The sequence below is a fragment of the Rhizohabitans arisaemae genome (genome assembly GCF_025996515.1).
In the GTDB taxonomy this organism is placed as follows: domain Bacteria; phylum Actinomycetota; class Actinomycetes; order Streptosporangiales; family Streptosporangiaceae; genus Rhizohabitans; species Rhizohabitans arisaemae.
The window spans coordinates 295,624-353,294 of sequence record NZ_BLRH01000021.1; the positions used below are offsets into that span (position 1 = coordinate 295,624).

Here is a 57,671-nt window from a genome sequence, read left to right on the forward strand (position 1 = left end):
CCCAGGGCACCAAGGTCCTGCGCACCCACTTCACCGACAAAGAGATCGTCTTCAGCAACGGCACCAACTCCAAGGCCTGGCGCGGCGTCGACCTCCCGCTCACCACACCGCTGAACGCCACCGCCAAGCCGAACCTGGCGGTCAAGCTCCGCGTCCCCGGCACCGGGACGTTCTCCCCGGTCAACAAGTTCTCCGCCCAGATCCGGGCGTACGGCGCCGACGGCACCGTCGCCTACGGCACGGCCGCGATCAAGGCCGGCACCGACTGGAACTCGGTCGGGATCGATCTGTCCGGCTGGGCCGGCCGCAGCCAGATCAACCGGATCAAGGTGTGGGTCAAGGGCAGCAGCGGCGACGACTGGAAGGGCACCTTCGACCTGGACGCGGTGACCCTGGCGGCCACCGCCGACGCCACGGGTCGTCCCGCCAACCTCGACCTGCGCGCCCGCGCCGACGACCGCAAGGGTGCCGGGAGCACGGTCCGCGTGGACGTGGTCAACAACGGCGGTCCCGCGCTCGCCGCCGATTTGGCCGTACAGGACTGCGACGGCGTCACCCTCAACGGACCCGTGGCAGTCACCGGGCTGGTCGGTTCGGGTGGACGCAAGACCGTGACCGGCACCTTCGCCTCCTACACCCCCGCCGATCCCGACCACCCCAAGCTGTGCCTCACGCTCGGCGGTCACGTCTACACGGTCACCGTCGAGGTGCCGCCGCCCCCGCCGACCCTGCTGTACGACTTCGAGAACGGCACCCAGGGCTGGAAGGCCGGGGAGAACGTCAACACGGTGGCCCGGGTCTCCTCGTTCCCCAACGGGCCGCAGCGTCCGCACGGCGGTGAGGGCGCACTGGACGCGGTGCTCACCGACGGCGACGCCTCCAGGCCCAAGACCGTGTCGGTACGGCCTGCGGGCCCGCTCCGGCTCGGCGGGGTCTCCGAGGTGTACGCCTGGGTCAACGCCTACGGCGGCATCCCCGACGCCACCGGGTACGAGGCGAAGCTCACGCTGCGCAGCGGATCGGAGTCGATCTCCACGGTGCTGCCGACCTTCGTGCCGGACAAGTGGAACCGGCTGGCGATCGACGTCTCGGCCTGGCCGCACCGGAACAACGTCACCGGCATCGACGTGACCTACCGGGCGCTCGGCACCACCTTCAACTGGGTGGGCGGCCCGCACCTGCAGGTCGACGACGTCGGCGTGGTCGGAAACTACGACCAGACCGCCACCTGGCGTGCCGCCTGGGGTGCCTCCATCGGCGGCCACTTCGGCGGGGACAGCCCGGCCGACACCACCTACCGGCAGTCCCTGCGGCTCAGCACCGGCGGAGACGCGGTCCGGGTGCGCCTGGTCAACCCGTTCTCCTCCGCCCCGCTCGTCTTCGACCACGCCACCGTCGGCGTCCGGGAGTCCGGCGCGGCGGTACGGGGCACCCCGACCCCGCTCACCGTGGACGGCAAGGCGAAGATCACAGTGCCGCCCGGCGAGATCGTCTACACCGACCCGGTCACCCTGGCCGTCGGGGCCGGCGACAACCTGCTGGTCAGCACGCACGCGCTGAGCTCGCTCCCGCTGCTCAGCCATGACTGGGCGAACAAGACCCAGTACCGGACTGCCGCGGGAGCCGGTGACCGCACCGGCGACCAGGGCGGTACGTCGTTCACCGCCACCGGGACCAGCACCTACTGGATCGACGCCGTGGACGTGCTCGGCAGCCAGGTGCCCGGCACGGTGGTGGTGCTCGGCGACTCCATCACCGACGGCGCCGGCGCCACCCGGGACGGCGACGACCGCTGGACCGACGTGCTCAGCGGCCGGCTGAACGCCCTGCCCGCCGCCGACCCGCGCCGCCGTGCCGTGGTCAACGCGGGGATCGGCGGGAACACCCTCAACTCCATCGGCAACCCGCAGGTCGGGGTGAACGGGCTGACCCGGCTCGACCGGGACGTGCTCAAGCAGACCGGGGTCACCGACGTCGTCGTCTTCATGGGCACCAACGACATCTACACCGGCTCCACGTCAAGCCAGGTGATCTCGGCGCTGACCACGGCCGCCGAGCGGATCCACGCCGCGGACCTGCGGGCGATCGTGGCCACGGCCATCCCCCGGGGCAACGGCACCGGCTGGACCGCGGCCCATGAAACCCAGCGGCAGGCCCTCAACGCCTGGATCAGGTCCAACCGGGTCTTCGACGCGGTCATCGACTTCGACCCGCTGGTGGCCGACCCGGCCGACCCAACCAAGATCCGCGCGGCCTACGACGCCGACGGCACCCACCCCAACGCCGCCGGATACGGGGTGATGGGCAACGGGGTGAACCTGGACGTCTTCACCGCGCCCCGGAGGCAGCCGGTCGTGGTCACCGGTTTCGAGGACGGCGCACCGGGCTGGACCGCCGGGACGAACGTGGCGGGTGTCTCCACCGTCTCGTCCTTCCCGAACGGGCCGCATGTGCCGTACCGGGGGCAGTTCGCCCTGCAGGCGGTGATGACGGACGGCGACGCCTCCCGGCCCAAGTCGGTCGTCTACACCCCGCAGACCCCGATCGACATGTCCGGCGCCGCGGAGGTCTCGGTTTGGTTCGACGGCTACGGCGGCATCCCCGACGCCACCGGTTACGAGGTCGAACTCACCGTCTGGAGTGACCAGGACAAGGTCTCCGGCACGATCCGCGGCACACTGCACGATCAGTGGAGCAAGGTCGCCACCGACATCTCCCAGTGGTCGGGCCGCAACCGGGTAACCAAGATCGAGGTCACCTACCGGATCCTCGGCACCACCTGGAACTGGTGCTGCGGCGCCCTCTTCCAGCTCGACGAACTCCAATACTCCTAACCGAACAAAACGGGGCCGGGTCGCACATCGTGTGCGGCCCGGCTTCGCCGTTGCACGGAAACGGCTTGGGCGGGCTTGACCTCGAGTTAAGTAGAGGTGCCATTGTGGTCCACATGACTACGACAGGTTTTGACGAGCAGACCCGTGAGACCGAGATCGAGGCCATCAAGAAGGTGGTCGCGGAGGTCCGGCACTACCAGCAGAACGAGCTTCCCGACGACTTCGCCGCGCTCTTCAGGGAGGATGCGATCTGGACGACGGGCCACGGCAAGCGGCTCTTCGGGCGGGATGAGATCGCGGCTTTCACCCACAAGGTGCTGCCCGGTGCGATGAAGGATTTGACGGCCAACTACGAGGTCGTCCATGTGCTGTTCATCCGGCCCGACGTGGCCGCGGTGAAGGTGCGCCAGTGGTACACGCGGGACGGCCTGCCGATCGAAGGCGAGCAGGAGGGCACCCCGATGTACGTCATGGCCAAGGAAGACGGGCGGTGGACCCTGGTCGCCTGCCAGAACACCACGGTCCTCGACTCCTGACGGCGCGGGCGCCCCTACGATCGGTGACATCGGAAAAGGATCAGACCTCCTGGTGACTGCGACCAGGGGGTCTTTCCTGCCGTCACGCCTGGTACAAGGCGATGTGGGCGCCGCCAAGGCACACACGAGACCTGTGGGGCGCTCTCCCTTCGCCGGCATTGTCCGGATCAGGTGGCTAGGGGTCACCGTTCACCTTGCGGTGCTCCGGCCTCTCAGCCCTACGGCCGCTCCCCCGTCGGACGCTGCTCCTTCAGAGGTTCGGCTTGGGCTCCCTCGCTCGTCCCACAGGCCTGTCACCAGTATATCGCGTGCGTTGAGCAGGGCCGCTAAGACGCCGTTCAGCAGGCACGCTGGTCGATGAGGGCGGCCAAGCCGTCCAGGATGCGCTGTAGGCCGAATTCCCACGCCTGGTTCTGTCCGCCGGATCGGGCGGTGGAGATGAGGGCCGAGGTGAGCGCGGGGAAGCGATCGCCGTGTTCCCGCATCAGGTCGCCGAGGACGGCGCCCAGCTCGGTCTCGGGGTCGCCCGTGGGGCCTGCCGCACGGGCCTGCTGGGTGATTTCGCGTACGTGACCAACCAGCAGGACGGCCGCGTCCATGCGTTCGGCGCCGCTCAGCCCTGTGCCGTCCAGCGTGGAAACGGCGTACTCCAACCAAGACAGCTCCCCGGGTCCCATGATCCGGGGCCCGACGGTGGCGTCCAGCATCCACGGGTGCCGTTGAAATCCGGCGAGCAGCTGCCGACCCCACTCCTCCAAATGCTCCCGCCAGCCGTTGCGCGGCTTCCCGGCCGCCCGGTACGGGCCGATGGCGGCGTCCACCATCAGCGCGACCAGCTCGGCCTTGCCCGGCACGTACCGGTACAAGGCCATCTTGGTGACGCCGAGTCGTGCGGCGACCCGCTGCATGGACAAGGCGGCCAAGCCGTCGGAGTCGGCGATCTCGATGCCCGCCCGCGCGATGCGGTCCAGGTCGAGCGTCGGCCGAGGGCCCCGTGCCGGTCTGGGGTGCGGGCCCCACAGCAGCCGCGCCATCTCGGCGTGCGTGCCACCCATGTCTGCCGCCCCCAGCCCTGGCCTTGCCGAACCCACATAACTGCGTCTACAGTACACGGTAATTATTAGTGTCCATTGGACACAGTTTCTTGTCTGGGGGAGTCCGTGAACAGGAAAGTCCTCATCTCCGGCGCAAGCGTCGCCGGGCCGGCGCTGGCCTACTGGCTGGGGCGCCACGGCTTCAAGCCGACCGTCGTCGAACTGGCCCCGGCCCTGCGCGAGGGCGGCCAGGCCGTCGACTTCCGCGGGGAGACACATCTGACCGTGCTCGAACGCATGGGCCTGCTCCCCGAACTGCACCGCATCCAGACCGGGGGCAGCCCGATGCACTTCGTCGACGAAGGCGGCAGGACCTTGCTGCACCTCCCGGCCGAGTTCGCCGGCGGCGGGCTGGAGGTGCTCCGCGGAGACCTGGCCCGGGTGCTGTACGAGCACAGCCTCCCCTACGCGGAGTACGTCTTCGGCGACTCGATCACCCACCTCGCCGAGACCTCCTCAGGCGTGCGAGTCGATTTCCGCAGCGGCGCCTCGGATGAATTCGACCTGGTGATCGGCGCGGACGGGCTGCATTCCAACGTCCGCCGCCTCGCCTTCGGTCCGGAGAAGGACTACGTCAAGCACCTCGGCTACTACGCGGCCACCTGGCGGCTGCCCAACTACCTGGGACTCGTCAAGGGCTCGGTCTGCCACAACGCGCCGGGACGGCTCGCCTCCGTGGGCGCCGACCATCGGGACGCGGCGCGAGCGGGCGCGTTCTTCGTCTTCGCGGCGCCGGAGCTGCCGTACGACCGCCACAACCCCGAACAGGCGAAGCGCCTGATCGTCGACGCCTTCTCCGGGCTCGGCTGGGAGGTGCCGCGGCTGCTCGACTCGCTCCACCCGGCCTCCGACCTCTACTTCGACTCGATCAGCCGGGCGGATGTGGACGCCTGGTCCACCGGACGGGTGTGCCTCGTCGGGGACGCCGCGTGCGGAGCCACCATCGGCGGCATGGGCACGGGGACCGCGATGGTCGCCGCCTACGTCCTGGCGAGCGAACTCGCCCGGGACCCAGGAGCCCCCCGGACGGCGTTCATCCGGTATGAGAGCAGGCTCCGCGACTACGCCAAGAGCTGCCAGGCGGGCGGCGACCGCACCGGGAGGTTCCTGGCACCCAAGACCGCCATGGGCGCACGTCTCCGCAACACCCTGCTGTCCCGCCCCTCCCTCCTGAACTGGATGCTCAAGCAGGGCGAGAAGATCACCAGCGCCATCGACCTGCCCGACCACCCCGTGCCCCGTCCACACCCGTAGGCGACCGCCACGGTCCTCGTCCTGGTCCCCCGGGGAGGTGGACCAGGTTGGCTGCCGGTCAGCCGGTGAAGGACCAAGCGCCGAAGCGGCCCCAGACAATGAACGCCGCAAGCGCCAGACAGATCAGGTTCAGCATCGCGAACCGGAACTCACCGCGGCGGGCGTGGGTGGTCATCGCGCCGATCATCAGCAAGACCCAGCAGAGGGCGGTCATCGGCACGGGAACCGGTGCGACATCGACCACGGCGGGCAGGATCAAGCCCACCGCGGCCAGGATTTCCAGGACGCCGATGGCCTTGACGGCTGCCGAGCATCTGGTAGGCGATGGCGAAGGCCCGTGGCCGCAGTTCGCCGTACAGCTCTGAGGTGCACATATCCCGTCAGCTCAATCCGTCGGTGAAGCCGGTGCGCCGGCTCGGCCAGCGCGGCATCCGGCCCAGTTCGGGGTTGGTCTTGACGGTGGAGATCCCGCTGAACGGCAGTGACCCACATCACACGCCATGCTCTCCGGGTGGCTCACCGCTCATCAACCGCATTCACCGGACGACGGTCCGATAGATGCCTGCGGCGTTGCTGCGATCAGCACCGTCACGCAGCATGATCCAGGATGAAAGGCGCGTCGTCACTGGGACCAAGGCGCCTCACATGGGTACGGTCGCTGGTTGATGGAGGAATGCGACGTGGGCGAACATCATTGGCTGGCAGAGCGGTTCGCCGAGCATCGCTCGCATCTCCGCGCGGTGGCTTTCCGGATGCTCGGATCGCTGAGTGAGGCCGACGACGCGCTTCAGGACGCCTGGCTGCGTGCCGGCCGCGCCGATGTCGGCCAGGTGCAGAACATTGCCGGATGGCTGACCACGGTGGTGGCTCGGGTGTGTCTGAACATGCTGCGCTCGCGCGATAGCCGCCGCGAGGAACCGCTGGACACGGAGGTGGCTGATGCGTTGCTGGGGCCTGCCTCCACGGGGAATCCCGAGCAGGAGGTGGTGATGGCCGACTCGGTGGGGGTGGCGCTGCTGGTGGTGCTCGACACCCTGGGTCCGGCCGAGCGGCTCGCCTTCGTGTTGCACGATCTGTTCGCCATGCCTTTCGAGGAGATCGCCCCCATGCTGGAGCGATCACCGGAGGCGACCCGGCAACTGGCCAGCCGTGCGCGCCGCCGCGTCAAAGGGGCGGCACCCGCGCCGCACGTCGATCTGACCCACCAGCGGGAGATCGTCGAAGCCTTCCTGTCCGCCACTCGCGGCCAGGATCTCCAAGCTCTGATCACGCTGCTCCACCCCGATGTCACGCTCCGGGCGGACAAGGCCGTCATGCTGACCGCCGAGCCCGTCATGGTCCACCAAGCCGAGCCCGTCGCCAAGGGCGCGATGGCCGCCATGCAGCGGGCCCGGTTCACCGGACCCGCCCTCATCGACGGCGCCGTCGGCCTCGTGATGGCTCCCCGCAGCCACCTGCGTGTGGCACTCACGTTCACGATCGTCGACGGCCTCATCACCGCCATCGACGTCATCGCAGAACCCGATCGTCTCGATCGACTCAATCTGGTGGTCCTCGACTGACAGGGGCTGGGAGGTGAATCGCTGGGATTCACCTCCCAACCGCGGGCTCCTCGCCTGTGACGCACGTCATATTCGCCGGCGGTCACATCGCCGTACGACGCCGGGTCAAGGCAGTGACGGGATTCACCGATCGCGCCGCTGCGGCCCCGGCCCAGCGTCACCGAAACAAGGAGCGCCCCACATGGCTCACGTCATCGTCACCGTTCTCACCGCCGCCTGGGTGGCCTTCTCCGCCTACGCCGTCCTCACTCGCGCCGCGTGGGTCGTCGAGCCGCTGGCCGCGTACGGTGTCCCGAGCTCATGGTGGCCCTGGCTCGGTGCCGCCAAGGCTGCGGGGGCAGCGGGCCTGCTGGTCGGCCTGTTCGTACCCGTGATCGGCATCCTGGCCGGAATCGGCCTGGTTCTGTACTTCGTCGGGGCCGTCATCACTGTGCTCCGCGCACGCTCCTACGCGACTGTCGCCTACCCGCTGCTGTACCTCGTGCCGGTTGTCGCCGCCCTCGTGCTGGGAGCCGCAGCCTGACCGCAGGGGTACGGCCGACGATCTCGGACACCTCGGCGAAGGGGTAGCGGAAGACGTCGTGCAGGATGAACGCGACGCGCTCGGCCGGGGTCATCGCTTCGAGCACGACGAGGAAGGCCATGGTGACCGACTCGTCGAGGGTGACCCGGTCGGCCGGGTCTGCGGCGATGCCGTCCGGTCTCCCGCCCCCGGAGCAGGCTCCCGCACGCCGGGGTTGAGGGTGGCGACGCCGCTTCGGCGGCCGACGAGGGGGAGCCGGTCGAGCACCGTGGAACGATTACCCGGATGACGGGCATGAAGAACATCAAGGCGATCACGCTCGACGAGGCGGACAAGCGATACGGGCTGTGCGCACGCTTCGGTCTGGACGACGCGTGCGACGACGATGAGGTGGTTCTCGTCGAAGGTCCGGCCGAGTTGCATCACCTCCCGCTCGACTTCCGCACCCTCGACTCCTGGACGGGCCTGCCGAAGCGGAGTCCGGGCGCCTTCCTGGGCGTCGTGGTGGACGGGGACCTGAGCGTCACCGACCGAGTGGTCAACAAAGAGTGGGACTTCGGGCCCTTTCTCTTGGTGCGGGGTGACGTACGGGCCAAGAACTTCGCCACCGCCGGCAGCGAGGTTCTGATTGAGGGAGGTCTGGCAGCGGATCAGACCATCTTGGGCACGTACAACCACGGCCGTACAGTCGTCCGGGGTCAGGCCCGCGCGGAGGTGGTCTTCTCCGAACAGCACCTGATCGAGTTCCACGGCTCTCTGACCGCCGAGCTTGTCGTCTCGTGCTGGGTGCACGTTGCGGACCCCGAGAAGGTCCGGGTGAACGGCTGGGTGGGAAATGTCCGCAACCTCAGTGATGAGATCATTCCCCAGCTCGGCGCGGAGTCGACACGGGCACTCCGCGCCCTCGACCCCGGTCTCTGGCACAACCCGGACAGTAGGGAGATCCTGAAGGCCGTCGAGGCCGGCCGCTCGCTTCTGCGCACGCCCGAGTCTCGGCAGCCGGGGCAGCCAAGGAGCTGTGCCGAAAGGATCCGAGAGATCCTTCAGCAGGCCGGCTGCCGCGAGGCGGATCCTTGGGATGACGGCTTCTGGATCCGTGACCGCGGCGACGCACATCACCTCGAAGTCTCCTTCTGCATGGCCGACGAACCGGATACGTCAGCCGATGCCGAACCGCTGGATGAGGCCGCGGAGGTGCGCCGATACGCGGAGGTTCTGGCGGCCGCCGGTGTCCGGGTAACCGTCGACCCTCATGACGAGGACATCCTGCACGTTCGACCCTGAGCTGCGGGAAGCCATCAGCGTCCCGACCCGGGCAGGTCCCGCCTGACGGGGTGCAAAGCGAGTACCAGAGCTTGCTCCTCCCGAGAAACTCGTCGGTGAGATCGGGAACTCGCGGTCGCCCAGCCCCCGACTGTGTGGACGCCCTCCGCTTGCCCCTCCCGCTCCACCTGGCCGAGCTGACCGATGAGTACGTCCTGCCTACGGAGAGGGCCCACGACGACCGCGATGCCGAATGAGCTAACCCAGACGCCCTGCCGTACCAGCCTCGGCACTACCGTTTGCCCGGGTTGCCGACCCTCCCATATGGCTCAGCTACACCCCGCAGGCGGGGCACTCGTACGAACGCCGGGTCCACCGCGCCGGGTTCGCCCGTAGCGGACCAGCATCCGGCGACAGCGGCCGCAGTCGTCGCCGAGTTCTCCGCTACCGGGGGCTCCAACGGCGCGGCGGCGCTGTGCCCGGCGAGCCGCGTCGGCGAAAGCCTGATGCTGCCGCCGTCGGCGTTGCCCGTACGGCATGCCTCGGATCGGCGGCGCTGCAACGCAAGCCGTCCGGGCCTGCTTCACCTTGCGGCCTGCGGCCGCCGTGGTGCCGGTGAGCGCCCCGACGGCCTACGGGCTCATCACGTCGCACATGCCGCATACGGCTCCGCGTGGTGGTCGGGCCTGACGGCCCGGATGGTGATGGGTCGGCCGGTCGGTTGCCGCTACGGGGTCTTCTGGTCGGTGGACTGGTCCATGACGATGATGGTCGCGCCGCCCGGGTCCTTGTAGGTGGCCTGGAAGCCGCCGGGGATCTGCGCGGGCGCTTCGACGACGGTGAGCGTCTCCGGGCGGGTGACGTGGAAGTCGTCGACGCTGTCGATGACGAACACGGGCGAGACCGGGGCGTCGGGGTCGTGGGTGTCGAGCATGATCTGCACGTCGGTGCCGGGTAGGGCCAGCGCGACGGTCTCGTCGCCCTCACGCCAGCTCTCGGTGAAGCCGAGTCCGTCGCGGTAGAGGGCGAGCGAGGCCTTCAGGTCGGAGGTGGGGACGAACAGGAACTCAAGCTTCATGGTGCTTCCCTCTGATCGTAACTAGATTTGCGGACAGCGTAACGGCATTATGTACGGATGCGCGAATGGATTCCAGTTTCGACATCCCCCAGGGGCAGGCTCGTGCTCGCCGCGGTCAAGGAGTTCGGGGCACGCCCGTTCGAAGAGGTCACGGTCACCGAACTGGCGTCCGCGGCGAAGGTCACCACGGGCGCGCTCTACCACCACTTCGGCAGCAAGCTCGGGCTCTACGCCTTCGTCAGGCACGACATCGAACGGCGCCTGCTGGATCGCATGGAGGGCGCGATGGCGGCCGCGGGAACGGCGCCGGATCCTTCGGCGGCCGTCACCTCCGCCATGCTGGTCGGGCTGGACTTCGCCGTCCGCGAGAACTTTCCGCGGATCCTGGCGGACCCTCCACCGGACGCGGGAGACGACCCGCTGGCCGAACTGCTCAGCCATGGCACCGCCGCGCCGGCACCGCTACTCGGCCGCGTGCTCGCCGCAGCCTGGCGTGCGGCACTGGCGGCGATCGCCGAAGGCGCCCCGCCGGAGCAGGCCCGCGCCGCCCTCGCGGTTCTCAGCCTGCGCACCCCCGACCACCGATGAAGCCCCGCATGTCACCTTCCGCCATTCCGAGCTCCAGGCGGTGTACGGGTCCGATTGAACGGCCGCCGGCCACCTGGACTGGTCCACGGTGGTGATCGACAGCTCGCACGTCCGGGCGCTCGAGGGCGGCCCGAAACCGGTCCGAGCCCGGTCGACCGTGTCAGGCCGGGCTCGAAGCACCACGTCGTCAGCGAGGGGGGAGGAATCCCCTGCTGATCTTCCTGTTGGGACCCCTTAGGCCATCAGAGGCCGGGCCGTTTCACCGGGATCAGCAGACGATGAAGATGCTTTTCCAACCGACAGGCGTCCGCTGCTCGGCGTTGCGGTTGGAGCGTAGTTCGAAATGCATCACGCCCTCGGCGTTGGGCTGGTTGTACATCCGGCCACTCTGGCCGTCGCCGTACCATTTGTAGGATCCGCCGAAGGGGATGTTGGACACCCCGCACCGGTCGATGACCACCGACCGGCCGGTGAAGGCCTGCCCTTCGTAGGCCACGTACTGCGAGGCGTAGGCGGCACTGGCCATGACCGCAAGCATGGCAGCGGAGATGACAGGGACGACTGCGAGTTTCTTCACGACTGTTCCTCCCGAGGAGCTTCAATGATCTACCGAGGGTAGGCATGCTACTACTCTTAGTGAGATAAGTGTGGTTGCAGGCGGCAGCCCGGTGGCCGCACTCGCTGCGCTCGCCAAAGCCGGTGGAGGGGCCGGACACGCTTCGGGCCGCGGACCTGGTCGCCGGTGACCGTCCAGGTCCGCGCCTACGACCTGCTGCGGATGTTCGGCTGTGGCCAAATGATCAAATACGCGACCGCGCTGCGGCTGCGTACGGCCGAGTCCCACCAGATGCTTCGCCGGTTCACTGCCCCGTCAGGGGGCGGGTCGGGACTGGGATTGGAGTTCGGCCGGATCAGAAGGTGAACGCGAGCCTGGGGATCACGTTCCGAACTCGTCGCAGGAAGCCGTAATGACGTACCGCTTGCGGCTGATCGTCATCTGGGCGACCGCCCGCGACTTCCCGATCTCGCGGACGAGCTCCTCGGGAGGAGCGAGGTCAGGTACTTGCTCGGGCTCACCTCCGCGGCTACCCGTTGAGGGGAGTCTCAGGCGGGGTCGGTCTCGCGGTTCGCACTTGATCTGCCTTACCTCGAAGCCTGGTGACACCTGTGGGACGCCGAATGCGTTTCACCCTCTCCCGCATCCACAGCGTCATGCCTGGATAGGAGAGAATGGTATCGATGGCGATAGTATCTCCATCGATACTGTCGAACTCGGGGGTGTTTCCATGCGTCGTTTCATCGGGCGGGATCGGGAGCTGAACGTGCTCCGCAACGCCCTCCGGGCGGTTCACGATGCCATCGGGTCCGCTAGACCAGGTCAGTGCATCCTCATGCGGGGAAGACGGCGGATCGGCAAGTCGAGCTTGGTCGAGGAGTTCCTCCGGCGCACCGAGACGCCGAACCTCTTCTTCACCGCGGCGGGCGGCACGGCTGAGAGTGAACTGACCGAGCTGCTTGACTCCGTCGCCAGGTCGACGCTGTCGGAGCGGGCTCTGTTCTCAGAGGAGGCCCCGGCGCAGTGGAATGCGGCGTTCAGGCTACTTGCGGAGATCCTGCCCGATGACACCCCGAGCGTGGTCGTCATCGATGAGGTTCCGTATCTCATGGACCGCATCGACGCCTTCGAAGGCATGCTCCAGCGGGCATGGGACCGCCTGCTGAGCCGCAAGCCGGTACTTCTCCTCCTGGTCGGATCCGATCTGTCGATGATGGAGGCGCTGAACAGCTACGATCGCCCCTTCCATCAGCGGGGCCGGGAAATGATCGTGGGACCGCTGAACCCGGCCGATATCGGCGAGATGCTCGGCCTTTCGCCGGCGGCCGCCTTCGACGCCGCCCTGATCACGGGCGGTCTCCCGCTGATCTGCGCGGAGTGGCGGGCCGGAGCGGACGTTTGGGAGTTCCTCCGCGACTCGCTGGACAACCCCATCTCGGCGTTGCTGGTCTCCGCAGAGCGTTCACTGGCCGCGGAGTTTCCCCCGCAGGCGATGAGCAGGGAAGTCCTGCGGGCCATCGGAGCGGGAGAGCGCACCTTCACCAACATCGCGCGTGCCGCCGGCGGCATCGCCCACACCACCCTCACTCGAGCTACGGATGTCCTGACCGAGAAACGGGTGGTGGCAGCGGAGTTGCCGCTCTCACTGCGGCCGTCGAAGGAACGCCGCTACCGGGTGGCCGACTCCTATCTGCGGTTCTGGCTCGCGTTTCTGGATCCGCACATGGCGGAGATCGAGCGGATGCGGGGAGACCTCACGCTGAGCCGGATCAAGGAGCAGTGGACGAGCTGGCGAGGCCGCGCGATCGAGCCCCTCGTCCGCGAATCCCTCGCCCGTCTCCTGCCGGACGGGCTCCTGCCCGCCGCCCCGGCGATCGGCGGGTACTGGACCCGTGGCAACGACGTCGAGATCGACGTGGTGGGTGCCGACCGGCAACCGGTGGCCAAGGAGTTGCTCTTCCTCGGCTCGATCAAGTGGCTGGAGGATTCCGCGTTCGACAACCACGATCTGGCCGTGCTGCAGAAGCACCGGGCGGCGATCACCGACGACCCGGTGCCGCTCGTGGCGCTCTCCCGCAACGGGGCCGGCTGTTCCGGGCTCCAGGCGGCGTACGGCCCCGAGGAACTGATCAGCGCCTGGCGCAGGGCGTAGCAGAGTCCGGCGCCGGTCATTTCCCGTCCTCATCTGTTTGGCAGCCGCTCTTGTGCAGGTGTTGCTCTTCCTCGGCTCGATCAAGTGGCTGGAGAACTGCGCGTTCGACGGCCACGACCTGGCCGTACTGCAGAAGTACCGGGCGGCGATCACCGAGGCACGAGACGGGTCCCGGGGAGACGTGGCAGGCGTAGCTGCCGCGCGGGGAAGTCCTGTGGACCATCAGAGCCGAGGAGTGCACCTTCGCCAACCGCACCTATCACTGGCAGCCCGGGCGAATTGGGGTTAGTAAAGGGTCGTGACCTTTATCAAAATAGTAGCTGAATTGGCCACAACGACAGATTTCCCACCCTGGGCGACCACGTTTGATTGAATGGTGTCCACTCCACCTATTTGCCGATGTTATTTTGTGACAATGCCCGGTACGCGATGGAAGTTAGCGGATGCACGAAAAGAAAGCTGACCCGTGCGCCACGATGCCGGGTCGTCCAAGGGACATTCCCCAACGGGGATTCAGAGACCCTCGCGGACCGGTAACCTGGGGCTGTCCACCCCGCGCAGCACTGCACTCGTGTACAACGAGGTGTTCATGCCGAAGAAGCGATCAGCCAAACACCGCGAAAAGGCTTGGGCCCAGGCGCGATACGAGGCAAGGAAGCTCGCGCGTGAAGAGGGACTCCGCGAACAAGGCGCGCGACTCGTGGGGGAACGGAGCGGCGATCCGCGATCAATCCGACGAAGGCAGACAGTAGATGGCCGAACCAATGCTCTATGGAACGCCGAGACGGAGTCGGGAAGACACGTATCCGACGCCCTGAAAAGACAGCTTGAGAGTTTCCACCACAAGTCCGGCTCCGCTGACCCGATCTTCTTCGACCCTGATGCCGACGAGCCTGCGCCCCTGAGTGAAGCGCGCCATAAGACCGTTCTCACGGAGGCCGCCACCCAAGCCGCTGAGAGTGGAGCCGATCCTTCGCTCATCCCTGACCACCGCGATCTCGGGTACCCCATGACCGCCGAGAACCAGCGTCTCGTCGAGGAGCTTCTGGCATGGTATGAGGCCCTTCAGGCGTATTGGGACGACGACGATGACGACGAGGATTTCGACGATGACGGATACGATATTCTCGACGATGAATACGATATTGAGGAGTTATCAGACGACAACATCAGAAAAACCGAACAAATCATCGCAACGATGCTCACGGATCTGAAACAGGCGCCACCTGATCACGGAGACCGAGGGTGTTGAGGAATCAGTACCCATTTGATTGCTGTCACGAACGTGATGATGGACCGTTTCTGGCTTCGATTCTCGCCAGGTAGTCGCGGATTATGGACACATATTCTCCGCGAAGCGGTGCCGCTTCCAGATAGCCCATGTGAGCGGCGCCGAGCTGTATGACGTGTTCCGAATCTGGAATTCGGCGGGCGATGTCCGCCAGGTGCGCGGGAATGCATTCATCGAATTCCCCGCCCAGAACCAGGGTCGGGATGGCGATCCGCTCGAGCTCATCGAAGATGTCCCAATCCTTGAGGGTCCCCGTTATGTGGTAATCCGCATGACCGATCATCGTCCTGAACGTCGTCACACACATGAGAGCCGGGTCGAGGGCCACCGAGCCGGTACGTACGACACAGGCGCGCATGTACTCGCCTTGGGCGACCAGGTAGTCGGGATCATCCGTCTCCCCGCGTAGCTCCCGCCCGTAGGTGCGATCCAGGACATTCCCCGGCAGGCCCGCCAGCAGCTCCCGCACCTCCTTTTCGAACCTGGGCACGCTCGCCAGGCCGTTGGCGCAGATCAGGCTCGTCCACGCGGGAGCCCGCTCCGCGGCGTACTGCAGGCCGAGCATGGCGCCCCAGGAATGGCCGTAGACGTGGGGCCGTTCCAGGCCGAGACCGTCGACGACGGCGCCGAGCTCGTCGAGGAAGCGTTCCACCGTAAGGAGGGTGATGTCCTCGATCGGGGTGGAACGCCCTACCCCGAGCTGGTCGTACCAGATGACCTCGCGTTCGCGGGCGAGCGGCTCGAACGCCTCGAACAGCAGGTCACTCGGATAGCCCGGACCGCCGTGCACGAGCAGGAGCGGGACGCCGCCAGTGCCCGTCCTGCGATACCAGACCCTGCCGCCGGGTACGGCGATCTCGCCTTCCGTCCTGCGGATCGGAAATGCGCTCATGTCAGCACCCCGCTTCCGGCACGTCGTAGACGAACTCCTCGATCCGGTCGATGAGGCCGTCCTCGAACCGGAAATACATGGCCGCGTGCATCTCAGCGCGCGAGCCGTCGGCCATGGCAAGGTGCAGCACCTGCTGCTGGAACACCTCGTGCGAATTGTGGAACTGGCGGACGACCTCGTATTTCAGGGAATCCAGGGTCGCGACAAGCGGCCCGAGCTGTTCGAGTTTCTCGTCGATGCTCTGATTTCCCTTGCCGTCGTTGTGCCACACGGTCGCCTTTCCGGTGCACATCGAGCGCATGCCCGCGAAATCATACGCCTCCAGCCGCCGCAGCGACTCCACAGCCTTATCGCAGATGTTCTTGCCCATGCGGGAATCCCATTTTGTCGTTTCCTGTGAAATGCGCCGCCGAGAAAAGCACGTCGTGATGTATGCATGATTTGGGGCGGCGGGATCCAGCATAGGGACGGGGAACTGCGAAGGTAAGGCTTGATTTACGTGGCCGCTTCAGGCAGTACGAATCCGCGACCGGTACCCCCCGGACACTGCGTGTCACGCGACAGGGGGCTCGGGGGCTTCCTTGTGGCCTCGTTCATGGCCGGTCATCGAGGGGAGGTACGTACCACCTCCACCAGCTGTCGGGGGAGACCCGAGCTCTTGTCGCGCAGCGCTGCGATCGCCGTTCTGGCGGCATCCGGCCAGGCAGGTGACCGATCGATCCGGATACCGCCCTAACCTGAGCGGCTGCATCCTGAACTGGATGCTCAGGCAGGGGGAGAAGATCACCAGCTCCGTCGCCCGGCCCGACCACTTCGTGACCCCGGCCGCAGGCGACTGACACACGATCCTCGTCTCACGAAGTGTTTTCGGTCTGACGGAGCGCGGCTTCATACTGCTCGCGGGAGAAGACGAACGGTCCGAGGCCGTCGAGAGTCCAGCCGGGCCGATGCCCGTTGCGGAACCCGGACCAGGTAACCGTCTGGTCTGATACCTCTACCTGGGCGGTCAGGGGCCAGCAGCCCCATTCGCCGCACTCGCAGCCGAGGAGGACGGTCTCGCCCTCGAAGAACCACTGGAGTGTCGGCTCGCCAAGGAAGTGACGGCTGGGCCAGAGCACCTCGTCGCGTTCCAGTAGCCCTGCATACGCGCCGGCGATGTCCGGGTGACCATCGGCACGGGCGAAGGGTAGCTCGATCACACCAGTGAGCTTGCGAAGGTCGTCCCCGTCGATGATGAGGTCCACATGCGAGTAGGCGGGGCCGGGCGCTCTTCCGACGCGGAACTCGATGACGTGCACGCCGCTTAGGTTATGGCCCGTTCTCATCTGTCGAGTGGTCTCCAGGGCGCTTCCGACAGGACCGATCCCATTGTTGATCTTGGTGTGACGATGCACGGGAGAGTCCGAGCGCGGGCCGACATGTGAGTATCCGCAGGTACTGGCATTGATCGGCGATCATTGACCCGACATTGACGGGGTTATGAGTCCGGCGGGCTGGCTAACGGCGGGGGTACCTGGATTCGTGGGCTCCGTGGACCGGTCGAGCACGCGAACGCATCTCCGGCGGGGCTGGGTGCCGGGTTCGCCTGGGTGGGTGAACCCGGCACGTGGGTCAGGCCAGGGGTGCCCGGAAGGCATGGGTGCCGGAGCCGACCGTGGTCTCCTGGCCGGGGAGGCGGACGGTGGCGGTGACGTTGGCCGGGATGGCGACGTTCAGCACGATGTCGTCGCCGTCGAGGTGCCAGGAGCTCTCGATGCGGCCTCTGATCGAGTCGTAGTGGACGGCCGCGCGGCGGATGCCGCCGCCCGGTTGGGGGGCGATCAGCACGTGGGCGAAGCCGGGTTCGGCGGGGGTGACTCCGCCGAGGGTGCGGTAGAGCCATTCGCCGACCGAGCCGAGGACGAAGTGGTTGAGGGAGTTCATCTGGGGGTCTTTGAAGCCCTGTTCGGGGCGGTAGCCGTCCCAGTGCTCCCAGATCGTGGTGGCTCCTTGGGCGATGTGGTAGCCCCACGAGGGGTAGTCCTCGTTGAGGAGGAGCCGGTAGGCGAGGTCGATCCGGCCGATGTCGGTGAGGACCGGGAGCAGGTGGCTGACGGCGAGGAACCCGGTGGTGAGGTGTCCCCGGGTCTCCACGTCGTGGGCGAGCTCTTTGGCCGCCCGCTCCCGCTGTTCCGGGAGGAGCAGCCCGAACTTCAACGCGAGGACGTAGGCGGTCTGGGTGCTTGCGGGGATCACCCCGGAGGGCTCGACGTACTCCGTCCGGAAGGCGTCGGCGATCCCGGCATGGAGCGTTCGGCAGCGTTCCTCATCGCCGGTACGGCCGACGGCGGCGGCCAGGTCGGCGGTGAGCAGGGCGGACTGGGCGAAGTAGGCGGTGGCCACCAGGTCTTTGGGCGTCTCGACCGGGGCGAGCCAGTCGCCGTAGTCCTGGTTTCGGCTCTCCCGCCAGATCAGATCCAGGTTCCTGGTCTGGATGTAGTCCAGCCAGGCCAGGCACGCGTCGAGGTGCCGGGCGACCACGCGCGTGTCGCCGTACATCTCATGCAGGAGGTACGGGACGACGACTCCGGCGTCGGCGTACCCGGGGGAGCCTTCCTGCGCCCACGGCAGGACGACGCAGGGCGCGATGTCCGGCAGGGCGCCGTTCGCCATCCGGGTGTCGCCGATGTCGTCCATCCATTTCGTGAAAAATCCGGCTAAGTCGGCGTTGTAGAGGGCGGTGCGGGTGAAGATCTGGGCGTCGCCGGTCCAGCCGAGCCGTTCGTCGCGCTGCGGGCAGTCGGTGGGGAGCTCGAAGATGTTGCTCAGCATGCTCCATTGGATGTTCCGCTGCAGCCGGTTGACCAGCGCGTTGTCGGTCTCGATCCCGCCTGAGAACCCGGTGAGGGAGGAGAGGACCACCCCGGTCACCGCCTCGGGCCTGAGCTCGCCCGGGTAGCCGGTGATCTCGGCGTAGCGGAAGCCGTGGTAGGTGAAGGTCGGCTCGTAGACCGACTCCCCGGCGCCGAGGATCAGCGTGTCGGCGGCGCGGGCGCTCCGGAGGTTGTCGGTGTAGACGGTGCCGTCGGGGTTCAGCGCCTCGGCGTGCCGCATCCGGATGATCGTTCCGGGCGATCCGGTGGCCCTGAGGCGGACCCGGCCGGCGAAGTTCTGCCCGAAGTCGACGACGAAGGAGCCCGGGACCGGCTGGGTGACCGCCACAGGTGCCAGCTCCCGGACCGGACCGGCCGGGTCGATCAGCGCGGGGACCAGCCGTCCCTTGGGGCCTTCGGCGCGGGTGACCGGCCTCCAGTCGCCGGAGCCGGGAACGCTTGACCAGTCGCCGAGGTCGGCGCGTGCGTCGTACACCTCACCGGCGAGGAAATCCGACGCCTGGATGGGGCCGAACGCGCCCTCCCAGCCGCCGCCGGTTCCGACGATCTCGCGGCGGTCGCCGTACTCCAGCACGAGCAGCGCCCGGAAGACCGGGACCGTGCCCCAGAAGTCCCGGTTGTGGCCGACGGCGATGTAACCGCTGTACCAGCCGTCGGACAGGATCGCCCCGAGGGTGTGCGCACCCTCGGACAAGCGCTCGGTGACGTCGTAGGCGTGGAACGGCACCCGGTGGTTGTAGTCCGTCCAACCCGGGGCGAAGGGGGCGTCCGACACCGCCGAGCCGCCGAGCCACAGCTGGAAGACGCCTCCGGCGGTGGCGTAGACCCGGGCCCGGGTGAGCCCGGCCCCGACGGTGATCCGGCTGCGCAGGTACGGGGTGGGCCGGTGGTCGTCGTGCACGTGGACCGGGCGGGGCAGGGTGATCCAGTCGGCCTGGTCCCAGCTTGCGATCGCGGGGCCGGTCTCGAACCGGGCGGGCGGGGAGACGATCTCGGAGCCGTCGCCCAGGGTGACCCGCACGGTCCAGGTGTAGACGCCGAGGGGTTCGAGTACGGGCCCGGCCACCTGAGCGGTCTCGGCGGAGGCGACGACTCCGGAGTCCCAGACGGGCTGCCCGTCTCGGGTGAGGCTGATCCGGTAGGCCGACTGCCGGACGCCGGAGTCCTCGCCGAGCAGTTGCCAGCTGAACCTCGGCCGGTCCTGGTCGACCGCCAGCGGCGAGTCACGATACTCAGTGCGAAGACGGTGAATGACGGTCATAGTGCCCATATCACCGTAAGGGTGGTCGTGGCCTGGAGTCGAGGTCGGAAAACTGTCCGAATCTGGACAAAACCATGGTGGTTTCGTCCGGTTCTCCCTAGCGTTTGAAACGTTTCAATTCACTGTGGAGGTTGTGATGAGCGACGAGATCGTTGAGCGGCTGAGCAGGCAGCACATCGAGACCCAGTCGTGGGGATACGTCAGCACCGGGACCCGTTTCAAGGTCTTCAACACCCCGGGCACCCCCCGGGACGTCCGGGAGAAGATCGACGACGCGGCGCTGGTGCACCGGCTCACCGGTGTCGCCCCGACGGTCGCGCTGCACATCCCGTGGGACCGGGTGGACGACTACGGCGCGCTCGCCGAGTACGCCACGGCCCAGGGGGTGCGGATCGGCTCGATCAGCCCCAACCTCTTCCAGGACGACGCCTACCGGCTCGGGTCGCTCACCAACACCCGGCCCGAGGTGCGTAAACAGGCTCTCGACCACGTCCTGGAATGCATCGAGGTGATGCGGGCGACCGGCTCGGACCGCCTGTCCATGTGGCTGGCCGACGGCACCAACTACCCAGGCCAGGGCAATTTCCGGCAGCGCCGCAGGTACCTGGAGGACGGTTTACGCCAGGCGTGCGAGGCGCTGCCGGACGGCGCGGAGATGATCCTGGAGTACAAGTTCTTCGAACCGGCCTTCTACCACACCGACATCGCCGACTGGGGGCAGTCCCTCACCCTCTGCGAGGCGATCGGGGAGAAGGCCAAGGTCCTGGTGGACATCGGCCACCACGCCCAGGGCGTCAACATCGAGCACATCGTGGCGACCCTGCTGGATCGCGGCCGCCTCGGCGGGTTCGACCTCAACAGCAAGAAGTACGGGGATGACGACCTGTTCGTGGGGGCGATCAACCCGCAGGAGACCTTCCTGATCGCGCTGGAGCTGGTCTCCGGGGAGGACGACCCGGACCCGCGGATCTCCGGGCCCGCCAAGTCCATCCTCTACAAGATCGACCAGTGCGCGATGATCGAGGACAAGATCCCGGCGATGCTGCGCAGCGTCACCGCCATGCAGACCGCGTTCGCCAAGGCGCTGCTGGTCGACCGGGCCGCCCTGGAGGAGCGCCGCGCCGAGGGCGACGTCGTCGGCTGCAACGAGCTGCTCAACGACGCCTTCGAGACCGACGTGCGCCCGCTGCTCGCCCGGGTCCGCGAGCGACTCGGCGTGCCCGCCGACCCGCTGGCCGCCTACCGTGCCTCCGGCGAGCAGGAGCGCCGCAACGCCGAGCGGATCGGGACCCCGGCCGGATGGTAGCCCGCACCCGGTGGAGCGTCCCCGACGCGATGATCCCGGCCGAGAGCACCGGCGGGCTCACCTCGCATGAGTCGGTGTGCGTGCTGAACCCCGGCGACGCCGACGCGTCCCTGGTCTTCACCGCCTACTACGCCGACGCCGAGCCTGAGGTCTCGGATCCGGTACGGCTGCCCGCGCGCCGCTCGGCGCACCTGCGCACCGACGACCCCGGGGCGATCGGCGGGCTGACGATCCCCACCGGGGTGCCGTACGCCCTGGTGGTCGAGGCAGACCGGCCGATCGACGTGCAGTACAGCCGCCTGGACACCACCCAGGCGGCCTACGCCCTGATGACCGTGATCCCGCCCGCTGAGGAGGTGGCCCGGCATGTCGGCTGATCTGATCAAGCTCTGCCGTGCCCCGGCTGATTCGGTGCATGGTCTGGCGGTCGCGGGGGAGCGGGAGGCCGATCGACGTGCGGTACGGCCGTTTGGACACCACTCAGGCGGCCTACGCCCTGATCCCACCCGTCGAGGAGGTGGCTTGGCGTGTCGGCTGATCTGATCGAGCTCTGCCGGGATCTGGCTGACCCCGTGCACGGCTTGGTGGTCGCGGGGGAGGGGAACGTTTCGGGCCCCGGGCCGGATGGCTCTCTACTGGTGACCGCGAGCGGATGCCGCCTTGCCAAGGCGGACGAGCGCTCGTTCGTGCGGATCGACCCCGCGGTGCTCGTCGGCGGACTGGACGTTCCGTGCTCCGACGAGCGATGGCTGGAGCTCCTGCTGGAGAGCAGGGCCGACCCGGACGGGCCGCGCCCGACCGTGGAGGCCGCGCTGCACGCCGTGATCGCCGACGCGGTGGGGCCCGCCGTGATCGCGCACACCCATCCCACCCGCACCCTCGCCCTGCTCTGCTCCCCTGCCGGCAAGGACCTGGCGACCGTCCGGTACTTCCCCGACCACATCGTGGTGCTCGGCGAGACCGCGTGCTGGCTGCCGTACGTCGATCCTGGTCAGGAGCTGGCCCGGGAGACCCGGCGGGCACTGCACGGGCACCGGGAGATCCACGGCGCCTGGCCCCGGCTGGTCCTCGCCGCCCATCACGGGATCTTCGCGATCGGCGCCACGGCCCGGGATGCGCTCGACATCACCCTGATGGCGGAGAAGGCCGCCGTGATCGCGCTTTCCGGTGCAGACGGCCTCACCCCCGAACAAATCCGGCGAATCAGCTCACGGGAGGATGAACAGTTCCGCCGTCGGCTCCTTCAGAAGGGGGCGAGTTGAGCCTCACGCCCTACCACCTGCGCACCGAACTCCGCCGTACCCCGATCGGCCTGCCCGTCGCCGAACCCCGCTTCACCTGGCGGCTGCGCGGTGACACCCGGCAGACCGGCTACACGCTCACCCTCACCCGGGACGGATCGACGGTCTGGGAGACCGGCGGGCTCGACGAGCTCAGCGTCACCTACTCCGGGGAGCCCCTTGCGGCCGGGGAGCGCTACCACTGGCGGCTGGTTGTGCACGGCGCGGACGGCACCCACGGGCAGGACGAGACCTGGTTCGAGACCGGCCCGGCCGAGTGGCAAGCGCGCTGGATCGAACGGCCGGAGCGCCCGCCCCAGGTCACCGTGGACCCCGCCCAGATCTGGCGCACCCTGAACACGCTCTTCCTCCAGCCGGTCCTGCAGTTCCGCCGGGTCTTCACCGCGCCGGAGGGGGCCGACCGGGCCCGGCTGTTCATCACCGCCAAAGGGCTTTACCGCGCCTACGTCAACGGGGTCCGGGTCGGCGAGGAGGAGCTCGCGCCGGGCTGGACCGAGTACCGGCACCGCCTCCAGTACCAGGGGTACGACGTGACCGGGCTGCTGCGGCCGGGGGAGAACGTCGTCGCCGTGGAGGTCGCCGACGGCTGGTGGTGCGGCTACGTCGGGCTCGACCGGCGCCGCGGGGCGCAGCACTACGGCATGCGGCCCGAGCTGCTGGCCCAGCTGGAGCTGGTCGCCGGTGGCGAGCGCACGGTCATCGGCACCGACTCCAGCTGGACCGAGCACCCCGGGCGGACCCAGTACGCCGACCTGCTCATGGGACAGTGGGACGACGCCCGGCTCGCCACCTCCGGCTGGACCGAACCCGGTTTCGAGGACACGGGGTGGCTTCCCGCCGTCGAGACCGGGGCGGAGCTGGGCCCGCTGGTCGCCGCCTACGACGACGGGGTACGGGCCGTCGCGGAGCTACCTGCCCGGCGGGTCTGGGCGCACGGCGCGGGCTACCTCGCCGACCTCGGGCAGAACATGGCAGGCCGGGTACGGCTGCGCGTGCGCGGCGCCCGCCGTACCGACGCGATCCAGCTGAGGCACGCGGAGATACTGGACGCCGACGGCAGTCCGTACCTGGACAATCTTCGCGACGCCGAATGCACCGACACGTATGTGGCGTCGGGGGAGGGCGAGGAGGTTTTCGAGCCCGCCTTCACGATGCACGGCTTCCGCTACGTGTACATCACCGGGCTCCGGCAGGCGCCCGAGCCGGAAGACGTCGTCGGGGTGGTGCTCTCCTCGATGACCGAGCCGACGGGATCCGTACAGACCTCCGATCCGCTGGTCAACCAGCTGCAGAGCAACATCGAATGGTCGCAGCGCGGCAACTTCGTCTCCATCCCCACCGACTGCCCGCAACGGGACGAACGGCTCGGCTGGCTCGGCGACGCGCAGGTCTTCGCGGCCACCGCCGCCCGCAACGCCGACGTCCAGCCGCTGTTCACCCGATGGCTCGCCGACCTCGCCGACAGCCAGGCGCCCGACGGCGACGTCCCCGACGTGATCCCGCTGATCTCGGCCTCCCCGCACGGCGCCCCCGCCTACGGCGACGCCGCGGTGATCGTGCCGTGGGAGATGTACCGGGCGTACGGGGACGTCACGCTGCTCCGCCGCGCCTTTCCGAGCATGTGCGCCTGGGTGGATCTGATCGCCGGGCTCAACCCGGACGGGATCTGGCGCAACCGGCGCGGCAACGACTACGGGGACTGGCTGGCCGTGGGGGAGGAGACCTCGCGCGAGCTGGTCGCCACCGCGTATCTGGCCCGGACGTCCGGCCTGCTCGTCCAGGCCGCCGAGGTGCTCGGCGACGAGAAAGCTGTTGTGAAATATGCGGATTTGTCGGTTCTGGTACGGCGAGCGTTCGCCGCTGAGTACCTCGGGTCCGACGGCAGGCTCACCGGGGACACCCAGACCGCCTACCTGCTCGCCCTCGCCTGGCGTCTCACCCCCGACGGGGACCGGGAGCGGCTCGCCGCGCACCTGGTCCGCAGGCTGGAGGAGAACGGCATGCGCCCGGCCACCGGCTTCATCGGGGTCAACCTGCTCTGCCCGACCCTGACCGAGATCGGCCGGTCCGATCTCGCCTACCGGCTGCTGCTCTCCACCGAGTTTCCCTCCTGGGGGTACAGCATCGGCCACGGAGCCACCACCATCTGGGAGCGCTGGGACGGCTGGACCCCGGAGAAGGGTTTCCAGGTGCCGCTGATGAACTCCTTCAACCACTACTCCCTCGGTTCGGTGGGGGAATGGCTGTACCGGTCCGTCGCCGGGATCGGGCAGAGCGCCGGGTCCGCCGGCTACCGGGAGATCGTCATCGAGCCGCAGATCGCCGGTCCGCTGGAGTGGGTCCGCGCAGAGCACGAGTCGCCCCGGGGCCGTATCGCCGTGTCCTGGCACAAAGACGGTGACACCGTGCGGGTCGAGCTGACCGTCCCGCCCGGTCCCGCCGCCCTGCTGCTGCTCCCCGGACGCTCCCCCGAGCGGGTTGAACCCGGCACCCACCAACGTGTCACGAAATTTCAGGAGAAACGACCATGAACAGCACGACGGCCGAGCTGATCGCGAGATCGAACCGGCTGGGCGCCGACCCGCGCAACACCAACTACGCGGGCGGCAACACCTCCGCCAAAGGCCACGCCGTCGACCCGGTTACCGGGGAGGACGTCGAGCTGCTCTGGGTGAAGGGCTCCGGCGGCGACCTCGGCACCCTGACCGAGAACGGCCTGGCGGTCCTCCGGCTCGACCGGCTCCGCGCGCTCACCGGCGTCTACCCGGGACCCGAGCGCGAGGACGAGATGGTCGCCGCGTTCGGTTTCTGCGGGTTCGGCGGGACCGGCGCCGCGCCGTCCATCGACACCGCCATGCACGGCCTGGTCGACGCCGCCCACGTCGACCACCTGCACCCCGACTCGGGGATCGCGCTGGCCACCGCCGCGGACGGGGAGAAGCTCACCGCCGAGTGCTTCGGCGACCGGGTGGTCTGGGTGCCGTGGCGCCGTCCCGGCTTCCAGCTCGGCCTGGACATCGCCGCGATCAGGCAGGCCAACCCGCAGGCCATCGGCTGCATCCTCGGCGGGCACGGGATCACCGCCTGGGGTGCCACGTCCGACGAGTGCGAGGCCAACTCCCTGGAGATCATCCAGACCGCCGCCGCGTTCATCGAGGAGCGCGGGATCGCCGAGCCGTTCGGGCCGGTCCTGCCCGGGTTCGAGCCGCTGCCCGAGCCCGAGCGCCGGGCCCGCGCGGCCGCCCTCGCCCCGATCATCCGCGGGCTCGCCTCCACCGACGCCCCCCAGGTCGGGCATTTCACCGACACCGCGCCGGTGCTGGACTTCCTGGCCCGCGCCGAACACCCGCGCCTGGCCACCCTCGGCACCTCCTGCCCCGACCACTTCCTCCGCACCAAAGTGCGCCCCCTCGTGCTGGACCTGCCCGCCGGCGCTTCCCTGGAGGAGACGGTGGTACGGCTGCGCGAACTGCACAGCGCGTACCGGGAGGAATACGCGGCCTACTACGGCAGGCACGCGGTCGACGGCTCTCCGGCGATGCGGGGCGCCGACCCGGCGATCGTGCTCGTCCCCGGCGTCGGCATGTTCAGCTTCGGCAAGGACAAGCAGACCGCCCGGGTCGCGGGCGAGTTCTACCTCAACGCGATCAACGTGATGCGCGGCGCCGAGGCGGTCTCCGGCTACGCCCCGATCCCGGAGAGCGAGAAGTTCCGAATCGAATACTGGGAGCTGGAGGAGGCCAAACTGCGCCGCCTCCCACCCGCCAAGCCGCTCGCCACCCGGATCGCCCTGGTCACCGGAGCCGCCTCCGGCATCGGCGCGGCGATCGCGCGACGGCTGGCCGCCGAAGGCGCCTGCGTGGTGCTGGCCGACCGCGACCTTGAAGGTGCCGCCACGGTCGCCGCCGAACTGGGCGGGCCGGACGTCGCCGTCGCCGTGCACGCCGACCTGACCGCCGAAGCCGACATCCGGGCGATGCTGGACGCCGCCGCCCTGGCCTTCTGCGGGGTGGACCTGGTGGTCAACAACGCCGGGCTGTCCGTCTCCAAGCCGCTGCTGGAGACCACCGCCGCCGACTGGGACCTCCAGCACGGCGTGATGGCCCGAGGCTCCTTCCTGGTTTCCCGGGAGGCCGCCCGGGTCATGCTGGACCAGAGGCTGGGCGGGGACATCGTCTACATCTGCTCGAAGAACGCGCTGGTCGCCGGGCCGGACAACGTCGCCTACGGCGCGGCCAAAGCCGACCAGGCGCACCAGGTCCGGCTGCTCGCCGCCGAACTCGGCCCGTCCGGCATCCGGGTCAACGGCGTCAACCCCGACGGCGTGGTCCGCGGCTCCGGCATCTTCGCCTCCGGCTGGGGCGCCAACCGGGCCGCCGTCTACGGGGTTCCCGAATCCGAACTCGGCGCGTTCTACGCGGGGCGCACCCTGCTCAAGCGCGAGGTACTCCCCGAGCACGTGGCGGCGGCCGTCTTCACCCTCACCGGCGGGGACCTCTCCCACACCACCGGCCTGCTCGTCCCGGTGGACGCCGGAGTCGCCGCCGCCTTCCTCCGCTGACCGCCTGATCGTTGCGGTGTGTACACCCTGACAGGGGCGCACAACGCAACGATCACGCGGAGTCGTGGGCTCGGGGCCGGGTTCGGTGCTTGGGCCGCCTGCGGCCGTACCGGCCCTGGATTCGGATGATCGTTGTGGTGTGCGCACCTCGGAGGGGGTGCATATCGCAACGATCATGTGGGGTGTCGGGCCGGGTGGGTGGAGTCCTGGCTTGAGGGCTCGGCGGGTTCGGTGCTTGGGCCGCCTGCGGCCGTACCGGCTCTGGGCGGATCCTGGATTCGGGTGATCGTTGTGGTGTGTGCACCTTCGAGGGTGTATACGGCACAACGATCACGGGAAGTCGTCGGGGCTGTAGAGGTGTGTCCCGGAGGGGACGTACGGCGTATTGATCATGGAAGGTCAAGTGAGGCGGGGCCCGCGTCCCTGGCTGTTGCGGTTGTGGTGGGTTCGGGATTCGGGTGATCGTCGTGGTGTGTGCACCTTGGAGGGGGCGTAGAGCACATTGATCATGGCGTTGCCGGGGGGTTCAGGTGGGATTCCGGGTGGGGGCGGCTTTTGGCCGTACCGGCTTCGGTGGTCGCTGCCGGGGATGCCAGGCCGGGTGATCGTTGTGGTGTGTGCACCTTCGAGGGTGTACACGGCACAACGATCACGGGAAGTCGCCGGGTCCGGTGCGAGGATGATTGCGGGCCGGTCCCGGGCCGCGCAACCACCGGGTGACGCGGGTCGTTCGCTCCGGAGAGCGGCGCCAGGAACATGTATGAGGAGAAACGTGCGGGTTGCTCTGTTCGTCACCTGCGTCAATGACACGATATTTCCGGATACAGGGAAGGCGGTGGTCCGGCTGCTCCGCCGCCTCGGCCACGAGGTGGACTTCCCCGAAGGGCAGACCTGCTGCGGGCAGATGCACGTGAACACCGGGTACCCCGAGGCGGCGACCGCGCTCATGCGGCGATTCACGCAGGTGTTCGGGGGCTACGAGGCGGTGGTGGCGCCCTCGGCGTCCTGCGTGGCCACAGTCCGGGAGCAGTACCCGCGGCTCGCGGCGGCGGCCGGGGACCCGGCGTTGGCCGAGGAGGTCACGAGGGTCGCCGGCAAGGTGTACGACCTCTCCGAGCTCCTGGTCGACGTGCTCGGGACGACCGACGTGGGCGCGTACTATCCGCACACGGTGACCTACCATCCGACCTGCCACTCGCTGCGCGGCCTCCACCTGGGCGACCGGCCGCTGCGGCTGCTCCGGCAGGTGCGCGGGCTCCGGCTCGTCGAGCTGCCCGAGGCAGCGGAGTGCTGCGGCTTCGGGGGTACGTTCGCGGTGAAGAACCCCGCCGTATCCACCGCGATGGGGATCGACAAGGTGACCAACGTGATCTCCACCGGCGCCGAGGTGCTCTGCGCCGCCGACAACTCCTGCCTCACCCATCTCGGCGGGACGCTCTCCCGGCTGCGCGCCGGGGTCCGGACCGTGCACCTGGCCGAGATCCTCGCCTCCGTCGAGAGCGGGGCGGCGTGAGCGGCCACACCTACCTCGGCATGCCGGCCTTCCCGGAGCGGTCCGCGGCAGCCGTACAGGACGCCCAGCTCCGCCACAACCTGCGCCATGCCACCCGGACGATCCGCGGCAAGCGCGCGGCGGTGATCGACGAGCTCCCGGATTGGCCGGGGGCGCGGGAGGCCGCGAAGGAGATCAAAGACCGTACGCTCCGGCATCTCGACCGGTACCTCGTGCAGCTGGAGGAGGCGGTCACGGCCGCCGGGGGTACCGTGCACTGGGCCGCCGACGCAGCCGAGGCCAACCGGATCGTCGTCGGCCTGGTCGAAGCCACCGGCGAGCGGTCCGTGGTCAAGGTCAAGTCGATGGCCACCCAGGAGATCGGGCTCAACGAGGCGCTGGAAAGCGCCGGAATCACGGCGTATGAGACCGACCTGGCCGAGCTCATCGTGCAGCTGGGGGAGGACACCCCCTCGCACATCCTCGTCCCGGCGATCCACCGCAACCGCGCGGAGATCCGGGAGATCTTCCAGCGGGCCATGGCGGACTGGGGCCGTCCCGCCCCCGGCGACCTGACAGACGACCCGCGTGCCCTGGCCGAAGCCGCCCGGCTTCACCTGCGGGAACGGTTCATGTCCACCCGGGTGGCCGTTTCCGGCGCCAACTTCATGGTGGCCGAGACCGGGACGCTGGTCGTATTGGAGTCCGAGGGGAACGGGCGGATGTGCCTGACCCTCCCGGAAACCCTGATCAGCGTGGTGGGCATCGAAAAGACCATCCCGACTTGGGAGGATTTATCGGTCTTTCTTGAGTTGTTGCCGCGTTCGTCGACGGGTGAGCGGATGAATCCGTACACGACCACTTGGACCGGGGTGACCCCCGGGGACGGACCGCAGACCTTCCACCTGGTTCTCCTCGACAACGGTCGAACCGACGTCCTGGCGGACCAGGTCGGACGGCAGGCACTGCGCTGCATCCGCTGCTCGGCCTGCCTCAACGTGTGCCCCGTGTACCAGCGCACCGGAGGCCACGCCTACGGCTCGGTCTATCCCGGACCGATCGGGGCGATTCTCACTCCCCAGCTACGCGGCATGCAGAGCGAACTCGACGCCTCACTGCCGTACGCGTCCACTCTCTGCGGCGCCTGCTACGAGGTCTGCCCCGTCGCCATCGACATCCCCGAAGTCCTCGTCCACCTGCGTGCCCGCGCCGTCCAGGAGTCCGGCCACCGCGCCGAACGCCTCGCCATGCGCGCCGCGCGCTGGGTTCTGGAACGTCCGGTACGGCTGACGCGGGCCCAGAACGCCGCCGGCCGCTTCCGCCGCCTGATCCCGAAACGCCTCCCCGGGCCGCTCGGCGGCTGGACCGACACCAGAGACCTCCCCCCGGTGCCGCGGGAATCCTTCCGCGCCTGGTGGCGCCGGACCGAGAAGGGCGACTCATGAACTCCCGCGACCTGATCCTCGCCCGAATCCGAGGCGCCCTATCAGCCGAGGTCCCCGACACCGAGCCCGGTCCCCCCGGCCACGGCGACCGGCGGGCCGACCAGCACACCGCGGCAAAGCCGGCCGCCGATGACCCAGGCGGGCAGGAAGCCGCAGCGAGGACCGGTCGTGGCCCTGGCAACCTGGCGTCCAACCCAGCCGATACCGGTACGGAGTCCGCGGGCCGGGCTCAGACCGACAGGCCGGTTGGAAATCGTCGGACGGGAGCTCAAAGCGCTGGCGAGCAACATATGGGCGAGGGCGCTCTGGAGCTGCTGGCCGAGCGGATCCGTGACTACCGGGCTCAGGTGCGCCTGGTTCGGGCTGAGGAGATCCCCAACGCGGTGGCCAAGGCGCTACGGGCGAGAAACGCACGGCGTATCGTCGTTCCCCCGGGATTCCCCGCCGAGTGGCTCGCTTCGGGTGAATGCGAATGGCTGTCCGACGAGGGACCGCTCACGCCGGCTGAGCTCGATCGGGTCGACGGTGTGATCACCTCCTGTGTGGTGGCGATCGCCGAGACCGGCACCCTGGTCCTGGACGGGGGAACGGGTCAAGGCCGCAGGGCGCTCACCCTCATCCCCGACTATCACCTGTGCGTCGTGCCCGTCGGCAGGGTGGTCCGGACCGTCGCCGAGGCGATGCCGCTACTCGACCCGATACGTCCGCTGACCTGGATCAGCGGCCCCTCCGCCACCAGCGACATCGAACTCGACCGCGTCGAAGGCGTCCACGGCCCCCGAACCCTGGAAGTGATCGTCGTCGGGTAGCCATCGGCGACGACCTGCTGTGGGGCGTCAACCGCCGCAAGGGCATCGACCACACCTGGGCCGCACTGCGCTCGATCCGCGCCGCCCGGCCGGACGGCGCCCCGATCTATGTGATCCTGGACAACCTGTCGGCCCACAAGAACTGGCGTATCCGCACCTGGGCCGGGAAACACAAGGTCAGGCTGCTGTTCACCCCGACGTATGCCTCCTGGGCCAACCCGATCGAGGCGCGCTTCGGAGCGTTGCGCCAGTTCAGCCCGGCCAACTCCGACCACCGAAACACACGGTCCAGACCCGGGCACTGCACGCCTACCTGCGCCGGCGCAACGCCCACGCCCGCCACCCCGACGTGCCGACCGCCCAACGCCGCGAACGCGCCCGCATCCACAGCGAGAAGGGCATCCGCTGGGGCGGCAGACCCCCGGCATCCCCAGCCTGAAGACATCTACCGAGCTCGATGATCGTTTCGGGTCACAGCACTAGTTCCAAACCGCAGGTCAACCTCGCTGGCCGAGTTCTCAGCAACCACCCCCGTGAGGGTCGCTTGAGTCGTCCCGGACACGTGGAGAGTCAAAGATCTTCTCCCCCTTCAGGGCGGTACCTTTGGCACGCGATTCCTTTCCCAGTGGAGGCCACGCCACAGGTATCGCACAATGGGCAGGGGAGACGGGGGGACGCAGACAACAGGGCATCGAGACGATGTGGCTTCCGAGTAGCCGGTCGACGCTGTCGCCGTCGTATTCGACGCCCTCTGGCATCTGCTCGGTATTGATGACGGGATAGGGTCGGGTACACGACGCGCACAGCCGCAGTTCCCAGCGGGCGTGGCTCTGCGGGCACTTGACCGAGTACGTGCCGTCCGGCCTGGACCGGTACCCTCGCCAGGGATCAGGCCTCCGCTGCAGGCAGACCGGACACCTCGTGTACGCGGCGATGGTCTCGGCGGCCACGGTCAGTTCGTCCGCCAGCAGGTCCAGGAGTTCTGCCTCCCCGGCGCCGCCCGAACGACCGGCAGCCCGGGCCCTCAGCGACTGCACCCTCACGCGGGCGGTGGCCAGTTCTTCGGGAGCGGGGGCTGTGTGACGACAAGCCCCCTGCTCGGCCAAGAGCCAGTCGTGCCGTCAGCCATCTCCCGCCCGTCCACCTGACGGCACCGTACTGTGATCGGATAGTCGCGGTATCGCTCCCGCGTGAGAGCGCTGTATCGGCTCCGGGCCAGCCGGACCACACTGTCGATCTCCATCGGTGAGACCGGCAGCAACCTCACGCCGCCGCACCTCCATGGCAAAGGCGAGTCACAGCCGGAGAAGACCTCGAGGCGTAGCCCGTTTCGGCAGCGTCTTCCGTTCTTCGAACGTACCCGGATAGATGATCAAAGTGGATATCCCGGGTTCGTCGGCGATCAGCCACCCTATCTCGTCTTGCGTGGTCGCAGTCCGGTCGTGCCTGGTGAGTGCATGCGGAAGAGCCAGGACGCGCAATACCGACCGCCCGCCGACGGCGAGCTCGAAAACCCCCGTAGGCAGCCATACAAAGGTTGCGCCCTGACCCGTGGCTTCACCGCTTCCGGTGTTTAGCCGGATCGGCGGTCCGCCGTAGGTGAACGATGGATTTTCTCCCGCGCCTGCGGGTTCACCGGACTCACCTGATTCGTCGAGTAGGCCAAGGTGATCGAGCGAGTGGAGGAGTAGCAGCCAAGTATAGACGGTGAACCCCCGACACCAGTCCTGAATCCGAACCGCGGGGCAGCCTTCCCGGTCTCTCCCGGTACGGTTGTTCACCCACGCCTGCCACAGGTCGCGCACCCGGCGATAGCGACCCTCGTTGACCAGGAGGTTTGTGGCTCGAAGCGCGATCCTGATCTCGGCCTGCCGGTTGACTCCCGGCAGGATGCCATCACCGCGCAGCGTGACGAGGACATCCCTGACCGCGCCGAGTTCCTTGTGTCTCGCCACAGCCAGGTCCTTCCATGTCTCGTTCGCCGTCCGCGACGACCCGTTTAGGCTCGCGGCCACCGAGCGCTGCTGCCTGATCAGCGCGTTGCAGCTCGATGGACGGGTCGGCGATGAACACGCGCAACACCTGGATATCGTCGTCGTCCATGTCCTGACCGATGCCGACACCCAGCCTGATCGCCTTGGCCCCGCGCGGTGAGGCGAGCAACCACTGGAGTGGCCCTTCCCACGCATCGGTCGGTCTTCCGTCGGATATGAGGATCAGCGTCGGCATGAACGCGTTCGGCGGGATAACCCGCTCATCGGCGAGCAGCTCCGTGAGCAGTGCAAGCGCGGCGCCGAAGGGGGTGCGACCACTGGCTCGGAGGTTGCTCCACTGGAGTTCTATGGCGGGAACAGGCGGTTGATGTAGGGTCGCGCTTTCCCCGCCGAAGGCCACGACGCCGACCTGGATCTCACCCCGGATGGTCCGCTCAGCGGTGAAGCTCCGAATCATCATGGTAATGCACTCGTTGAGTATCTCGATCTTGCGCAACTGCGTCATGCTGCCGCTGACGTCGGCGAGCACGCTAACGGGCAGAGAGCGGGCCGGGGCGGCGCTGGGGCGCGGGAGAGGCGCATCGAAGGGTGCTGCCTGAGTCAAAGCTACCTCGCCGATTCATAGTGATTAGCCCGGAAAACAGAGCCTTGCAGGTTTCAGTATTCACGCCAGAAGTCAAAATCTAATCAATATAAAAAATGGGCATTGAGTGCAAAATCCGACTTTCGCTTGATTGTGCTGCATAAAATCCGGATCAATGGTGTGACCGAAATTGGTTCACCTTGGGCATTTCACTCTGATGACGCGTGGCGATCACCCAACGATCTAGTTCCGGGCTGTGGGATGCGAAAAGTGGATGCAGGCTCTGCCTGTTATCCTCACAGCGGCCTATGCCTCCGGATCGCCTTGGAAGATCATCAAAAGTCACGAGGCGGTACGGCCACGGCGACCCTCCGGGGGCTCCTGCCCGAGATCGTGGGGCCGGGAGGTTTACCTACGTCCCACCATTGCTTATCGGTCTATCGGCGCGTTCGGGGTTGGATTGTGGCCTCCTCGACGTGCCCGTTGATCAGGGCGAGCACGGAGTCCTTGTCCAGTCCGGCAGCGCGATGCCGTCGAGAACCCACTTCGTCATCGAACCTTGTCGTGCTGTTCGGGCCGAGGATTTCAGCTGCCTGAGTGAGTGGCGAGTTTCCTGCTAACCGGACAGGTCCTTTTGAGGAACGGCAAAGACTTGTACCGTATGACCTCGATCACGATGCTGGGCCGAACCCGTGTCGCCGTTGGGATGTGGAGGCTTGTCCTGAACTGCGAGTGGTGTTTGGACAGGAACAACCACCAGGGCTGGTACGGCGAGTGCTTCATCCAGGTTTTGGCCGCGGCCGCCGGTCTACAAGCGACCCCGCTCACTCCCGACTGCACCGGCGTCGACTTCTACCTTTGTCTGCCGCGAGAGATCGACGGCGACTTTCCGCGCATGGAGGTCCAGGTCAAAACCTGGTCGACGCCGAAGTCGCGGAATGGGCGATGGCACTACCGCGGGCTCACCGAGAAGCGCTTCAACGCGCTCGCCGGGAAGCGCCGCCTGCCCCGTTACCTCTTTCTTGTCGTCGTTCCTCCGAACGCCCAGGATTTCGTCCGTGCCGATTCGCACGCGCTCCAGCTCAGTCACGCCGCATACTGGATCTCCTTGGAGGCTGAGCAAAGGATCGACGCCCCCGACTGCAAGCGAACCGTCGAGGTAACGATCCCGGAGAGCAACCTGCTCACCGTGGCCTCTCTCCTGAACCTCTTTGACCCCCTCCGAGCGGTGGAGGCTCCATGAACGAACCGCTGATCGCCATCGATCCCGACAACCTGGTCGGTTACCTCGCCAGCCGAGGCTGGCGGCACGTGGGGTCGTGGCGCGGAGCGATGGTCTGGGACCTCGACACAGCCGGCCAGGTTCTGGTTCCCCCGCAGCGTGAGTATCCCGACGACGAGGAGCTACTCCAGGCCGCGGTCCGCAAGCTCGCCCGTATCGAGGAACGCCTCGAGCGTGAAGTCCTCCTCGATATCGCCGAACCGTCGACGGACACGCCCTCCTTCATCCTCCAGCCGGAGACCCCGTCGGGGACGATTCCCCTCCCCGCCGCATTGAAGGCCGTCCAAGGGATCCATGATCTCCTGAAGGTCGCCGCGCAGACCGTTGAGATCGGGCCGCGGTTGCTGTTTACCGGCCAGCGCTCCCGCTATGTCGACAGTTTCCTGCAACGGGTCAGGCTCGGCACCACCCGGCCGGGCAGCTACATCTTCGACGCGCGGGTCCCCACCACCCAGCCGCCGTCCACCTCCCGGGCCTTCTCCTGGAACAACGAGCTGGTCGGCCGTGAGGTCATGGTCGCCCTGCACCGAGCTTTGCGAGCGGTCCACACCGCCGCCGCGACATCGGCCACGCAACACAATCGCCTCGACGTCTTCGACGACCATGTCGAGGACGGGGTCTCGGCCAACCTGTGCACTGTTCTCAGCGAGCTCAGCGGCGATCATCCCTTCGCGGTCAGCTTCACCTGGGCCCGGGTCGAGCCCGTCGATCTCGACCCAGACTCCATCACCTTCACCACTCACATGGTCCGCGCACTCGCGGCGGCAGGGAAGGAGCTGGCGCGGCACGCCAAGTCCGGCCGGGCGACGGTGGTCGGAGAGGTCGACACGCTTCAGCACGCCGTCGGTGAACCTCTGCGCGTCAAGATCCGGGGTGAACTCCAGAGCAGCTCGAACGTCTTCCGCCGATCAATCTGGGTGGTTCTCGACCCCGCCGACTACCAGCGCGCCTTCCACGCCCAGGTCCAAGGGCGGCGGCTGCGTGTCACTGGGCAGCTCGACCCGGATCGGCGGCGGCTGGAGATGCGCCCGGACCCGGGCGGATTCGAGGTTCTTTGAACTTCACCTGGCCGGATGGCGGGGGCCGTGGCCGGGCGGTGGATCGAGCGGGGTCCGGTACGGCCTACGCCCGTCGATCGCGTCCCGCATGGCATCGTAGATCTCCAGGATAAGCCGTTTGGTGCGATACTCCCCGTGTTTGGCTTCGTCCTTGCGTTTGACAATCGGAAACGTGTCCATGATGTAGTCCACGTTGTCGCGAGTGATGCCGTAGAGTTGAAAGAAAGCCGCGTCCAACTCGGCCCGGATTAACGCTCGTCGCTCCTCATCCCAGACAAACGGCGCACCCTCATCGCCGATATCACGCGCGAACGGCTCCATATCGTAGGCGGTGTAGGAGAGCTCAAGGGCACGCGGTAGTCCCCAGTCGGACAGGTCTATTTTGTCGGCCCACGCCGCCACCTTCCGAAAACTGGCTGGGTGCGGAATTGGGATCTGCTGAAAATAGTTATATGTCAGATTGATCCCGCCAAGCTTCTGTCGGAGCGCATAGTCAACTACATGCGAATCCAGGAGCATCGCTAACGAGAGTCCATGGGAAGCAAATATCATAGGCATGCTATGACCGATAGCAACCTTGGGCAGGTAGCCTGAGATCAGTGTCCGTTCGTCTGTGTTACGACAGACGTTACGGAATCCGAGAAGCCAACCTCCTGGTGACTCTCCTATGCTATCTCTGATTCTCTCATCGGTGTCTAAGTCAGAAACCCAATAGCGCGGTAGCACGGCGATCTCGGGATTCCGTTTCTCGGCAAGGTTGCGAGTGGATCCGTCCGATTCGTAGGTGGCCCAGCGGTGGTCGTAATGGTGGAGCATTTTGGCCTCGTAGAGTGGGAGCAGACGCTCGTCACCCTTGGTGAGGATGTTGCCATCGAGCTTCCAGCCGTCCGCGAGCATGTCTTCGAGGGTTTCTTTGTTTGCTTCGCTGGGACGAAAGAGGTCCGAGTCATTTGACATGTGGAACATCGTCAGGAACTTGATGCCCCATGGATTACCGTCCTTGTCGCCTTCCTTGACGAGGATCGGGATGCGACGGTAGATGTCGAGGGTAATCTCGGCATCGCGGCGTGTGCGGAAGACCGGGCAGGTGCCGGTGTTCGGGTTCAACAGCGTGATTTCACCGGGAGTCAGTGTGAACCGCTTGCCATCGTCGCCGAGCTGGGCGGCGTCGTGCAGGAAGAAGGCGAAATCCGCCCGGTCCACGCCGGCTTTGCGACCGGTGAGTGTCAGGAGGCTGAACTTGTAGCTGCGGTGCACCCGGGCAAAGATCCCCCGTGCGTTTTCGAAGTCGTAGAGTGAGGCCAGGGACCGCTTGATAACCAGGTCCTTGAAGAAGAACTGGGTGGTGGCGTCGGTGGCGATTCCCGTCGGCACGACGATGCCCAGTCGGCCTCGCGGGTGCAGTACCGCCCGGTTGTGCTCCGCGAAGAGGGCGTAGGTGTTGACGTCGCCACGCGCGGTCAACGGGTAGCGCTCGGAGCCGCGGAGGAACTGGCTTTCGCCCTCCGCTTGCCGCTTGGCTTCGACGAATTCCTGATAGAGCGGTCGACCGTCTTCGGAGTCCGCCAATGCCTTGATGAGCCGGCCCCGGGCGGCCTTGTTGCCGGCGGTGGCTATCGCCTCGTCACGGGTGGCGAAGAACTCCTTCTCCGACAACTTCACCTTCTCCCACGGTGGGTTGCCGAGAACGCAGGTGAAGCCGCCTTCCCAGCCGGTGTCCGGGTTGAGGTCCGGGCCGGAGCCGCCGACGCGGAAGACCTCGGGGAACTCCAGGTGCCAGTGGAAGAACCGGTACCTCTGGGTCAGCGTGCCCAGCTCGTTCGCCTGAGCCTCCGACAACGCCCCACCTTCGCCGAGCCGGCGGATCGTGCCGGTCGTGAGGGCGGCCGGGGCATCGGCGTGCTTGCGCCAGACGAACGCTGCGCACCAGGCGTCCGCCGTACGGCGGGCTTGGACGAGCGCTGCGGACCTCTCGTATTTGTGGAACCGGCGCTCCTGCTCGCGCACGTCGGCGACCCGGGAGACCGGGACGGCGGCGAGCGCGAGCGCCTGCTCGGCCAGGTCCTTGTTCCCGACTCGGTCGCCGAGGTCGAACAGGGTGTTCCAACCGGCGAGCTCCACCTTGTTCTGTTTCTTGAGCGAGGTGACGATCATCTTGTCGTCGCCCTCGATCGGTTTGAAGGCACCTTCGGGCACCCCCTTCTCGATCAGGGCGGGGGTCGCGCCGAGGAGGGCGTTGCCGACCTTGATGTGGGCGTCGAGGAAGGCCAGCGGCTTACCGGGCTCCAACGACTCGATCCACAGGGACACCTTGGCGAGTTCGGCGGCGAGCGGGTTGAGGTCTACACCGTAGACGCACCTGGCCACCACCTTGTGCATGGCCGCGCGAACCTCCGACGGCACCGGCTCGTCGTCGCCGGTAACCAGCGCGGCATACCGCTTGGCGATGCGGCGGGCGGCGGCGACCAGAAAGTGCCCGGAGCCACAGGCCGGGTCGCAGACCGTGATCTTCAGCAGATCGTCGGCCCCCCCGGATTTGGCGTGCTCGTCGATGACCGGGTCGAGCGCGGTGTCCAGCAGCGACTCGATGAGCGGGCCGGGCGTGTAGTACGACCCGGTGAGCTTGCGGTCGTTGCCGGAGACGTTCTCCCGTAGCTCGAATCTCGGGTTCCCGTTGGAAGTGGCGTACGGCACCAGCTCCAGCAGTGACTCGTAGACGCTGCCCAGCTCCTCGGCGCCCAGGTGCTGGAAGTCGACGTCGCGGGGCCGTCCGTCCGCGGCCCTCACGACCGACATCGAGCGGATCGCGGTGAGCAGCGCCTCATTGGGCAGATCGCACCAGAGTAACTGATCCGGATGCGGGTCGTCGGTCAGGCCCGTCTGGGCGCTCGCCGTACGGAAGAACAGGCCGCCGAGGCCGGGCAGGCCGAGTTCGGGCAGGCCGTCGTCGGCGCCGAGCGCCTTGACGACCATGACGACGGTCTTCCACAGGTCCCGGTGCCGGTCACCGGAGCGGCGGATCGCGAGGCGGCGCAGGCGCCGGCTGGAGAACCACCTGGTGTAGCGGTCGTGTACAGCGGGCGAGACGCCCGGGGCGAGAAGTGCTCCCCGGTCTTCCGCGACGAAGATGAAGATGATCTGGTAGGCCAGGCGGAGCAGCTCGTGGCGGAAGTCCTCGCGGGTGAGCCGGTTGGCTTCGAGTTGTGCGCGCAGCTTGGGGTTGGCGACCAGGAACCCGGTGCCGAGGGCCTCGAGCGCGAGCTTGACGCCGTCGCGGAGTTGATCGCGGGCACGCAGACCGGTCTCGGCGGCGAACGCCCGCCACCTCTCCAGCCAGCAGTCCGCGCAGGTCGGCGTGGAGTCATCCAGCGCGATGAGCTCGAAGCGGGAGGCGTGCAGCAGCGTGTAGAGCAGCACGAACTCCGAGTAGAGCTCGCCATCGAAGATCGCCTGAAGGTCGAACTCAACGTACGCGGACCCGACCAAGGCAGTGGAGTCGCGCAGGATACGCAGCCGGCGCCCGTTCGACAGGACACCCCAAAGATGGTCGTCGGAGAGATTGAGAAACTCCTGCAACATCGACTGCGGGGCTCGCTTGATCACCCCGGGGACGCTTCGATCGAGGTCGACATCCCAGCCGAGCAGATGTATGGGCACGCTGTGCCACAGATGGGAGACGGCGAAGTCCTTGTCGCCGGCCTTGAGGGCGCCGTGGTTGAACGGGACCCGGCCGAAGCCCAATTCGGTCAGCAGGATCAGCAACCACCGCTCGCGGGTGAGCGTGGTGGCGGCGTCCCCGTCGGGGAGCGCGGCCAGCTTGTCGCGGAAGGCGCGGTAGGCGCCGAGCAGGTAATCCCAATGGCGGCTGGCCGCGTCGGCGAGACGCTCGGAGGCGGCGAGGTGGTAGTCCTCGGCCCGCATGCCGGGGAGTTCCCGATCGGCGGCGGCGATCCGGGACAACACGTCCTGGGGCAGCAGACTGCCCTGGACGTCGACGGCGAGATAGGCGTTCTTCATCGGGCACCACCGGCGGGCAGGTAGACGTAGACACCAAGCACGTCGGCAGGGTGGTTGGCGGTCACCTTCAGTCCTCTCGCCCCCGCGCCGACCGCGCCGCGGACACGCTGATGGGATACGGCCAGCCGATCGGCGAGCGTGTCGCCCCGGGCCTCGATCTCGGCGGACACCTCGGGCAGTTCGGCGATCGCCCGGCCGACGGCCCGTTCGACGAGCTCGGGGAGGGTGTTTTCGGGCTTGGCGGCGAGCACCACGCCCAATTCGGCGTCGGTGAGCCACTCGCGACCGATCGCCCCGGTGCGATAGCCGATGACTCGCGCGTCCTCGGCGACCAGACTCCGGCTTCCGGTACGGCCCGGCAGCGTGACGTGGAAGCGGTAGCGGACCAACAACATCACGGTGCGGATGTCCACAGCGTCGGTACGGATCACACCGCAGCGGCGGGCCGGACCGGACGCGTCCAGCGCGTAGTCCAGTACCGTGCGGGCGAGATCCCGGACCACGGGATCGGTGCGGACCAGGGCATGACCACCGGGCGGGGCGGGGACGTCGGGGTGAAAGCTGAGCGTTTCAGCCTCGCCGGTGAAGCCCAGACCCAGCGCATGCCGTACCGGGATGGCGAACTGACGGGTGTCGGCGCGGAAGCCGTCGGGGTGGGCGTCGATGATCGCCCCGAAGCCGGATAGCGCCTCGCGGGCGAAACGGGCCACATCGGTCCGGGTGCCGAGGACCTCGCGGATCTCGGCGACCTCCCGCTCGACCTCCTCCAGTTTGACGCCGGAATGGGAGTACTTCGTGAGCGCCTTGGACTCACGGTCAGCGGCGCTCTCCCACGCCCGGTGGATCTGGTCGCGGGTCTTGGTGACGCCGAGGTCCAGGTCAAGCTGGTCCTGATTGTCGCCGGAAAACAGCAGGCCTTCGACGAGGGCGTTGATGACGTCGTCGCCGCCGGTCGGCACAGGTACGGCGACGCCGGTCTGCCTGGCGATGGTGCGGTGCTTGCGGATGAGCACGTCGAGGACAACGCCGTCGATTCCGTTGTCCAGGCCGTAGAGGGTGATGGCGCGGACCAGCGGGCTGCGCTGGCCGAACCGGTCGACCCGGCCTTCCCGCTGCTCGTGACGGGTCGGGTTCCAGGCCAGGTCGTAGTGGACGACGGCCTGGAAACTCTCCTGTAGGTTGACGCCTTCGGACAGGCAGTCGGTGGCGACCAGCACGTGCCGTCCCGGCTCTTGGGCGAGATCGTGGATGACCTCCTGGCGGGCTTCGGGCGGGAGCTGGCCGGTGACGTGCCGGACGTTGACCTTTCTGCCCAAGACCTTGGCCAGATGCTCGGCGATGTACTCGGCGGTCTGGATGAACCGGCAGAACACGATCGGGTCGTAGCCGTCGGCCAGCAGTCCCTTGACCTCCGTGATCAACGCGGCGAGCTTGGAGTCCTTCTCCGGACCTTCGATCTCCTTGAAGGCCGCGGCGAGACGGGCCAACCGCTCGTTGTCGTCCTCGCCGGACCGGCCGCCAGCGGCGGCGTCGATGCCCTCGAGCGCCTCGTCGTCTGTCAGGTCGAGGACACTTGAACGGCCCAGTTCGTCGGCTTCCGGCTCGGTCTCGGCAGCCGTCGTGGCCGATCGGGTCTTCAGCGTGGCCGCCGCCGCTCTGGGTGAGGAGGCCACCGAACGGAGTAGGGCGAGGGCGGACCAGTAGGTGACACGCTGACGCAGGCCGGTGCCAGGCTTGCGGACGGTCTCGCGGGCGTAACCGAGGACCTGACGGGCGAGCTTGCCGTACTCGCCGGTCAAGGCGTAGGAGATGTCCCGGACCTGCCGGTCCTTCGGGAACGGGGTCTCCTCGTCGAGGTAGCGGCGGATGTCGCGGCGGCGGCGCTGCACGAAGTGCCTGGCCAACTGCTCGCGTCCCTTCACGCTGTCCAGGTCCACACTCGCCAGGGCCGGATCGAGCAGGCCGATCAGGTCGCGAAACGCACCCTCCTTGCCGCTGTGCGGGGTGGCGGTGACCAGAAGCAGGTGTCGCCTGTCGTCGGCGGCCAGCTCCTGAAGCAGCCGGTAGCGCAGTTGACGCTGCTTGCTGGTGGAACCGGTCGACACGCAGGTGTGTGCCTCATCTACGATGACCAGATCCGGGCAGGTGCGAATGAACTGGTGGTAGCGGCGGTCGGATTTGATGAAATCGGTTGACACCACCGTGATCGGGTGCCGTTCGAAGATCGACTCATCGAGGCGGAGATCGCGCGAGAGCCGGCGGGCGGTCGAGGGCAGCACCAGCGCCGCCTCGATGGCGAACTTGTTGCGCAGTTCGGCGACCCACTGCTCGGCCAGTGCGGGTGAACACAGCACGGTCAAGCCGGTCGCCTCACCGCGCTCCAGCAGCTCCTTGGCGATCAGTCCCGACTCCACGGTCTTGCCGATGCCGACGTCGTCCCCGATGAGCAGGCGGACGGTGTCCATCCGCAGGGCGAGCAGCAGCGGGACGAGCTGATATTGCCGGGGTTCGACGGCGATCGAGGCCAGGGAGCGGAACGGCCCGGCCCCCGAGGTGAAGCCGATGCGCAGCGCCGTACGGAGCAGGCCCGCCGCGACGCTGTCGCCGACCTCGGCGGGGGTGGGGGGCGGGAAGGTGGCCTCACCGACCTCCTCGGGGAACAGGCACGCCTCGAAGTCGGTGTCGCCGTTGATCGGCCGGACGACCAGGAAATCGCCGGTGCCACCCGGCTGCACGACCCACTCCCGGCCACGGGCGGTGACCAGCGACCCCGCGGTGTAGCTCACGTGGTTCTCCGTCCGGTGCCGAAGACACTGGAATATGTGCGCACTATGTCGTCCCACTGGTCGTCGTAACGGAAGCGGATCACCAGCCAGCCCAGGTCCATCAGCCGGTCCTCCGCCTGTATGTCGCGTTCGAGCTGGAAAGCGGTGTCGTGATGTGGCCCATCAATGAAGATCGCAACATTTCCCGATTTATTGCGATAAGTGAAGTCGGGCTTGGCCCGGGCAGCGGAGACGAGCACCTGAGCGCCGTCGGGGAGCCGGTAGTCGTTCTCCCGCAGGAAGTCGACGAAACCCCGCTCCAGCTCACTGTCGGCGGACTCGCGCAGCGCACCGACGTGCTCCTCGGCGCTCCGGAATCCGCCGGTCGGCTCGGTGGCGGACTCGGCCAGTTCCCGCAGGATCGCCACGACGCGCAGCCGGTCGATCTGCTTGTGCCACCGCTGGTTGGAGTAGGCGAGCAGGCAGTCGTAGCAACCTCGCTCGCATCGCTCCCGGGCACCCTCCGCGTGGCCGAGGTCCTCGCCCGTCTCCGGATCGATGTGAATGATCTCCAATGCTCGCAGGGCCACGTCGGCCAGCGCGTCCCGCTCGTCGTGGAGCCGGCGCAGGACACCCGCGCCGCCCTCGGCGCTCTCGATGAGCAGCATCCGAGCCCGGTTGTCCGGGTCCGGCAGCGGCTCGCTGTGCAGCTCGGCGTCCTCCAGCTGGAACTCGGCCTCGATCCCCCGCTCCAGCGCGTACCGCAGGGTGGTGGCGACGCTCTCGTCGACAGGGGTGGACAACCGGAAGACACAGATGTTCTTGTAGTCCTCCACGAAGGGGACGACCTTGACGACCCGTTGGGCTTTGTCGATGGGGAGCAGGCCCTCGTCCTCGGGGGCTTGGTTGGCCCCGTCGGAGTCCTTGGCCCACCGGCCGCGTACCGGGTCAAGCCAGTAGCCGATGTCCCTGCGGTTCTTTCGCCCGCGGCGGCCCTGGTTGATGACCCGCACGGTCGCCGTGTCGCCGTAGACCAACTCGGCCACCGGATCGCCTCGGAGGAGGACCTGTGCTTCGAGTCGGCCCGAGCGGGTGCCGTGGCTACTGAACCGGTAAGCGGTCAGCAGATCGAACCCGGCTCGGCGTCGCTCCTCCTCGTCGGATGAGATCCTCTGCCGGCGGACGGTCTCCACGGTCTGGAGCTGCATCAGGCCGGACAACGATCCGACGAGCTCGGTGCCACATTCGTCGCATCGGTCGGTACCCGCCTGCCGACCGTACCAGTATCCGCACCCGGAGCAGATCCAGGCCTCGGACGTGGCGACTTCGCCCTCCTCACCCGTGGGCGCCTGGATCTTGGTGACTTCGTAGCGGCGGCCTTCGTGGTAGATGAGAGCGCCGGGGCCGAACTCGTTGATCGCGATGAACCGAGGACGTTGGATGTAACTGGCCTTATGTCGCTCACCCGGGATGTAGGCGGCCAGCGGCAGGCGTGGGAAGGAGTAGCCGGGCAGGAATCCCTCGGAGGCGAAGTAGCGGTAGGTATAGAAGTCGCTGAACTGGCGATCGGTGTCCTCGTTCTTCAGGATCCTGAGCTGGTTCTCCGCCTGTTGCCGCCGCCGCTGGGCGGTCTTCTTCTTCTCCGGAGAAGTGGAGTGGTCCATGACCCGGCGGTTCTGTTCGCGCTGCTCCACCGTGGCCGCGCGGAACAGGTCACGCCAGCGGTCGCAGTCGGCGTCGAACCTCTTGGCGGCACCCCTGACCGTGTCCTCGATCCAGCCCTCGTACCACCAACTGGTCTTGGCGAGGCTCTCGTGCGCCAAAACGTCGGCGAGCACCTTCTTGGCGCGGGGTACGGCGCGGCGAATCGCCCCCTCGTCGTCCAACTGGCTCTGCAGGTGCTCGCGGATCGGCAGCTCGGTCTCCTGAGAGACGTCCAGGACCTCCGACATCCGTGAGTGCAACGACGCGCCGGTCTCGGCCAGCCAGATGGCGTGGACGTGGGAACGCACCAAAGCCTCGTTGGTGAGATCCAGCCGGGGTGGTTGTACCCGACCGGCCACCATGAGATCAGAGCGGCGGAAGTAGTACTGGTCATGAGGGCTGCCGGTGGAGCAGTACGTGGTGATCAGTGCGGGCTGACCGCTCCGCCCGGCGCGGCCGGAGCGTTGCGCGTAATTGGCCGGGGTGGGCGGGACATTACGCATGGCGACGGAGTTGAGGGTGGCGATGTCCACGCCCAGCTCCATTGTGGGCGAGCAATACAGCAAGGGCAACGACACCCCCTCACGGAAGAGCCGCTCCCGCTCCTGACGTATCTCGGGCTGGACCTGTGCGGTATGCTCGGCCGCCTGAAGCCCGGCCAAGTCCCCGGCGACTGTGGCGTACAGATCTCTGAAATACTCGTTGACCCGGGTTCCCACCTCAGGGTCGACCGTCTTGCGCAGCAGGTCCGGGGCGCCGGTCTCGCCGTTGCCTGCCCGCCAGATCAGCTCGGACGACTTGAGTCGGTAACCTCTCGTTCCATCCTTGCTCTCGGCGACCACCTCGAGCAGGCCGTACTTCTCCAGGGCGGTCATCAGGCCGGAGATGATCTGTTGGGCGTCGTCGACGGTCAGCGCAGGCGAATGGTTGGGGAAGACCGTGTTGCGGCGTAGGTATCTGCCCAAGGCGGACCGCCCGGTGAAGTTGACCCGGTTCCGGCTCTCGCCGGGACGTCCCGGCTGGGCGAAAACGACGGAGGCCTCGATGCGGCTTTCCGGGTCGCTGAGCGCCCACACGCCGGTCAGGTGCTGCTGGGACTGTTTCCAGATGCGCTCGTATCCTTCGACGGTCAGTACGTCGACGTCGACGGCGAGGGCTCGCCGCATCTCGTCCAGCGCGATGCGGGCCAGTTCGGCGCGATGGCCGGGCTCGTCATCACGGAGTGCGGGATGGGTCCCCGCCCAATGTTCACCGTCCGCCGTGATCTCGCGCAACGCTACATAGTCGAAGCGCAACAGACCTGTCTGCTCCAGGTTTGGCATGGTGATACGCCAGCCACGGGTCAGATCCACGTAGATCAGATAGGAGAGCGCACCCCGCAGCGCCTTCAGCACGTGCTCGCGCTGGCCGAACTTCACCTCGGGGTTCTGCGCGAAAGCGGCGAGAGGGAGATCAAGGGTCCTGGTGAGCCGCTGAGCGATGTCGTCGTGCCGCAGCCCCTCTCGCCCCGCGGCCAAGGAGGCGCGGAACAAGGCACCACGCACCTGAGTGACCTGGACGAAGTCGTTGAGATGGCCAGCCTGGAGACTCGCGTCCTGCCGGTTGTCCACGAAGGTCAGCAGTTTGCGGGCCTTCTCATTGAGTTCGGGCTGACGGCGGAGATTCCTGATGATGCTCGTGCTGATGAGCGACATGGCCGAACTACGACCTTCGGCGGCGAAGGTCGCCAACTTGGCGAAGTCCTTGCCACGAACTTGCTCATAGGAGACTCGGCATCTCAGGCAGAACCTGAACGGCTCGCGGAGGTACCAGGCACGCTGTCCTACGCCTTCCGGGCACTCATTGCCCCCCGGCCCAAGCCAGATCTCCTTGGGCAGATGGTTTCTCAGGTTTGCCCGGACCAGGGCGCCACCGTCGCCAGCGGGCTCCAGCCAGGAGTCGGGCAGTCGGCCCTCCGCGATGGGGTCGGCGGGCCAGGGGTGGTCCGCGCTGATGTAGAGGTAGCCGTTGAGAGCCTCGCCTCCCGCGACGTCGCCCTCTTGGCGTACTCCGTAGCCGCCGTCCGTATGCTGGGTGACGACGAGGTACTCCTGCCCGCATTCCCGGCAGAAAGCTAGCGGGTACAGCATCTTCTCCCGGTGCCCGGGCACGCTGACCTGGTACTGGCTGGTGATGTGCCGGGTTGGCTCCGGTTCGAGGCTGACGTAGGCCGTGTCGCCTTTGGAGAGGAATTGATGTAGCCGGAAGGCGAACAGGGGTCGGCCGGTGACCGGATGTCGTGCCTTCGCGCCTTCCTGGAGAATCTTCTCGATGATTGGTGCACAGTCTGCAGGCGATCGTTTTGTCGCCTCGGCGAGCCGGATGGAGGCATCGGCCACCCTGGTCGGTCTGCGTCTGACAAGACGACCGGTTTCCGGCTCCCTGGTCAGGCCGAACTCCGACTCGACCCAGATCGCCAGCGGGTCGGCCGATAGCTGGGCGTAGCTTCGGTCGCCCCCCGCCTCTGCGGTCGCGGCGTGGAGTTCGGTCCCGGTGGGATACCGGTCGTCGGTGGCCCGGATCAGAGTCTCACCGATGACGCGGCCAGGTGTGACAGGGGTGCCGAACAGCCGGGTCGCGACCTTCGCGACCACGTCCTGGGCTTCGGCGAAGGTGGCGGTCGTCGCCATGGTTGCCGAAGTGCCGATGCACTGCAGGGAGGAGGCCGCGCACGCGTCACGCAGGCGGCGAACGAGCAAGGCGACGTCGGCTCCCTGGCGGCCGCGGTAGGTGTGTAACTCATCCAGAACCAGGAAGCGCAGGCCCTGCGCTGCACCAATCAGGTTCCTGCGCTCGGCAGGCCGGGTCAGGAGGTACTCCAGCATGACGTAGTTGGTCAGCAGGATGTCCGGCTTCCGGGTCAGGATCTGGTGACGTTCCTCTTCCTTTTCCTGGCCGGTATAGCGTGCGAATGTCACCCGCTGCTCATTCCTGGCCAGACCCCACTGGAGGTAGCGTTTGAGCTCTTCAAGCTGGCTATTGGCCAGCGCGTTCATCGGGTAGACAACGATCGCTTTGACTCTGCCCGGTTCCGGGTCGCGCAGGATCGAGTCGACGATCGGGATCATGTAAGCCAGGCTCTTGCCGGACCCTGTGCCGGTGGTGAGCACATAGCTGAGTCCGTGTCGGGCGACCTCCACAGCCTCCCGCTGGTGACGATACAGCGAGATGGGACGGTCTCCGGGGTCGTTGTCGTCGACCTTGATGCGAAACAGGCGCTCGCACATTGCGTGAAGCAAGCCGGTTTGGACGAGCTCGGAAATCATGCCGCCCTCAGCGAAGCTGGGGTTCAGCGACACCCACGGGTGTGGCCAGCGCACCCTCGCCTGGTTCTCGTCCGAGAGGTGTCTATCGATCCGTTTGTCCCGGACATGGACCAGGGATGTAGTGAAATCATCGTAGTCGGCAATTAACTGCTCGTGCACCTGGAAGACATCCATTGCCAGGCTATGGCTCCGTTTCTGTAATTATAAGTGAAATGTCCGACTTTACGATGCAAGTAAGTAAGGGTAGGAATGAAGATATTAGTCCCTGATCATAGGAATCTGGATAGGTCGGGGGAAGCAACCCTCGCCGACATGGTGTTGCGCAGCGATGTCATGGGACGAAGTGGGCTCGAGTAGGAATGATGGCGTCGGTGGGTTTGGTGATGTCCCTTGTCGTCAGCCGTGCCATGCCACAACGGCAGGGAACAAAGACGGCTACAGACAACGAGGCGAGCTTTGCGCCAGCGGATGACGGCACGGATGGTCCGTTCTCACGATGAGAAGGCACGGGAAGGCGGGGCATCGCCTTGATGGCTGGCGGTTTTCTCGTCGCAGGCCGTGACACCGGTAGTGGGGAGGGTCTTCGCATAGCGCATATTCGGGCCGCGGTGCCAGAAATCCGGCCAGGCTATGCGATCTGCGCTGATTCCGGGACGGTCGGACCGGTTTTGATACACGCTAACGCGTCCGGCATGGCGTTCCCGGCTGGTATGCCCGCCGGCCGGGTGGCGGCACCGGGTCGGTGTGGCAGACGCAGCCCTGATCGGCCCAGTCCGGTTTCGGCCAGGCTCCTCGTGACGGAGCTCCTGACGAACCCTGCGGCGGGCGGCGCCAGCGTGCGGTCCTGGAGACGCCTGGGCGCGGGCCCGCTGACCTGCTGGCCCCGCGCGCTCACCGGTCGGTGAGGGTCGAAGAAATCACCCTGCCGGACGAGTTTGCCGTCCAGGGCTGGTCTTGAAGAGTGCGACCCGGGGGAATTCGGGGACGGGCGGGTTCTGCTGGCATCGTCCGCGGGTGAAATCCACATCCCCGTTGGAGGTCATGGACGTGATGGGAGCGAATGATCAAATTTCGTGAAGTGGTCTCCCAGCATGGCTGGAGCGTGGCACGATTTCCCGGTTTGAGGGCCACGGGTGTCGCCGACCGGCGGGACGCCCGCCGGCACTTAGCGCCAACGCCGGGGGCCGGGTTCCATCTGATCGTCATGCTGGGTGGGAATAGCACATGGTGGCCAATCCGCTGCCGGTCGTATCGTCGCGAAGTGGAGGGTCGTAGTACCCCTCGGTAGGTGGAGACCCCACCTACGCGGTGCCGTTTTCGTCTCCCTGCCGTCATCTCGCCCACGGTGACGGCAGGTGCCCATGGTGCAATCAGGTGTCTCGCGAGGCTCGTGGGCCTCGTTCTCTCGAACGTGAACGGCGGTTCACCAGACCGTGAGTACCTGGTGATCCGCGGAGAAGACAGAGTGCTGATGGACGCGGTGAGAGTCGAGCAGCGCGATGGAACGCAGGTCGAAATACTGATTGACGCCAAAGGCCGATGTGAGCAGTTCATTGACAAGGAGACGGGAACATTCCGATCGTGGTGGGCGGACTCCGTGAACAGTGGTCTGGGAAAGCTGGTGGAGGGGCAAGCCGTGTACAGCATCACCAGATCGCGGCCCTTACGCAGGTCGCCTGCGGCGTCCTCCAGGCGGGACATGGCCTCGGGCGTTCCCCCCGAGGGCTGGACACCTGAGACCCTGAACCTTGCTGGTTCGGAGAGATCGGGAGAGTGTCCCCTTGGGGATGAAGAACTGCCCACCGCAGTTCAAGAAGGACGCGGTGGCGCTGTACGAGTCCAGGCCGGGGGAGACGATCGTCGGGATCGCCGCCGACCTGGGGATCAGTGCCGAGACGCTGCGGAACCGGATCCGGGCCGCGCACAAGGAGCGGGGTGAGCGGGGCCGACCGGGCCGCAGGCCCAAAGACACCGGCAACGGCGGCGAGTCCTTGCCGGAGGCGGTGGAGGCCGAGAACGCAGAGCTGCGGCGGCGGGTGCGCGAGCTGGAGGAAGAGCGGGACATCCTACGCAAAGCGGCCCGGTTTTTCGCCGGGGAGACGCGCTGGTGAACCGCTTCCAGTTCGTCTCCGACCACGCACACGCCTTCGGGGTGAAGCGGTTGTGTCGGATCATCGGGGTCGCCCGCTCCAGCTTCCACCACCGGCTGCGCGCCGCCCGGCACGGGCCGAGCGGCGGCGCCGGGATGAGGCGCTCGCGTCGCAGATCGCCGTCATCCACGCCGAGCACGAGGGCACCTACGGATCGCCGCGCATCACCGCCGAGCTGCGCGATCGCGGCCAGATCGTGAACTGCAAGGGCGTCATGCGCGCCTTCCGGATCGAAGGGGTGCGCCTGCGCCGCAAGGTCCGCACCACGGTGGCCGAACGTCCGGCCGGACGGTGCCGGACCTGATCCGGCGCGACTTCACCGCCGAGGCGCCGAACCGGCGCTACGTGGGCGACATCACCTACCTGCCCGTCGCCGACGGGACACACCTGTTCCTGGCGACGGTGATCGACGTGTGCTCACGCAAGCCGGCCGGCTGGTCGATCGCCGACCACATGCGCAGTGGCCTGGTCGCCGACGCGCTGCGGGCCGCCGCTCGTGACCGGGGCGGGCTGGAGGGGGCGGTCTTCCACTCCGATCACGGGGCGCGGTGCAGCGGCAGGGAGTTCGCGGATCTCTGCGCCGAACCGGGCGTCGTCCGGTCCATGGGCGCGGTCGGGTCCAGCGCCGACAACGCCCTGGCCGAGTCCTTCAACGCCACGTTGAAGCGCGAGACACTCCAAGGCCGGGCAAGCTGGCCGACCGCTCGCGACGCCCGCCTGGAGGTGTTCCGCTGGGCCTGCCGCTACAACACCCGGCGTCGTCACTCCAGGCTCGGGCAGCGCACCCCGCACGACTACGAAGCATCTCTCAACGCGACATCAACTACGCTGGCATCAGCCGCATAAGCCGTGTCCAGTCCTCAGGTGGAAGCCCCCTCGGCCAAACACGCAAGTGCTTCCTGGGGTAGGGAGTCTTTGCTCACTGATCTCGTGACGCGGCTGCGGGCCATCGCCGACGGCCTGCCGATGGGGACCCTGGAGTCCGCCAGGCAGGACCTGGGCACCGCTGCCGAGATCATGGTGTCGCTTACCGGGAGTTCATCGTGGGCCGCCGCATTCGCGCCGGACCCACGCCTCGTAGTCGGCGTTGAAAGGGGCACCGTGGTGACGGGGCGGGGCGACGACCCAGCCCGAACCCAGCAGCGACTCAGGTAGACCCGCGTCGGTGGCGGAAGACCCGTGGAGTGGTGGTGCGCCGAACGTCCGGTCGCCCGGCTGCTCAATCGGATTCTCAATGAACATCCCGAGCTTCGTGGCCGGATCCGCGTCGTATACCGGCCCAAGAGGTTTGAGTAGGAAAGGATGGCCGGATGGCGGTGGATGAATGGACAATCTCGACGGGTTCCCACGTTCCCGCTGAACTGTGGCTTGGGGAGGCTCGGCGGCTACGAAAGCTGATGGATGTCATTGCGACTCATGTGGGTGGGGCCTACGGAGCTCCGCTCTGCTGGCAATCGGAGGACATGACGGCAGATCAGTGGGCTGATCTGGATGCCATTGCCGCCGAGATGGTTCGCAATCGTCGGCACGAGGACTTCGGAAAACTAATGGAGTCGATCGGATCCGGCGGCGTTGTCTTGGGCAGCCTTGAAAACCTGCCCAACGTTCTGGCCAATCTAAGGTGGCATGCGGGTGCACTCGATGAATGGTCGTTCACCGCGGTCGTCAAGTTCTACACAAGGTACCCGGCTAGCAGGGTGGTGCACGGCCGTTGCATGAACACCCGGTCTCGTGGCTGGTCTCCTTGGTCAGTGGGGTTGTCGAGGTGATCGACGCCCCCTCGCTGCTCATCGGCAACAACCTGCTCCGCGACGAACTGATGGACGCCCGGGAAGCCATGGAGGCGTGGACCGTCACCTACCTGCCTGCGGACGTGGACGCCACCGGCCTGCCGGAGACCCTTTCCGTGTACCCCTGTACCGCGTCGGCCGGGGGCCATGTGGTGGTGGCGGACCTGGCGCTCGCGGCCCACGCTCCCGAACGCCTTGTGGACGATCTTCTCTTTCTCGACGACCGAATTCGCCCCCGTACCCCTTGACATCGAGTTCGAAGCCGAGCCGACTATGCGTCGGTGCCCGTGGCCTCCAACCAGGTCCGGGCGGCGAGCAACCGCCGGTTGCGGCCGTCGTCGCTCTCAAGCCCGAGCTTGGTGAAGATACGCCGCAAATGCGTCTCGACGGTGCGCTGCGACAGGTGCAGGTGCTCGGCGATCGCAGCGTCGCGGGCGCCCGTGGCAACGAGGGCGAGAACCTCGCGCTCACGCGGGCTGAGCAGTTCGAGCCCAGGTGACGACTTCGTACCCGGCCGCGATGGCGTCACCGGTGCGACCGGTGGTGGCGGAGGCGGCGCGGCGGGCTGAACGGCGGACGGCACGGCGAACTCGGTCAGCGCGGAGGATGCCCGCCACCAGACGACGCCGACGACCGCGGTGAGAGCGACCACGGCGAGGCCGGAAAGCAACGGCCCGGCGGGGTGGAGCACGGCCCCCGCCCAGGTCGCGGAGAGCGTCACGCCGATGGCGGCGTATCCACCGAGAACCCCTGACAGCAGTCGGCGTACCGCTGAGGGACGGGCAGCCGCGTCGGCGGACACGATGAGCGCCGCCGCCCCGACGAGACAGCCCGCAGCCAACGAGACCAAGTACGCGACGCTGCCGTCCGTCGGCGCGATGTCACCGGGGTCGTCGGCTACGGCCGTGCCCATGCACACGACGATCAACAGTGGTGCCACCGCCGCCGCGGCCGCGGCCAGCGTGGCGCTCGCGCGTTCGTCCGCCGGGACGCGGGCCGCGCGACACGCCAGGAACAGCACGGCGGCGAGTACCACGACGCTGACGAGGACGGTGGCGGCGACTGTGGCAACCGATGTGCGCCAACCCTCCGGCGCCGCCGGCGGGTGGCCGATGAGCGGCTGCACGGGCTCCAGGTCCAACGCCAAGTAGACGACCGCTCCGGCGATGACGACGCCACCCGGGATCGACCACCGGCGGGCGCGTGGCTCCGCCCGCAGTGCCGCAAGCTGCAAGACGGCGAGGGGTACGGGCCACCATCCACCCCAGGCGCCGACGAGGAGAGGCGCCATGCCGAACTCGGCGGTGACCGCGACCACGGCGAGCGCGCCGAGCACGAGGTACATGAGGACGGCGACGGCCAACGCGAGGAGCCAGCCGCCGCCCGTACGATCACCCCGATCGGCCAGCCGTCGGGACAGCAGTGCGATCCCCGTCGCACCACCCGTCAGTGCGAGCGTCGAGACGGGGTGGGTCGCATAACCGCCGGCGCCTCCGGCGCGTGCGACGGCCAGCGTGATCACCGAGCACAGTCCGAGCCCCGCGACCAGCACGACGGGCATGAGGGGATGCCACCGCCCCGGAACCCCCGGCCGCATGCGAGCGTCGTGCATCGGCCCCCCCAGGGAGTCTCCGGCGCGTATCCGGTAGCAAGCTTAGCCAGCCAGGGCGTTCGGGTCGAAGATTCAGGGCTACCCCGGACACCGTCGGGCAACGTTCAGGGCTGCTCCGGATAGCGGTCGCGACCGCAGACCACGAGATTGCCCGTGGGACTCCCCACACGCACCCGATCAGAGAGGTATCCCGTGGTCGCTGCTCCTCCCGCCCGCACCGGTCCGATCCTGCCCGTCGTCGTCGCGGGCGTTCTGCTGCTGGTCGCGACGGTCACCTTCGTCGTCGTCGACCCGCTGCTCGCCTGGGACGACGCCAACCCGCTCCTCGGCCGCGGCCGGCTGTTCCTGTACTTCACGACCCAGTCGAACCTGCTGGCCGTAGCCGCCTGCGTGGTGTTCGGCGTCGCGCTGGCGCGTGGCCGGCATCCGGGCCGGGCGGCCGAGTACCTGCGCGGGCTCGCGGTGGTGGACATGGCCGTCACCGGGATCGTCGCAGGCGCCCTGCTCGCCGAGCCGGGGGCGCCGTGGAGTCTTTCCGACTTCGTGCTCCACCAGGCTATGCCGGTCCTCATGGTCGTGTGGTGGATCGCCGCGCCGCCCGCCCGGTCGTTGCCCGTGACCGCTGCGGCGCTGTGGCTCGTACACCCGGCGATCTGGACCGCCATGGCCCTCACCTACGCCGCCGAGTCAAGCGACCACTGGTACCCGTACTTCTTTCTCGACCCTGCGGAGGTTGGTGGATGGGGCGGTGTCGCAGTATTCGTGGCGGTGATTCACCTCGTCATCGTCGTCCTGGGTCTGGGAGCCATACTCGCCGGTCGGGCACGATGGTCATACGCCGTGTGGCGAGTGCTGTGGCATGGAGAGCAGCCGGACCGTGTCCCGCCGACTCCTGCCGGCCTGACCGGTGCGGCGCAGCGGATCGAATGAGTGCAGACCCTAATAAACCTCCAGGGTCGACCCCGATGAAGGGGACGGTCCATCTGCCTAGCGTGATGTCAGAGCCGACGGGCTGAGACGGGGCAATCCCATGCCAAGCGTGGCAACGTCTCCCGTGACCGAGATCGCCCGCCGTACGAGCCCGCCGGTCTGCCGTAAACCGCGATGGCGTGGCGGCATCCGTGTGATCGCCGTCCGTCGACCTGTCCCACCCCTTCCCTACCCGTGAAAGAAGGAACCTCTGATGACGATCTCCCCGCGCCTTTACCCGACGGGCTCCCGGCGCCGCCTTCGGCCGGCTCCGGCATCCGCACCGGCCGTACCGGCGACCGCCTCATCCGTGAAACGAGCCGTCCTCGCGCGATTCACGCTCAAGAGGCTGGCGATCCCGGTGGCGGCCGCGCTGATGCTCATCCCCACCTTGGCGCCTCCCGCCGCGGCGGCCTCCGCCCCCAGGACCGCCGGCACCTGCAGCGTGGACCCCGGATCGGGGGAGCTCGTCTACACGGCGCAGCCCGGGGTCGCCAACGACCTCACCGTCACCGAGAAGCCCGGTGACGTCTACGTCCTGCACGACGACGCCGGCCCGATCAGGGGATGCGCCAAGTCCACCCGGCGCGGCGACGTCCGGTTCACCGGGGTCGTCACGGACATCGTCGTCAAGGCCGGCGACCGGGACGACGTCGTCGTCCTGAACGTCCCCCTGACGACGCCCCGATCGATCCTGTTCGGCGGGGACGGCGACGACGAGCTGCGCGGCGGCGACGGTGACGACGACCTGCGCGGAGGGAACGGCGACGACGACCTGCGCGGCGGGGGCGGCGGGGACACGTTGAACGGCGGCGGCGGTGAGGACGGGCTGCGCGGCGAGGCCGGCAACGACGAACTCACCGGCGGGGCGGGGGGCGACGACCTGAGCGGCGGCGAGGGGACCGACGAGTTGAACGGCGGCGGCGGTGACGACGACCTGCGCGGAGGCGCCGACGACGACGAGCTGAACGGCGGGGGCGGCGCCGACGATCTGGACGGCGGCGACGGCGTCGACTCCTGCAACGGCGGCCCCGGCGCCGACACCGCGACCGACTGCGAGCAGTGACGGGCGCGGAGCCGGGCCGGGCGCACCGGCGAGGGCCGGTACCCCCGAAGCCGCCGTCGGCGGCCCGGTGGAATCCGGTCCGCCGGCTCCACCGGGCAACCCCGGCGACGAGGTCCTAGGACCCCGATCGGCCGGGTGGATTCCGGTCGATGTGCCGGACAGGCGTCTGCTGTCCGGTACATCGTCCCCCCTGAGGCGTCTTTCGGCGGTGACCCCGCCGACCCCGTGCAGGCGGCGGCTCGCAGGTTTGTCAGCTCAACGAAAGCGGTCCGCCTTACACATGAAGTGCCGCAGCACCTCTTTTGAGAGGACGACTCGCATGGTGGCGCCTTCCGCTCACTCCTGGATCTCGCCACCGTCGGGAACCGGCCGTACGCTTGCCGATGACCGTCTGCCGCGATCTGACGGCGCTCGACGTCCTTTTACCGGCAACGGGTTTCCCCTACCTGCCCCTATGCCCAGCCGTGCGAGCTCAGAGGCCGCTTCCACCAGTACGGGATGAATCACATGCACCGTTCGATCCGTCGTCTGTTCGCTCTCTCCGCCGCCTCGGCTGTCATCGCGGGGGGCATGCCCGCCATCACCTCCCCAGCCGGAGCTGCGACTACGTCGGCGACGGCGCCGACCTTTGACTCCGGCTATCCGAATGTGAAGTGGGGTCCTGTCTATTCGCAGTCCAGCGACGGCTCACGGGCTGTGGCCGTCGGCCGGGCCTGGGGAGACGATGAGAACGGCGGTTTCAACTTTGAGGCACGGATCTATGACAGGAGTCCCTCGTCCCGGCTGTGCGGCTACGTCCGGGTCAAGTTCATCAACAAGGAGGAGGGCCGACAGACGATCCGATCAGCCAGGAAATGCGGCCCCGTCGGCTTCACCCGCCTGACCGACATTTCCTGGGAGAACGACGTCGCCGACACCGCCCTGGTTCAGGTCTGCCACTGGGACCGGAGAACCGCCGGCAGGAAGTACTGCGGCAAGTGGGAGTACGCCTACCGGTTTGAGGGAGCAGGTCAGCCCTCGTCGTGAACAGGCGGTGTCGCTTGAGTCATGCGACACGATGTCCGGCAACTCACGACATGTTTCTGAAACGCGGCCTCGTCACCGACCGCACCAGGTCCGAGAGACCGGTCCGGCCGGGGTTGAGCCGGTCCGGGTGGCTTCGCGCACCATGTCCTCCCGGTGGGGTCAGCTCGAGGTGTTCAGGTACCGGACGGTCAGCGCCGGGTCGGCGCCGATCTCGGCTTCGGTGTACCGCTCGGTGATCCACTGGCCGGCCGCGTACCGCCGGGTCTGGTCGGTGTGGAACGGCGAGCGCGGGTTGGCCGACTGGGAGTACACCGTCAGGGTACGGGCGCGCGGCCCGGCCGGGCCCACTTCCACGGCCATGAGGAAGCCGGTGCCGAACGAGACGTCGGGATAGACGCCGTCGGAACCGAGGCCGCCGGGCGGCTCGATCGCGTTGAAGCAGCCCTCGGCCTGGGTACAGCCGTGGATCGGGATGGACAGGTACCGCTGCGCGTCTCCCAGGGCCAGGTCGGGGCGCAGGTTCGCGTGGGCGAAGAAGCGCACGGCGTCGGCCAGCGCGGCCCGCACGTCGGGGCGGTCGGTGGCCAGGTCACGCGGGGTGGTCAGCGGCTGGGCCGGGTCGAACGGCGTGCGCCACACCGCGTCGCCCGCCGCGCCGAGGGCCCGGATGAAGAACTCGCGCCACAAGACGGCCCCCCGGCTGCTCGCGCCGCCCCGGGTGTCCCAGCCGGCCAGCGCGGCACAGCCGGCGCGCACGTCGACCGGACTGCCGTCGCCGCCGGCGAGCACCGGGTGCGCGGTGCACATCGCGACCACCGCGTCGCGACCCAGCTCGGCGCTGTGGTTGCGGTTGCCGAACATGGTCTGCTGCACCGTGTCCAGGGTGAACCCGGGCCGGCCCAGGCCGTCGGTACCGGCTCGCCGCCGGGTCAGCATGTCCAGACTGAGCCGGCTGCGCAGGGACAGCGGGGTACCGGTGGTGCCGACGATCCGCGGGAACCCGGTCAGCGGCTGCGCCGGGTTGGCCAGCCACGGGCTGTCGTTGGAGTTGGCGACGAAGTCGGTGCGGACCAGGCTGGGCAGGGCGGCCGGGCCGAACAGCCCTGGCTCGACCGCGGTCGGGTCGATGGCCCAGCCGCAGTCGCCCCGGCTGCCGTCGAGCACCGGGACGCCGGTGGCCGCGGCGATGTCGGCCCCGGCCGGGGTGGCGCAGCGCCGCTGCAGGGCGTCGTCGACGGCGGGTACGACCTGGACGTCGTTGTACAGCGTGGTGCCGGTGGAGTCGGCGGCCAGTGTGTTCACCCACGGCAGGCCCTGGTGGCGGGCCTGGGCCGCGCGCAGGTCGGCGATACTCTGCCCGTGGTTGACGGCCAGCCACTGGTCGACGAGGCGCAGGTTGCCGGCGTTCGCGTCGTGCAGGACGAACGCGGTGGTCGTGGACCAGTCCAGCAGCCCGGGGATCTGGACCACCGGCCCGTCCGGGGTGCGGTACAGCGTGCGGGTGGCCACCGCGATCGAGCCGTCGGGCCGGCGCACCGGCACCGACACGGTGCCGGCCGCCATCCGGCGCGCCCGCCCGTCGACGACGTACCTGGTCGGGTCACCGGGTGCCAGTGTGAGCTGGGTGAGCGTATTCGGTATGGCGGTTGAGATGGTGTGCATCCAGGCGAGCCGGTCGG

At 67.8% G+C, this 57,671-nt stretch carries 43 protein-coding genes and 2 pseudogenes (2 of these 45 only partly in view); 29 read left to right on the forward strand and 16 right to left on the reverse strand.

What is annotated here, in order from left to right; translation table 11 throughout:
• Together RUR_RS09735 and RUR_RS09740 are read left to right on the forward strand one after the other, a co-directional pair.
• A protein-coding gene (locus RUR_RS09735; RefSeq protein WP_283134620.1) for a DUF5722 domain-containing protein crosses the window boundary here: on the forward strand, nt 1-2,834 show its 3' portion. 1,810 nt of this gene lie to the left of the window's left edge; 2,834 of the gene's 4,644 nt are visible here — the last part of the coding sequence; its start codon lies beyond the left edge, outside the window; its stop codon occupies nt 2,832-2,834.
• Nucleotides 2,835-2,947: 113 nt separating this feature from the next.
• The gene (locus tag RUR_RS09740; protein ID WP_283134621.1) at nt 2,948-3,370 is read left to right on the forward strand and encodes an SgcJ/EcaC family oxidoreductase; all 423 of its coding nucleotides are present in this window, start codon (nt 2,948-2,950) and stop codon (nt 3,368-3,370) included.
• A 338-nt stretch (nt 3,371-3,708) separates the two neighbouring features.
• Here RUR_RS09740 and RUR_RS09745 read toward each other — a convergent pair whose 3' ends face one another.
• Nucleotides 3,709-4,425 carry a TetR/AcrR family transcriptional regulator gene (locus RUR_RS09745; RefSeq protein WP_283134622.1) on the reverse strand — a complete coding sequence of 239 codons (717 nt, stop codon included), beginning with the start codon at nt 4,423-4,425 and terminating at the stop codon, nt 3,709-3,711.
• 105 nt (nt 4,426-4,530) lie between these two features.
• Between RUR_RS09745 and RUR_RS09750 the strand changes: the two genes are divergently transcribed.
• Entirely contained in the window at nt 4,531-5,718 is a 1,188-nt protein-coding gene (locus tag RUR_RS09750; RefSeq protein ID WP_283134623.1) for an FAD-dependent monooxygenase, read from the forward strand.
• Between the two features lie 58 nt (nt 5,719-5,776).
• On the opposite strand, the gene RUR_RS09755 is transcribed toward RUR_RS09750, so the two are convergent.
• Complete coding sequence (locus tag RUR_RS09755; RefSeq protein WP_283134738.1) at nt 5,777-6,094, reverse strand: DoxX family protein; 318 nt, start codon at nt 6,092-6,094, stop codon at nt 5,777-5,779.
• Nucleotides 6,095-6,398: 304 nt separating this feature from the next.
• On the opposite strand from RUR_RS09755, the gene RUR_RS09760 reads away from it, so the two are divergent.
• Both RUR_RS09760 and RUR_RS09765 read left to right on the forward strand, forming a co-directional pair.
• Nucleotides 6,399-7,280 carry a sigma-70 family RNA polymerase sigma factor gene (locus tag RUR_RS09760; RefSeq protein ID WP_283134624.1) on the forward strand — a complete coding sequence of 294 codons (882 nt, stop codon included), beginning with the start codon at nt 6,399-6,401 and terminating at the stop codon, nt 7,278-7,280.
• A gap of 181 nt (nt 7,281-7,461) precedes the next feature.
• Nucleotides 7,462-7,803 (forward strand): DoxX family protein, encoded by a 342-nt coding sequence (locus tag RUR_RS09765; RefSeq protein ID WP_283134625.1) that lies wholly within the window; start codon nt 7,462-7,464, stop codon nt 7,801-7,803.
• Here RUR_RS09765 and RUR_RS36710 read toward each other — a convergent pair.
• Nucleotides 7,706-7,924, reverse strand: a complete 219-nt coding sequence (locus RUR_RS36710) for a sigma factor-like helix-turn-helix DNA-binding protein (protein ID WP_346349027.1) — start codon at nt 7,922-7,924, stop codon at nt 7,706-7,708. The two genes, RUR_RS09765 and RUR_RS36710, sit on opposite strands and share 98 nt — an antisense overlap.
• 164 nt (nt 7,925-8,088) lie before the next feature.
• On the opposite strand from RUR_RS36710, the gene RUR_RS09770 reads away from it, so the two are divergent.
• Nucleotides 8,089-9,087, forward strand: coding sequence for a hypothetical protein (locus RUR_RS09770; RefSeq protein WP_283134626.1), 999 nt, complete (start codon nt 8,089-8,091; stop codon nt 9,085-9,087).
• 706 nt (nt 9,088-9,793) lie between these two features.
• Here the strand turns inward: RUR_RS09770 and RUR_RS09775 are convergent.
• Complete coding sequence (locus tag RUR_RS09775; RefSeq protein WP_283134627.1) at nt 9,794-10,144, reverse strand: VOC family protein; 351 nt, start codon at nt 10,142-10,144, stop codon at nt 9,794-9,796.
• A 57-nt stretch (nt 10,145-10,201) separates the two neighbouring features.
• Here RUR_RS09775 and RUR_RS09780 point away from each other — a divergent pair, with 57 nt between their 5' ends.
• A complete protein-coding gene (locus RUR_RS09780) occupies nt 10,202-10,732 on the forward strand; it encodes a TetR/AcrR family transcriptional regulator (RefSeq protein ID WP_283134628.1) in 531 nt (176 codons plus the stop codon).
• A gap of 268 nt (nt 10,733-11,000) precedes the next feature.
• On the opposite strand, the gene RUR_RS09790 is transcribed toward RUR_RS09780, so the two are convergent.
• On the reverse strand, nt 11,001-11,309 hold the full coding sequence (locus RUR_RS09790; RefSeq protein ID WP_283134629.1) for a MiAMP1 family antimicrobial peptide: 309 nt from the start codon (nt 11,307-11,309) through the stop codon (nt 11,001-11,003).
• Nucleotides 11,310-11,474: 165 nt separating this feature from the next.
• Here RUR_RS09790 and RUR_RS09795 point away from each other — a divergent pair, with 165 nt between their 5' ends.
• The 3 genes from RUR_RS09795 to RUR_RS09805 all read left to right on the forward strand — a co-directional run bounded on the left by RUR_RS09795 (nt 11,475) and on the right by RUR_RS09805 (nt 14,692).
• Nucleotides 11,475-11,654, forward strand: a complete 180-nt coding sequence (locus tag RUR_RS09795) for a hypothetical protein (protein WP_283134630.1) — start codon at nt 11,475-11,477, stop codon at nt 11,652-11,654.
• A 364-nt stretch (nt 11,655-12,018) separates the two neighbouring features.
• Complete coding sequence (locus RUR_RS09800) at nt 12,019-13,440, forward strand: ATP-binding protein (protein WP_283134631.1); 1,422 nt, start codon at nt 12,019-12,021, stop codon at nt 13,438-13,440.
• 571 nt (nt 13,441-14,011) lie between these two features.
• On the forward strand, nt 14,012-14,692 hold the full coding sequence (locus RUR_RS09805) for a hypothetical protein (RefSeq protein WP_283134632.1): 681 nt from the start codon (nt 14,012-14,014) through the stop codon (nt 14,690-14,692).
• Nucleotides 14,693-14,717: 25 nt separating this feature from the next.
• Here the strand turns inward: RUR_RS09805 and RUR_RS09810 are convergent, their stop codons facing one another.
• Nucleotides 14,718-15,623: a proline iminopeptidase-family hydrolase gene (locus RUR_RS09810; RefSeq protein ID WP_283134633.1), complete on the reverse strand. Its 906-nt coding sequence runs from the start codon at nt 15,621-15,623 to the stop codon at nt 14,718-14,720.
• A gap of 1 nt (nt 15,624) precedes the next feature.
• Complete coding sequence (locus RUR_RS09815; RefSeq protein ID WP_283134634.1) at nt 15,625-15,993, reverse strand: nuclear transport factor 2 family protein; 369 nt, start codon at nt 15,991-15,993, stop codon at nt 15,625-15,627.
• A gap of 337 nt (nt 15,994-16,330) precedes the next feature.
• Here RUR_RS09815 and RUR_RS09820 point away from each other — a divergent pair, with 337 nt between their 5' ends.
• Entirely contained in the window at nt 16,331-16,462 is a 132-nt protein-coding gene (locus RUR_RS09820) for a hypothetical protein (protein ID WP_283134635.1), read from the forward strand.
• 15 nt (nt 16,463-16,477) lie between these two features.
• Here the strand turns inward: RUR_RS09820 and RUR_RS09825 are convergent, their stop codons facing one another.
• Together RUR_RS09825 and RUR_RS09830 are read right to left on the reverse strand one after the other, a co-directional pair.
• Complete coding sequence (locus RUR_RS09825) at nt 16,478-16,921, reverse strand: hypothetical protein (protein WP_283134636.1); 444 nt, start codon at nt 16,919-16,921, stop codon at nt 16,478-16,480.
• Nucleotides 16,922-17,234: 313 nt separating this feature from the next.
• Nucleotides 17,235-19,757, reverse strand: coding sequence for an alpha-L-rhamnosidase (locus tag RUR_RS09830; protein ID WP_283134637.1), 2,523 nt, complete (start codon nt 19,755-19,757; stop codon nt 17,235-17,237).
• Nucleotides 19,758-19,893: 136 nt separating this feature from the next.
• Here RUR_RS09830 and rhaI point away from each other — a divergent pair, with 136 nt between their 5' ends.
• The 9 genes and pseudogenes from rhaI to RUR_RS09875 form a co-directional block, all read left to right on the forward strand.
• On the forward strand, nt 19,894-21,063 hold the full coding sequence (gene rhaI, locus RUR_RS09835; RefSeq protein ID WP_283134638.1) for an L-rhamnose isomerase: 1,170 nt from the start codon (nt 19,894-19,896) through the stop codon (nt 21,061-21,063).
• Complete coding sequence (locus RUR_RS09840; RefSeq protein ID WP_283134639.1) at nt 21,057-21,440, forward strand: sensory rhodopsin transducer; 384 nt, start codon at nt 21,057-21,059, stop codon at nt 21,438-21,440. The genes rhaI and RUR_RS09840 overlap by 7 nt, the downstream gene beginning before the upstream one ends.
• Nucleotides 21,441-21,590: 150 nt before the next feature.
• Entirely contained in the window at nt 21,591-22,325 is a 735-nt protein-coding gene (locus tag RUR_RS09845; protein WP_283134640.1) for a class II aldolase/adducin family protein, read from the forward strand.
• Nucleotides 22,322-24,895 (forward strand): alpha-L-rhamnosidase, encoded by a 2,574-nt coding sequence (locus RUR_RS09850; RefSeq protein ID WP_283134641.1) that lies wholly within the window; start codon nt 22,322-22,324, stop codon nt 24,893-24,895. Before RUR_RS09845 ends, RUR_RS09850 begins: the two co-directional genes overlap by 4 nt.
• The gene (locus RUR_RS09855; protein WP_283134642.1) at nt 24,892-26,925 is read left to right on the forward strand and encodes a bifunctional aldolase/short-chain dehydrogenase; all 2,034 of its coding nucleotides are present in this window, start codon (nt 24,892-24,894) and stop codon (nt 26,923-26,925) included. Before RUR_RS09850 ends, RUR_RS09855 begins: the two co-directional genes overlap by 4 nt.
• Nucleotides 26,926-27,697: 772 nt before the next feature.
• Entirely contained in the window at nt 27,698-28,438 is a 741-nt protein-coding gene (locus RUR_RS09860; protein ID WP_283134643.1) for a (Fe-S)-binding protein, read from the forward strand.
• A 20-nt stretch (nt 28,439-28,458) separates the two neighbouring features.
• Nucleotides 28,459-29,862, forward strand: coding sequence for a lactate utilization protein B (locus RUR_RS09865; RefSeq protein WP_283134739.1), 1,404 nt, complete (start codon nt 28,459-28,461; stop codon nt 29,860-29,862).
• A gap of 290 nt (nt 29,863-30,152) precedes the next feature.
• Complete coding sequence (locus RUR_RS09870) at nt 30,153-30,671, forward strand: LutC/YkgG family protein (protein WP_283134644.1); 519 nt, start codon at nt 30,153-30,155, stop codon at nt 30,669-30,671.
• Nucleotides 30,671-31,110 (forward strand): annotated as a pseudogene (locus RUR_RS09875) (transposase); the annotation flags it as partial. The gene RUR_RS09870 and the pseudogene RUR_RS09875, both read left to right, overlap by 1 nt.
• An 856-nt stretch (nt 31,111-31,966) precedes the next feature.
• Here RUR_RS09875 and RUR_RS09880 read toward each other — a convergent pair.
• Together RUR_RS09880 and RUR_RS09885 are read right to left on the reverse strand one after the other, a co-directional pair.
• Nucleotides 31,967-32,626, reverse strand: coding sequence for a hypothetical protein (locus tag RUR_RS09880; protein ID WP_283134646.1), 660 nt, complete (start codon nt 32,624-32,626; stop codon nt 31,967-31,969).
• Complete coding sequence (locus tag RUR_RS09885) at nt 32,568-33,194, reverse strand: vWA domain-containing protein (protein ID WP_283134647.1); 627 nt, start codon at nt 33,192-33,194, stop codon at nt 32,568-32,570. Before RUR_RS09885 ends, RUR_RS09880 begins: the two co-directional genes overlap by 59 nt.
• A gap of 715 nt (nt 33,195-33,909) precedes the next feature.
• On the opposite strand from RUR_RS09885, the gene RUR_RS09890 reads away from it, so the two are divergent.
• Both RUR_RS09890 and RUR_RS09895 read left to right on the forward strand, forming a co-directional pair.
• Complete coding sequence (locus RUR_RS09890; RefSeq protein WP_283134648.1) at nt 33,910-34,491, forward strand: DUF4365 domain-containing protein; 582 nt, start codon at nt 33,910-33,912, stop codon at nt 34,489-34,491.
• The gene (locus tag RUR_RS09895; protein WP_283134649.1) at nt 34,488-35,588 is read left to right on the forward strand and encodes a hypothetical protein; all 1,101 of its coding nucleotides are present in this window, start codon (nt 34,488-34,490) and stop codon (nt 35,586-35,588) included. The genes RUR_RS09890 and RUR_RS09895 overlap by 4 nt, the downstream gene beginning before the upstream one ends.
• Before the next feature lie 3 nt (nt 35,589-35,591).
• Here RUR_RS09895 and RUR_RS09900 read toward each other — a convergent pair whose 3' ends face one another.
• The 3 genes from RUR_RS09900 to RUR_RS09910 form a co-directional block, all read right to left on the reverse strand.
• Nucleotides 35,592-39,350 carry an Eco57I restriction-modification methylase domain-containing protein gene (locus tag RUR_RS09900; protein WP_283134650.1) on the reverse strand — a complete coding sequence of 1,253 codons (3,759 nt, stop codon included), beginning with the start codon at nt 39,348-39,350 and terminating at the stop codon, nt 35,592-35,594.
• A gap of 251 nt (nt 39,351-39,601) precedes the next feature.
• Complete coding sequence (locus RUR_RS09905; protein WP_283134651.1) at nt 39,602-42,391, reverse strand: helicase-related protein; 2,790 nt, start codon at nt 42,389-42,391, stop codon at nt 39,602-39,604.
• Nucleotides 42,388-47,553 carry a DEAD/DEAH box helicase gene (locus RUR_RS09910; protein ID WP_283134652.1) on the reverse strand — a complete coding sequence of 1,722 codons (5,166 nt, stop codon included), beginning with the start codon at nt 47,551-47,553 and terminating at the stop codon, nt 42,388-42,390. Before RUR_RS09910 ends, RUR_RS09905 begins: the two co-directional genes overlap by 4 nt.
• A gap of 1,607 nt (nt 47,554-49,160) precedes the next feature.
• Here RUR_RS09910 and RUR_RS09915 point away from each other — a divergent pair.
• From RUR_RS09915 to RUR_RS09930, 4 genes and pseudogenes are all read left to right on the forward strand, one after another.
• Nucleotides 49,161-50,375, forward strand: a pseudogene (locus RUR_RS09915) (IS3 family transposase).
• Nucleotides 50,376-50,444: 69 nt separating this feature from the next.
• Nucleotides 50,445-50,684: a hypothetical protein gene (locus RUR_RS09920; protein WP_283134653.1), complete on the forward strand. Its 240-nt coding sequence runs from the start codon at nt 50,445-50,447 to the stop codon at nt 50,682-50,684.
• A gap of 155 nt (nt 50,685-50,839) precedes the next feature.
• Nucleotides 50,840-51,298, forward strand: a complete 459-nt coding sequence (locus RUR_RS09925; protein ID WP_283134654.1) for a hypothetical protein — start codon at nt 50,840-50,842, stop codon at nt 51,296-51,298.
• Complete coding sequence (locus RUR_RS09930; RefSeq protein ID WP_283134655.1) at nt 51,295-51,567, forward strand: hypothetical protein; 273 nt, start codon at nt 51,295-51,297, stop codon at nt 51,565-51,567. The genes RUR_RS09925 and RUR_RS09930 overlap by 4 nt, the downstream gene beginning before the upstream one ends.
• A gap of 23 nt (nt 51,568-51,590) precedes the next feature.
• Here the strand turns inward: RUR_RS09930 and RUR_RS09935 are convergent, their stop codons facing one another.
• Nucleotides 51,591-52,880: a helix-turn-helix transcriptional regulator gene (locus tag RUR_RS09935; RefSeq protein ID WP_283134656.1), complete on the reverse strand. Its 1,290-nt coding sequence runs from the start codon at nt 52,878-52,880 to the stop codon at nt 51,591-51,593.
• Between the two features lie 243 nt (nt 52,881-53,123).
• Between RUR_RS09935 and RUR_RS09940 the strand changes: the two genes are divergently transcribed.
• From RUR_RS09940 to RUR_RS09950, 3 genes are all read left to right on the forward strand, one after another.
• A complete protein-coding gene (locus RUR_RS09940; protein ID WP_283134657.1) occupies nt 53,124-53,861 on the forward strand; it encodes a Pr6Pr family membrane protein in 738 nt (245 codons plus the stop codon).
• Nucleotides 53,862-54,114: 253 nt separating this feature from the next.
• Nucleotides 54,115-54,966 carry a hypothetical protein gene (locus tag RUR_RS09945; RefSeq protein ID WP_283134658.1) on the forward strand — a complete coding sequence of 284 codons (852 nt, stop codon included), beginning with the start codon at nt 54,115-54,117 and terminating at the stop codon, nt 54,964-54,966.
• A gap of 648 nt (nt 54,967-55,614) precedes the next feature.
• Nucleotides 55,615-55,992 carry a hypothetical protein gene (locus tag RUR_RS09950; RefSeq protein WP_283134659.1) on the forward strand — a complete coding sequence of 126 codons (378 nt, stop codon included), beginning with the start codon at nt 55,615-55,617 and terminating at the stop codon, nt 55,990-55,992.
• A gap of 159 nt (nt 55,993-56,151) precedes the next feature.
• Here RUR_RS09950 and RUR_RS09955 read toward each other — a convergent pair whose 3' ends face one another.
• Nucleotides 56,152-57,671, reverse strand: the 3' portion of a protein-coding gene (locus tag RUR_RS09955) for a penicillin acylase family protein (protein ID WP_283134660.1). 976 nt of this gene lie beyond the right edge of the window; 1,520 of the gene's 2,496 nt are visible here — the last part of the coding sequence; its start codon lies off the right edge, out of view; its stop codon occupies nt 56,152-56,154.

What these genes read in the sequence shown, in the direction of transcription:
- RUR_RS09740 (WP_283134621.1), top strand. Translation starts at nt 2,948, where the DNA reads ATGACTACGACAGGTTTTGACGAGCAGACCCGTGAGACCGAGATCGAG.
- RUR_RS09745 (WP_283134622.1), bottom strand. Translation starts at nt 4,425, where the DNA reads ATGGGTGGCACGCACGCCGAGATGGCGCGGCTGCTGTGGGGCCCGCAC.
- RUR_RS09765 (WP_283134625.1), top strand. Translation starts at nt 7,462, where the DNA reads ATGGCTCACGTCATCGTCACCGTTCTCACCGCCGCCTGGGTGGCCTTC.
- RUR_RS36710 (WP_346349027.1), bottom strand. Translation starts at nt 7,924, where the DNA reads ATGGCCTTCCTCGTCGTGCTCGAAGCGATGACCCCGGCCGAGCGCGTC.
- RUR_RS09770 (WP_283134626.1), top strand. Translation starts at nt 8,089, where the DNA reads ATGACGGGCATGAAGAACATCAAGGCGATCACGCTCGACGAGGCGGAC.
- RUR_RS09775 (WP_283134627.1), bottom strand. Translation starts at nt 10,144, where the DNA reads ATGAAGCTTGAGTTCCTGTTCGTCCCCACCTCCGACCTGAAGGCCTCG.
- RUR_RS09780 (WP_283134628.1), top strand. Translation starts at nt 10,202, where the DNA reads ATGCGCGAATGGATTCCAGTTTCGACATCCCCCAGGGGCAGGCTCGTG.
- RUR_RS09800 (WP_283134631.1), top strand. Translation starts at nt 12,019, where the DNA reads ATGCGTCGTTTCATCGGGCGGGATCGGGAGCTGAACGTGCTCCGCAAC.
- RUR_RS09810 (WP_283134633.1), bottom strand. Translation starts at nt 15,623, where the DNA reads ATGAGCGCATTTCCGATCCGCAGGACGGAAGGCGAGATCGCCGTACCC.
- RUR_RS09815 (WP_283134634.1), bottom strand. Translation starts at nt 15,993, where the DNA reads ATGGGCAAGAACATCTGCGATAAGGCTGTGGAGTCGCTGCGGCGGCTG.
- RUR_RS09830 (WP_283134637.1), bottom strand. Translation starts at nt 19,757, where the DNA reads ATGACCGTCATTCACCGTCTTCGCACTGAGTATCGTGACTCGCCGCTG.
- rhaI (WP_283134638.1), top strand. Translation starts at nt 19,894, where the DNA reads ATGAGCGACGAGATCGTTGAGCGGCTGAGCAGGCAGCACATCGAGACC.
- RUR_RS09840 (WP_283134639.1), top strand. Translation starts at nt 21,057, where the DNA reads ATGGTAGCCCGCACCCGGTGGAGCGTCCCCGACGCGATGATCCCGGCC.
- RUR_RS09855 (WP_283134642.1), top strand. Translation starts at nt 24,892, where the DNA reads ATGAACAGCACGACGGCCGAGCTGATCGCGAGATCGAACCGGCTGGGC.
- RUR_RS09865 (WP_283134739.1), top strand. Translation starts at nt 28,459, where the DNA reads ATGCCGGCCTTCCCGGAGCGGTCCGCGGCAGCCGTACAGGACGCCCAG.
- RUR_RS09870 (WP_283134644.1), top strand. Translation starts at nt 30,153, where the DNA reads ATGGGCGAGGGCGCTCTGGAGCTGCTGGCCGAGCGGATCCGTGACTAC.
- RUR_RS09890 (WP_283134648.1), top strand. Translation starts at nt 33,910, where the DNA reads ATGACCTCGATCACGATGCTGGGCCGAACCCGTGTCGCCGTTGGGATG.
- RUR_RS09895 (WP_283134649.1), top strand. Translation starts at nt 34,488, where the DNA reads ATGAACGAACCGCTGATCGCCATCGATCCCGACAACCTGGTCGGTTAC.
- RUR_RS09910 (WP_283134652.1), bottom strand. Translation starts at nt 47,553, where the DNA reads ATGGATGTCTTCCAGGTGCACGAGCAGTTAATTGCCGACTACGATGAT.
- RUR_RS09925 (WP_283134654.1), top strand. Translation starts at nt 50,840, where the DNA reads ATGGCGGTGGATGAATGGACAATCTCGACGGGTTCCCACGTTCCCGCT.
- RUR_RS09935 (WP_283134656.1), bottom strand. Translation starts at nt 52,880, where the DNA reads ATGCCCGTCGTGCTGGTCGCGGGGCTCGGACTGTGCTCGGTGATCACG.
- RUR_RS09945 (WP_283134658.1), top strand. Translation starts at nt 54,115, where the DNA reads ATGACGATCTCCCCGCGCCTTTACCCGACGGGCTCCCGGCGCCGCCTT.